A 46,253-nucleotide genomic window follows, 5' to 3' on the forward strand; every position below is an offset into this window, starting at 1 on the left:
CATAGAAATTCACTTCTGCTGGTGTATGAGATACGGCTAGAGACAAAATAATTGTTTGCAACATCGTCGTTTTTCCTGTACCAGGCATACCATAAATATTTAAATGCCCTTCTTGTAAATCTAACTTCAGAGGAAATTGAGCTTGATTTGCAACATCATCAATTAATCCTACTGTTACTTGTAAATATTCTTTTGATTTATTCCACTCAGCAATTGTCCAATCTTCCATAGCATAAAATTCTTTTAACAATAATTTTTCCGGTAATGGATCCAGCCAAGGTCCTGGTAATGCTTTAATATTTTCTTTTTCTGATACGCTCTGTACATATTGAATAAAAGCTTGTAGTTGTTTTGGACTATTTGTCATTGGTTTTGGACGCTTTTTCACTTTTATTCTTTCACCCGAAAGCTTAACTTCTGTAAAATCAACAATATCAAGAACTTTCTCTTCATCTGGATTATAAGGTGCACCGCTCCATGCTGATTGGAATAATTCCAATACTTCATTGCTACCAACTTGGAGATACCCTCGTCCTGGTACATTGATTTTTGATGCATCTGGAATCTTTAACATTTCACGACTATCCGCATCATCTTGTACACGTAAACAAATTCGAAAACGCGAGTTACTCCAAATCTTATCATTTACAACCCCTGAAGGTTTTTGAGTTGCTAATAATAAGTGAACTCCTAACGTCCTTCCTATTGCAGCGACACTAATTAGCTCGTCCATAAATTCTGGTTGTTCCTTTTTCATTTGAGCAAACTCATCAATAACAATAAACAAATGTGGTAAAGGTTCTTTTTCACGCCAGCTTGTTTCATAATATTCATCTAGATGCTGAACATTTCCAGCCTGAATGAATAATTTTTGTCTACGCTCTAATTCTGCCTTTAATGAAATTCTGGCACGCTCAATTAAGTTTGGATCTTCTAAGTTCGTAATAGATGCAATAATATGCGGTAATCCCGCAAATGTGTTTGACATTCCACCACCTTTATAGTCTATAAGCATAAACGCCATCTCATGAGGATGATAGGTTGCCGCTAACGCGGCTATTATAGACTGAATTACTTCACTTTTTCCTGATCCAGTTGTACCAGCCATTAGACCGTGCGGACCATGCCCTTTTTTCTCTATTTTATCGTGAATATTTAGAAAAACAGGTTTACTTCCTTCTCTTACACCAATTGGAACCGGTAATGAAGTCGGATATCGATTTTCTTTCCATCTCTCTAGCACTTGTAATTCTTCCATGTTTTTAGCTTGAAACAAGTCTAAAAATGTTAATACTTTCGGAATGTTGGCTGCTGTAGAACTTTTCATTCGAATTGGAGCAATGCTTCGCGCTCCTAGTTCACATCGTTCGAATGAAAGTCGATCTACTTTAAAACTAGCACGCGTTGTCCCACTATTTTCAGCTGAACTTGAAAACGTTTCTACTAACTCACCATTTTCTCCATTTAAACTTATTACAAGATCACATTCCATCGGTAACCGTTCCTTTTGTTCCGCAAAAATAAATGTAGAAGCTCCTACACTTTCACCTTCTCTAAGTAACATTGGAGTTAAAGGATCATCTTCTAAAAATTCTCTCGCGGATAAGAAAAAGATATACATCGGAATCAAAGGAACTTTTGCATCCGCTTGCGTAGAAGAATTATAGATTCTACGCATGTTAAGTGGGGTAAATAGTACTTCAGCTAGTTTCTGTGCATCTTGTTGATTTTCAGATAAAAAGCGCATACTTCTCTGTTCATCCCATACGTGAGGAAGCCACCTCATCCAATCCCACTGCTTTTTCTCTTTCTCATGATAAAATGCTGCTATTTTCACTTCATTTGGTGCATGATGCGTCATAATTTGCGTCGTTACAATTCGAATAAAGTTTAGTCTATCTTCTTTATTTCCAACTACACCAATTACATCGTTTTTTTTCAAAGAAATAGAAATGTGTCCATTTGGTATCGTATTGAAATCCCTTTTCACATTTTGCGCTTCTGTAACTAATGGATTTTCTTCATAACCTTTCTGTTCAGGCACCTTCAATTCTACAAGAAATGGTCTTTCTCCTGTACCAATACGAATATCTAAAAAGTCTGGACTTTCAGGTGTTCTCTCCCATAAATTACTTTCCCGATTTTCAATTCTTTGTACACTTTTTAATGGGCTTGGATTTTGTGTAATTAAATATTTTGCTTGTTCAACCTTTAACGTATCTAATTCCACTCGATGCTTTTGAATTTGCTCTAAATATCTTGTTTGTAATTGTTCAACCATTTGACGATGTTCTTTCTTTTTACGGAAATGCCCCATCGTTGTAATTATATATGATCCCAACATCGGAATACTTGAAACCATCATTAATGGCATATAACTTGAATTCATCTTCATAAATTTCATCATTACAAAATATAATACCAATGTTAAAACTGTCATCATTGCAGGCAGTAACATTGTTTCAATTGAAAACTTCGGCTCCTCCGGTATATTCGGTGGATCATGAATAATAACATCCCCTGTCGGTATATCTACTTTCACACGCGGAGAGCGTTGAAAATACGGTGATTTTTGCACAAAACATTTCTCCTTCCCCATCCCAAAACTATTACTCAATGATTTTCCATACATAATCTTCTTCACTAGAAGACATATCTTGTTTAACAGGTTCATTATAAACTTCTTCTGCTGGCATCATTTCAAAAGAAGGGATAATTGCTCCTTTTTTATGTAGCATTACATATTGTCCATCCCACACATCATTATCGCGCAACGTTTCATCATTTCGAATAGAATGCCACTCTTCTTTATCTTTTGCCACTCTAATTTCATAGATCCCGCTTAATGCTTCATCTATTTTTTCATGATGTAAAATCGCTTCAATAATTTGCACCACTTTTACGTCATTTGGAATTGCAATATCAATTTCTTCATTTGACTGTTTTATGTATGTCACAATAATCTCTTCCACGTTTATTCACCTTTTTTCCATCATGTTTGTTACCAAGAAACATCTAAAAATGAAATATCATCGCTTGTCGGAGAGTTCTGCGCCCTCTCAATTTCTTTTAGCACTTCCTCAAAGTTATACTGCTTAAGCGAAAGAAGTCCGTCTGAATGAATAACTAGCCGATTAACTTCTTGTCTAGACAATGTCTTTGAAAAAACCGCCAATTCCCCACCAATAACGCCTCTCTGTGTAGACCATCTCTTCTCTATATTTCTCTCAAACTTCATTACATTCGAACAATTCTCCTTATCTTGAAACAATTGTACAAATGAATCACCATGTGTAACTATCGTTATTTGTACTTTATCTTGATTTGGAATGCGTTCTATTTTCCCGCCAATAAACATTGCTTCACTACCTTTTTTTCGCTTTTCTTCCAAAACATCGCGTAGTAACCACGGTGTTTCTTCTGGCAAGCGAAATGCACTTACTTCCTCTGAAGCTTCTTCTATCCAATTATTTAACTGTTCATTTAATAATGTGGTAATGTTCATTCCATTTTCTTGACATGTTTCAAATAAGTTTACTAACTTCATACCAAGAAATTTCGCAGCAATTTCACCATGAAAAGATAGCCCTACACCATCACATAAGGCAAATACGAAACTAGTTCCATTATCTAGAAATACTAGAAAGTCTTGTCCACTCTCGTTTAAATCCTGCGTTTCTTTTGCTCTTACATAACTATATCTATAAGTAAAATGTTTCGTTTCCTTTTCTTGCAATACCGTTTCTTCCTTTTGCGATAGGGTATATTTCACCTTACTCCCCCTCCTATCGAACCGGCGTTGCAGCAGACATTTGAAATCCAAGTGATACTAAGTCCGCATTTGTCCCAGGAAACATCATCACAGCACCATCTGCAATATGAAACCCATGTTCCGTCATCATCTCACGATAGCTTTGAGGTATAGGCGATGAAAGTCTTTGCAACTTTGCACCATATTCATCTGTAATCTCTGTATTTGGCATAATCCCTTCCCACTTCTTTATATTAGAAATTTGTTCTTGCATAATTTCATCTGAAATAAAAATATTTTCAATTAGTACGTTTCCATCAGGTACAGACATATTCATAATTCTTCGTACAATTAATTCTGGATCTTCACCAGTTGATGCCCCATCTGTCATATGACAAACAACAGGAGCTGGTCCATCTTGTAAATTTGGTAATTCCTTTTGCAATAACTTCTCCACTACAGAGAAAGCTTTTGCTGTATCAGTTAAACGATGCGTTTGAATTTTTTCTAATGGACGCAGTCTTGCTACCTCGTCTATTGTTTTCACACCACCCAATAAATCAAAAACATGATCGCTATAGGCTAAAATAGATAACTTATACCTTGGAAGCAAGCGACTACCTTTTGTTGAACGAAATACCATTTGGCGAATCGCTAAAGAAAGAGCATCCGTTACAATATCAATTCTTCTTTTTTCTTCTCCGCCTGCATCCATCATTTGGTTCATTGATGCGCTTACATCAAGAAGATAAATTATATAAGCTGGTGTTTGTTGTGTTGCTTGAGTTTGATATAACATGTTTCATACCCTTCCATACATTATTATATGAACTTTTTTTATATTCATATTTCATTATAACTTATGAATTTTCTTTTTCTCAATTCATTATAAAATGTTCTTAATATAATTTACATATTTTCACACAAAAAATTATTCCTTTTAACATGTGTTGAAAGGAATAACCCCCTTCTACACTATAGAAGGGGGTTATTCTTACGGTATAAGACGCGTACAATCTCTCGGAAAAGCACTCGCCTCTCGTACATTTGTTAATTCCAATAGTTTGTATACAACTCTCTCTAATCCAATTCCAAAGCCACCGTGCGAGGGACAACCATATCGGAATGTATTTAAATAAGATTGAAACGTATCTGGATGTAATCCTTTTTCTTTAAAAGAAGTGAGTAACATTTCGTATTCATGAATTCGCTGCGCCCCTGAAGTTATTTCTAGTCCTTTATATAGTAAGTCGAACGAATCAGTAATAGATGGATTCTCTTTATTTGGCATCGTATACATCGGCCTAGCTTCTTTCGGATAATGTGTAATGAAAACAAACTCACTCTTATATGTTTCCTTCACATATTTCCCTAATAGCTTCTCACCTTCTGTATCTAAATCCCCAATTGGCGATTCTTTCTGGTACTTACTTTTCAAAATTTCTTGCGCTTGTAACAATGTAATTTTCGGTATTTCTGTAATAACAGGTACTTCTATTTGTAATAGTTTTAGTTCTTTTTCACAGTTTTTTGCTACTTGTTGAAACATATATCGTAAAACATCCGTTTCTAGTTGCATCACTTCATAAAAATCATGAATAAATCCAAGTTCTACGTCTAACGATATATATTCATTCAAATGACGGGAAGAATTATGATGCTCCGCTCTGTAAACAGGTGCAACTTCAAAAACACGTTCTAATCCTCCAGCTACCATCATTTGTTTATAAAACTGTGGTGATTGTGCTAAATAAGCTTCTTTTTGAAAGTATGGAAGCTTAAAAACATTTGCTCCTCCTTCTGCCCCTTGTGAAACAATTTTCGGAGTAAATACACGTGTGAAATCGTTCTCTATAAGAAATTCACTAAAGCTCTGAACGAGCGTAGATTTTACTTTAAATATCGCGGCGGTTCGCTCATGTCTTAATGATAATACTCTCTCATTTAGAAGTTGATCTAAGCCAACTTGCAATTTCTTTTTATTTATTTCAAACGGAAGTGGTTCTGCGCGATTTAATATTTTCACGTCGTGAGCGAGCACTTCAACTCCTAATTCTGTTTTCGAAGTCTCTACTATTTGACCTACTACTTGAACGACACTTTCCACATCTACCTTATATCCAGCTAACTCATTTTCTAGTACACATTGCATAACTCCTGATCGATCCCTTATTAATAAAAAACTAATATTACCTAGATGACGAATTTTTTTTACCCATCCTTGAAGTAATACAACCTTGCCGCCTTGCTCCGTACATTCTTTTGTGAGTGAACGCTTCATTACATTTCCCTCCAGTAATTTTATATTTATTTACGTTATTGTTGTTGTCATCGTCATCATCCACGGTCACTCACCTCCTTTCAAAGAATACAAAAATCCGCCCCTATAAATAGGGACGGATTTTTCCGCGGTACCACCCAAATTGTCATAATGACCATCTTAGCCCTGATAACGGTAGGTACCGTTTGCTTTTACTAATTATCACGTTCAAAGCAACACTCACAGGTGTCTTTCCATCATGCGGTATCGCAATCTTCTCAGCAACCGATTGCTCTCTGTAGACCTTTGCATCATGTACTTTTCCTGATCCTCACTTTTTATATTTACAGAGTATTCTATCTCTTTGTTTTATAAAACGCAAGCCTTTTTAAATATATTTTGATCTTTCATATCCAATTTTGTACAATCTCCTCTAAAGCCATTCCACGTGAGCCTTTCAATAATATGATATCCTTTTTCGTTATAACTTTTAATACTTCCTCTGCTATCTTGGCTTTACTATTAAATGACTGTACTTTTCCTATATCATATTTCTTTCTCGCTTCTTCCGCTACAATTTCAGCTAACTCTCCATAAGTGAATACATATTGAATGCTCTCTTGATTTAACATTTTACCAATTTCTCTATGATATGTTTCAGCATTCTTCCCTAACTCCAACATATCCCCAATTACTATCATTTTTTTCTTATAGGCATTTAATGTCTGTAACGTTTCAATTGCGGCCTTCATTGAAGAGGGACTGGCATTCCATGCATCGTTAATAATTGTAAAACCTGTTTTAGCAGTTAAAAATTGAAAGCGCATATGAGTAATATTTACTTGTCGCAATGCTTTCTGTATTTTTTCTGTGGGGACATTATAAAATTGACCTACGGCGATTCCGACAATCGCATTTAAAATATTATGTTTTCCATGCAAGGGAACATCGTACTGTATTTTTGAATCATTTAATTTAAAATGAACACCATATTCATCTAATTGCACGTTTGTTGGAAACAAATCATTTGTATACTTTTCACCAAATGCCTTACAAGTTATACTCGATAAATTCTTATTTTTCAAAAGCAATGGCTCATCACCATTATACAAACATAATCCTTCATCTTTTAATCCATCAATAATTTCTAATTTAGCCTTCGCAATTTCTTCTTTTGATCCAAGCGTCTCTAAGTGAGAATGACCAATCATTGTAATGATCACTACATCTGGCTGTGCTATTATTGATAAGTTTCGAATTTGTCCTTTTTCACTCATCCCCATTTCAAGAATTAAAAACTCTGTATCTCGTTTCATTTCTAAAATAGTTAATGGTAAACCGATTTGACTATTAAAGTTTCCCTTTGTTTTATGCACACGATGAGTTGTACTTACAATCGTGCTTATTATATCTTTTACCGTTGTCTTGCCATTACTACCTGTAATTCCAATTACTTTTACATTTAGCTCTTTCCGATAAAATTGTGCCAATTGTTGCAAAGCAAACAAAGTGTCATCTACAAATATAATTGGCATCCCTTTTGGCGGAGTGCTGTAAGACTTTTTCCATAAGGAAGCGACAGCTCCATTATCGAATGCCTCTTTCACATAATCATGTCCATCTTTCACCCTAATGATTGGAACAAATACATTTCCTTCTTTAATGCTTTTGGAATCTATGCAGACACCATGTATCTCTATGTGATGAAACGATTCTTGTAACCCTTCACCGCCTACTACCTCTTCAAGTTTTTTCAAATTCATTTGAATCAAAGTATCACCCTTTCCATTTTATTACATAATTTCCGTTTTATTTACGCATATTGATAAAGTGAAACTTTAATCAGTGGGGATTTTGTTCCTCCCCACTGATTATCAGCCCTCACCAATCGGGCTTTTACGGTAAGCCCGCCCCCCACCTAACTTCTTTGCTTTCCCTGAATTTTGAGGTGGAGGGTCTTACTGCCCGGCAAATAGCGGGATAAAAATTTTATAGCGAGGTGTTTATATGAAAAAAGCGATTAGTTTCTTTCTTCTTTTGTTATGCCTAATTGCAGTGAATGAAACATACGCCTATTCACCAAATTCTTTACCAATCTCCCAAAACTCTGATCAATGGAAAGTGAATATTGATGAACCGAAGAACATAGGTAACAATATGCTTCAAGCTAAAGAAGATGAATTTAAAACATATCAATTTTCAGTAAAAAATGTTGGTAACAGTGAAGTATATAACGTACAAGTCTAAGTATTCCGCAACGAGCCAAAAACGAAAACGAAATATGAACTTTTCTCACGAAAGGAAAGTCGCTTAGCAAGTGGAAAAACTGGATTTGAACATGCTAATTTTCCAGTTGCTACAAAAGCAGATGAAGTTGATGTAATCATTACTTGGCAAGAACACCCTTTCCGCTCCATGAGAAACGGTCAAAAAGTTGAGTCTAGAAAATTTAAAGAGCATTTTGTTTTTAAAGACGAAAAAAACAACTAGAATGCGGATGAATTTACATTAGCATTCATATAGCTTACTTTACTAGTACCAGTTCTTAAGCAAATTAAAAAGTCGTGGCTTATAAACGCCACGACTTTTTATATTAATTCGTACTAATTCCTCTTGCTGCCCAAATACGATCGATATCAGCAGCATGTTGTCCGCCATATAAAAGAGCATCCGCTTGCTTAATCGCTTTTGCTCCATCACTGAATTTAGAGTTTGGTGTTAATGACCAGTGTGATTGTAAAATAATTTTCGTTGCTACATCACGTCCAAAAGCTTGTGCCATCTCATATTGACCTTGTGCCCAAATTTCCCCATCATCATGTACCTCATTTGTAACATCTTTCGGATACACTTTATTCGTATCTAATCGGCGCAAGCACGTCGGATCTGAACTAGAATAAGCTGTCGCATCCCATTCTCCAACACATGCTTTTCCGTAGCCTGTTGTCGATACTGCATCTTCATACGTAGCACCTAAGAAGTCACCAAATCCTTCTCCCATCGCTCCGCCTTCTGCAGAACTACCAAAGCCAGGCACTTGGTTATCTTGAATTGAATGCCCGTATTCATGTGCGATAATACCAGCATCTTCTGCATCATCTACTCCGCCAGTACCAAAAGTTAAAGCTTTCGTTGTCGGAGAATAAAATGAGTTATCAGCCGTCGTTCCATTCACATTCACTTTAATAGAGCGATTATTAATATTTTTAAATCCTAACCCTTGAATGTAACGCTGTAATGTATCGATATGATAATACGACATAACATCTTCAAAGCTATCATTTGCACGTGTATAGTTAAATTGTAAATTTGTAGATTTTGTTTTTGCTTTTGAAGAAATCGTTACATACTCTCCAATTAAAAATCCTGTCCCATCTAAACCTTTTAACGTAACAGTCTTCAATTGATTCGTTAACGCTGTTGAATCTGCATCGTTATTATCTTTTAAGCCTACTTTACTACCGCTAGATACGACTGGGTTAGGTAAAAATACTTTTCCTGTCCCTTCAGCTTTTCGGTTTATATCAACCTTTTTAATTAACTTCCCATTTTCCGCATCAATAAATGTTTCCCATGCACCAAATGGATTATTAGAATGGACTACCACTTTATATACTGGACGAGCAATTCCCTCTTCAACAATATATCCAAATTCTTTCTCTGTAGGAGCCCATAAGTTTTGCTCACTTGCTTCTCCAACATACGCCATTGATTTTTGTATTGCATCTTTTTCACTAATTTTTGTCGTTACTTCCTTCACACCTTTGACGGATTGATAATCAGAAACAGCAAGTACGCCCTTTCCCTCTCCGTTAAGAGTAACTGTAATTTGTTTTGAAAATACAGGTGCACCATTAACAACTTGCTGGAACCTAACATATGAAGCTACTGACGTTTCTGTTGTAGAAATATATTGCAAGTCTGAAAGGTCTGTTTTTAATCCATACTGCGCAGCATTTTCTTTTAAATATTCAGTTGCTTTTTTCTGCGGCGAATAAGCTTCTAGCTTTACTTGCTGCTGTTTTTCCAATGCCGAAACCGTAGAAATCGTCCCCATTACTAACGGCACAGTCATTGCCATTGCCACCATTTTTTTATTAAACATAGAACCACTCCCCCTAATAAAGTAGCTCAACCTTATCCCATTACCACTAGGCAATCATTCCCCACAAAATGGGGGGATAAAAATTGAATCTACGAGTAATTCTCTATAAACAATTCTATTACCTTTCCATTTAGGTTGAGTGAAATTTTCTCAATATTTATGTATAAAATGAGAAAAATACTGTAGAAATATATTTCTACAGTATTTTATTTAGTGCGCTATGAAGAAAGACATTTACTAGAGGACCTATCGAACGGATTATGAGGAAGTTAGCCGGATAAATTTCCATCATACAAAAAGGAAGTTGGAATGATTCCAACTTCCTTTTTTCTTTAATGAGCCGCGCTTAATTTAATTCGAACTTTCGCTTCACCTAAAGATAGTTCATCGTCTTCATTCGTTAAGTGATCAAATGTAAATTGCTTAACGAGTAAATTTTCTTCCAATAAATCTTTATGGTTCGTTAATGTTCGTTGTAGCTCTTCCTCTGTATCAAGAATAACATCTACTCGTAAATTAACCGGTAAATTTAACTGCTTACGATATTCTTGAACCGCTCGAATAAATTCACGCGCCACTCCTTCTTGTAACAACTCTTCTGTTACATTCGTATCTAACATAACTGTATATTGTCCGTTAGTCGTATTAGAGAACCCTGATTTCGCAACTTTCTCTACTACTACATCTTCAGCCGTTACAACTACTTCTTCTCCTGGTGCAGTTTCGTAAACTGCTCTTTCTGTAGATACAAAGTGTTGTACTTCTTCTTTTGATAATTGTTTTAACCATCCATTTATTGCATTCACATTTTTACCAAACTTCGGCCCAGCTGTTTTAAAGTTCAACTTTAATTGATAGGACGTGTATTTCGTTTCATCGAGTTCAACATGAAACGCTTTGACATTTAGCTCATCCATGACGATATCACGATAAGATTCCCAATCCATATCATTTTCATTATGCGCTAGTAATACAAGTTCCGCTAACGGCTGTTTTACTTTTAAAGAATGTTGATTACGGTTACTTCTTCCTAGTTCAACAACTTGTAAAACAGCATCCATTTCCGCTTCTAGTCTCGGCTGAAGTAGTGATTCATTTACAACTGGATAATCCTCTAAATGAACGCTACTTCCAGTTAAATTTAAATGAATATCTTCAGCGACAAACGGTGTAAATGGTGCAATTAATTTACTAATTGTCACAAGCACTTCATGAAGTGTCTCATACGCAGCTGCTTTTTCAGCATTCATACCAGATTCCCAGAAACGATTACGTGATCGTCTTACATACCAGTTACTTACTTCATCTACAAGCGCCGCGATTTCACGAGCTGCATTCGTAAATTGATAATCATCAAGTGCTGTTCTCACTTTTTTCGTTGTGCTATGCAATCTTGATAATACCCATTCATCCAATTTCGTCCGCTTTGCGTCATACGTTTCTTTCGGATTATACTCATCTAAATTTGCATATAAAACGTAGAAGCTATACACATTGACTAATGTATCTACAAATTTAGACTTTGCTTCCAGTACTGTTCTTTCCGAGAAACGTTTCGCATTCCACGGAGCACTGTCAACGAGTAGCGCCCATCTTAATGCATCTGCACCAAACTGATTTACTAAATCAACTGGATCTAGTGCATTCCCTTTACTTTTAGACATTTTCTGTCCTTCTTCGTCTAATACATGCCCTAGTGATAACACTCGTTTATAAGGCACTTTTCCTGTATATAGTGCTGATACTGCTAATAAACTATAAAACCATCCACGCGTTTGATCAATGCCTTCTGCAATAACATCCGCTGGAAACTGTTCTTCAAATAACTCTTTATTTTCAAATGGATAATGATATTGCGCAAATGGCATGGAACCACTATCAAACCAAACATCAATTACTTCTGGTGTACGATTCATTGTACTTCCGCATTTTTCACAGCAAACTTGCACTTCATCTACATATGGCTTATGCAATTCCAAATCTTCCGGTGTTTCTTTTGTACTATGCTTTCTTAAATCAGCAATGCTTTTCGGTGCGAATTGATGATCGCAACTTTCACATTCCCATACGTTTAATGGTGTTCCCCAATATCTATTTCGGCTAATATTCCAGTCCACCATATTTTCTAAAAACTTACCAAAGCGTCCATGTTTCATATGATCTGGATACCAAGTAACAGAATCGTTATTTTGCAAAAATGTATCTTTAATTGCAGTTGTTCGGATTAACCAACTCTCTCCTGCATAATAAAGAAGTGGTGAATCACAACGCCAGCAATGTGGGTAGCTATGTTCATACTTTTCTTTATGATATAGTAAGCCTTCCTTCGCTAAATGACGAACAATATCCACGTCACAATCTTTTACAAATTTCCCTTTCAAAAATGGTACTGCTTCTGTATACTCACCTTTCTCATCTACAACATGCAAGAATGACAATCCTTCACTTTGAACGACTCTATAATCGTCCTCCCCATATGCTGGAGCGATATGAACGAGTCCTGTACCACTATCTGCCGTGACAAAATCTGCTGCGATAACGTGATAGCCATTTGTAACTTCTTTCATTGGAAATGGCGGCATATAAGATGTGTTTACTAATTCTTCACCTTTATGAACAGATAATACTTCATAGTCTTCTTTTAATACATCTTGTACACGTTCTTTCGCAACAATGTATACATGACCTTCTTGTTTCGCTTTCACGTATTCCATATTTGGATGTACAGCGAGCGCAACATTTGCTGGAAGTGTCCAAGGTGTTGTTGTCCACCCTAGGAAATATTCATTTTCACTATCTTTCACTTGAAACTTAACTGTTGCACTTAAGTCTTTTACTGTTTTATACCCTTGTGCAACCTCATGTGAACTTAGTGAAGTTTGACAACTTGGGCAGTATGGTGAGACTCTATGCCCTTTGTACAATAATCCTTTTTCATGAATCGTCCCTAAAATATGCCATACACTTTCGATATATGGATTCTCTAGCGTAACGTATGGATCATCCATATCTACCCAATAACCGATGCTTTCAGTGAATTCACGCCACTGCTTCTCATATGTGAATACACTCTCTTTACACTTCTGAATAAATGGCTCAATTCCATACTCTTCAATTTCATGTTTACCAGAAATACCGAGTTGCTTCTCAACACCTAATTCTACAGGTAAACCGTGTGTATCCCATCCCGCTTTTCGTAGCACTTTATAACCAGCCATCGTTTTATATCTCGCTACTACATCTTTAATTGTCCGTCCAAGTGCATGTCCGACGTGTGGTAAACCGTTCGCCGTTGGTGGTCCTTCATAAAATACGAAAGACTGTGCGCCTTCTCGATTCTGAATTGATTGCTCGAAAATACTTTGCTCGTTCCACTGCTTACGAATACGTGTTTCTCTCCCTACAGCTGACTCTTTTACATCTACTTTCTTCATCTACAATCACTCCTTTTGAATATTTTAAAGCACACAAAAAACCCGTCCCCATGAAGTAGGGACGGGTTTAACCGCGTTACCACCCTAATTCTATTAGCTCTTCGCTAATAGCACTTAGCAACGTACTATCATACGTGTTCTTTGTAACGGTAGACATCCGTCCGGGCTTACTTATTTCAGCCTCGGCTCCTCGGAGATGATTTTCAAATAACGTCTGCACACCGGCTTTCAGCTATACACCGGCTCTCTGGGGAACAATTCATTATTTTACTCGTTCTCGTCTTCAGATTTGTATACTTTATTAAAAGCTATTTTATGCCATTGGGCAATAAATTGTCAACTAATTCTAAATATATATTTAATTATACCCTTTTTTCACAATTCCTATACAATTATTTCTTAAATTCTTGTATTCCAGCTAAATCTTCATCTTCTTCAATAAGCTCAGCAAAGAATCCTGATTCATCCTCACGAAGAACAATTTCAAGCTCTTGCTTCGCCTCTTCAATTCTATTTAACTGTGCTAAATAACAAGCGCGATCGTATCTTGCTAACAAATCACTCGCATCTATTGTTAATACATCATTTGTTATTTTTTCTGCCTTTAGTGTTTGTCCGGCACCATGATACGAAGATGCTAAAGAAAGAAGAATTGCTGCTTCATTTGGATGATGTATAGAAGCATTTTCTAATACATGAATTGCCTCTTCAAACCTTTCTTGACTTTGATACATTTCTCCTAAAGCAAGAAACGCTCTACTTACAAACGGTGTTTGCTCCGTTAATTGTAAGGTAATCTTTTCTGCTTTTCTTTCTTCTCCTATTTTAAAGAATACTTGTGCTTGTAAAAGAAGCGTATCATAATCATCTGGTAACTCTCGAACCATTTGCTTCGTTAATTCTGAAGCATCCCGTAACATATCTTCTTCCTCACACGCCATGAAAAGATTTACAAGTTGCTTCGCTATATCGTAATCCCATTTATTTTCTAACGATGTTTGCAATACATCTATCGCCTCTTTATACATCGCCACATTCTCGTAAAATAGTGAAAATCGCTGCGCTGCCATACTATTTTTTTGATTTAACTTTAACGAAATTTCATACAAATCAATGATTGTAGTAATAATCGAAATTTCTTTCGCACGGTTTTTCATACGATAAAAAGCTCTCGTAATTATGGATTTTTTCGGCTGTTCATTTTGTTGACGTTCAATCCATCTTTCCGTCACCGCAGATGCAGCATACATAAATGCCATACTTCTTTCTGCCTTCTTCACCTTTAATGTATGAAGAAACTCTCGTATGTTAGACAATTTCTTATGTTGTTCTATCGCTTTTACATACACATCAAATATTCGTTCATTATTTGCATCTTTTTGTATAACTTTCATTGCAATTTCAATTGCTTTTGCATTTCTTTTTTTCACTAACACTTTGGCATAATGATATAGAACTTCTATATGCTCACTATCTAATTGAAGTGCCTCTTCAATCTGTGCTTGTTCTTTATCTATTTCATCCATCGCTCCATACACATATGCAATCGCATCTAATCGCCATATTTCAGGTGCTTCGTCCGCTAATTGTTCTAGTTCTGTCAGTAACTCTTCCTGAAAACTCATTTCTACTGAAAGCTGTGCCAAATATTCCATATTAATATGCATCGGCTCTTCTTTCATAGCCTGAACCATATGACTTTGTTCTTTAGAACGATTTTCTTCTTTTTCATATATTTCTGCAAGCTGTAAATGCACACCTACGAAATTCTCATCAAGCTCTAAACATGTTTCATACGCTTGTTTTGCTTCCGTCAATTGCCCTAATGCCATAAGTATTTCACCAATTCGGTAATACGGTAATGCCGTTTCCTTTTGTTCTATCGCCTTATTATACCTTTTCATCGCTTGGCCGTACTGCCCAATAGATTCATATAAAATACCTGTATAACAACCGTATTCGCTTATTTCTTTTCTTTCTTTGTGTAACGTTCTTAAGAACGCTATACCTCTTTGTACAAATACCGTTCCTTTAATTCGATTCACATATTCATCTAACGCACTTGCCACATTATATTCACTCTGCTTTATACCACTCTCTAACTTAGACAAAGCTAATTTAAACCCTTCTTCATTTCCACCAAGTTCAATCTCAGCATCCCATAGAACCATTCCCGCATTCATAAGAAAATCTTGGCTCTTTTCAATTTGTTTTTCAATACCGAGAATATATTGTTTCGCTTCCTTGTATTGTTCTTTCGCCATATAAACTTGCGTAAGTCCAAAGTGAGAATAAACATCATCATGATTTTCTTCTAAAGCACGATTATACAATGTTTCTGCTTCTTCCAGACTATCATTTTGAAAATGATAGTCACCGAGTTTTACGTATAGAGGTGCCTTATCGTCACAATTCTCAATACCTTTTAATAAAATTTCTTTCGTACTTTCCTCATCCTTCAAATCAGACTCGTATATTTCCGAAAGTTTCGTATAGATGTAGGGTGCATTACTATCCAAATAAATCGCTACTTTAAGCCCTTTTATCGCTAAATGTAATTTCCCTAAATGATGCGCACATCTCGCGCGCTCATACCATACATGTGCCTCATATTTATTCTCTCTTAATAGGTCATTAAAAATTTCATACGCTTCTTCATATCTTTCCAAATCTATTAATATTAATCCGTGATTCGTTAAAGTGAATCTTTCTGGACTACGTTCTAAAGCAACTTGAGAAAACTGCAACGCCTTTTCCGATTGATCGATATACATGTATGATAGAGCGAGAAAACTCCAAGCAATCGGCTGATCTGCGTCTAATTGTAATGATGAACGAAAACTTGAAATCGCTTCTATATAACTTTCCTGTTCAAAAGCATATCTTCCGTTTATTAAATGATATAAAGCACGATTATTTTTCTTCTCAACACTTGTCAGCATTTGCCCGGCTTTTTCTAATTCTTGAAGGCGAATAAAGCACTGCGCACCATGCAATTTAACAAAATCTGAGTTCGGAAACTTCTCCATTAACTTTTCAATACAACATATAATAAACTCATTATCTACTTCAACATCTAAATGCTTAACTGTATATAACCACGTATTCGGATTATCACTCGTCTCTTTTAAAAATTGTACTAAGTTATGAATCCCCTCTTTATCATGTTCATCTAGATGATCCGTAAGAGAAAAAATAGATTTAAAATAATGATTTTCTTCTTCATTTAAAAATGCTAATTGCTCCTTCTTTTCTTTCGGAACAAACGTAATCGCTAAACAACCTGTGTAACGATATTTTTCTTGTAACTTACTATATTCCACAATAACTGGTTCTATAAAGTTCGGATCTTGAACATAAAAAGCTTGTAACGTATCATCATATCCAGATAGCACTTGTACATGTGAAGCATGCTCAATATCTATACTTAATAAAACAGGAATCCCTTCATCCAGTAGTCTCTTATAATTTTCCTCATTCCCTTTAAAATAACGATATTCATAACCTAATTCTTCTAAATAAGAAACAGTATCTGAAAACTTTGAGCCTGTCATATCAAAAATAAACTCTGCTATTTCATCTTGTGTACGTTTTTCTCCCCATAACTGCAACATCATTTCTAAACTTGTCGGAACACAATAATTATCCTTTTGTACAATAGGAACTATCGGTAAATGCACCTTTTTTCCATCTGGATTTTTTTCTAAATTATGATATAAAGACTCTTTTAAACTTTTTTCTTCTTTTAATAACTGTTGTAAATCTACAAGTTTATTCATTTTGTAAAGCGCTTCTGCACGTAAATGTACAAAGTAAGCTTTATACACATGATAAGGAAGCTGATTATTTATGTTATCTATTACCGCTAACATTTCTTCATACTTCCTTAAATCTAATAAATATTTTACCTTTTCAAAATGAAAATATGGTACTTGCGGGAACTTTACAATCGCATCATCAATTAGCTGTAATGCACGTTTTTGTTCTCCTTGATTCGCATATAATTGTGATAATAAATAGGTAGATAGCTCTTCACAATCTTTATGCTGCATGCCGGCTATAAATTGTTCTTCTGCTTTCTCCCATTCACCTGTATGCATATAGACGTAGCCCCATTTATCAAATACGGCACGTGAACTGTACTCCTCTGCCTTTTGCATATAGATTAGGGCTTCTTCATTTCGTTTCATTTCCAACAAACATCGTACTAACGTAAAATATGTTTTCGCTAAAAGATCAGCTTCTATTTCTTCTTTAATTACCTCTTCTAATGAGTCTTTTAACAACTGTTCTACTTCAAGTATTTTCCGCTCATCAATTAACTCATCACAATATAAAGAGAGCGTTCTCATATTTGGGAATTTTTTGTAGGCGTAGCGAATGAGGAATGAACTGTATTGGTGCATAAGCCCTTCATCAGTAAGACGTATTAATATGTCAAACTCCTTATGTGAAGGAACACTAGCAAGCCAACTCTTCAAATAAGATAAAGTATTCTTTTCTTTTATATATGAAATTTCATTATTTATTTCCTGTAATCCATCTATAAATCTCTTGTCTTTCAAACAAGCATCTAACTGCTTAAAATCTAGCATGTATTCACCTCGAATATTTATTTGTACTGCTACTTGCTTAGATTTTACACATCATATTGTAGGTATTCAACTAAAATCTCTTATAATGGATGGTATTAATTAATATTATTCAAATTTATAACAAAATATAGTAAAAGTGATTGTTTTTCTCCATATTTTGTTTAATTAAATGGAATAACGTAACATGAGGATTTTATCTTTTGGAAGCTGAAATCCGTACATGAAATTATATCGGCGATAATTTAAATATATCGACGATTTTCAAAATATATCAGCGATTATACGGTGGATATCGACTTACCGACAAAAAATGACAATCCTCAATAAATCGCTATCTTTCAACATACTATTTCACCAAATGTAATTTTCATATTCGGAGCATATACTAAAGAAGAATGTAGATGAAATGCCTTAAAAAATCGGAGTTCAGCTTCATATTGAGCTAGCGCATCATCATATGTTAATCCTCTAGCCATTAAACGTTCTATAAAATGCTGTTTATCACCCGGATCCCCTGCAATCCCCTCTTCTTTTAATGAATGATACAACCTTTGTTTATCATTATAGTGCATATTAGAATCTAAAAAGTTCACTTTATTACTTACTCTACATTCAATATTTTTTACGCCTAGTTCACTTAAACACATCGGTATTTTCATACCAATATTTCCATCTTTTCCGCTTCTCTGCATGTCATTTTCAAATAACTTCTGCAAAGCACCTAGCCTAATAATTTCTGATTGATTCTCTCCATCTAAAGAGTATGAAGACATATTTGATATCCAATGTGGTTCAAAACAGATTATTTTTCCGCCCTTTTTAATTGAATGTATCATTTTTTTTAGCATCATTTTTGGCGAACTCATATGTAATAAGAAAGCATGACAAATTGCTATATCGTATGTATCTTTCAATTCAATTTCTGTAGCATCTCCCTCAAGAAATTCTGTCTCATACGGAAGTAAACGAAACAACTCTCTCGCTTCAGATAATAATGTTTCTCCACTATCAATGCCTGTATACTTTGATCCTTCTGGAAGTAAAGGCATTAATACTAAGCCTAAATAACCATATCCACAACCATAATCAACAATATGTACTGGCTTAGTAATCTTCCAAACCATATTTACTAAAAAGCTTACATAATCGTCGTTGTAATATAAATCTCTTGTGTTTTTTAAATATGCTAGTTTACTGTTCCAATCGTATGTTTCCAAGTTTAACGCCTCCTTTTTATATATGACATTACAATTCTCCATTTAATAAGGACATTCCTACACTTGAAACAATTCTAGAAAAATTTAGATTTAATAAAATAAAACTTCTGCTTTCACATTTTCTATAAAAATAAATAGGCATACATATCTACTATGATACGTATACCTATTTGTTTCACATCTCCTCAGGTGCCTCCACCCCAAGTAAACGTAATCCCTCTTTTAATACAACCGTCACAGCATACACTAATGCGAGTCTGCTGTCTTTCTCTTCGCTCTCTTCTAATATACGAACATTACCGTAATATTTATTAAACGATTGTGCTACATCCAATACATATTTTGAAATGATTGATGGCTCATTTTTGTTGAAAGCTGCTTCAATTATTTGAGGGAATTTATTCAGTAATTTTACAACGCTCCAGCTATGATCATCTTTTAATGCAAACGTACACGTTTCAAATTCTACACTTTCTTTTCTTAAAATAGAGCACGCACGTGCATGTGTGTACTGTACATACGGTCCTGTTTCACCTTCAAATTTCAGCATGTTTTCTAATGAGAATTCGATATTATGCATACGCTCGTTTTTTAAATCGTGAAAGATAACTGCGCCTACACCGACTTGCTTCGCTACTTCTTCTTTCTGTTTTAAGTTTGGATTTTTCTCTTCAATATTTTGTTTTGCAAGGTCAATTGCTTCTTCAAGTACTTCTTCAAGTAAAATAACTCTTCCTTTACGTGTCGACATTTTCTTACCATCTTTTAAAATGAACCCAAACGGTACATGTTCCATGCCGTCAACCCAATTGTAACCAAGCTTTTTTAATACAGTGAAAAATTGATTAAAATGTAAACTTTGTTCTGGGCCAACTACATATAACGCTTTATCAAATGCATATGTGTTTTGACGGTATAACGCTGCTGTTAAGTCACGTGTTGCGTAAATCGTTGCACCATCGGATTTTCTAATTAAGCAAGGCGGCATTCCCTCTTCTTCTAAATTAACGACTAACGCACCTTCTGACTCTTCAAGCAAATCATGTTCTTCTAAAATCCCAATAAAATCTTCCATTAAGTTATTATAAAAGGCTTCTCCTTGAAAATTAGTAAACTCAACACCGAGAAGTTCATAAATACGAGAAAATTCTTTTAAGGATTCGTGACGGAACCAATTCCAAAGCTCAACAGCTTCTTCATCACCTTCTTCTAATTTCTTAAACCAAGCGCGTCCATCTTCTTCTAATTCTTCATCGTCTTTTACCTCTTCATGAAATTGAACATATAACTTAAATAGTTCACGTATTGGATCCTCTTTAACTACTGCTTCATTTCCCCATTTTTTATAAGCGGTAATTAACTTTCCAAACTGTGTACCCCAGTCTCCAATATAATTAATTCCTACAACTTCATAACCACATTTTTCAGCAATATGTTTCAGTGAATTTCCAATCATTGTAGAACGTAAATGCCCCATTGAAAAAGGTTTCGCGATATTAGGAGATGAATAATCGATAACTACCGTTTTTTCACAACCAAAGTGATTTTGACCGTACTCTTCTTTCTCCGCTAATACCGTTTTTAATACATCATCACTTACCGTCTCACGATTAAAAAAGACATTTACATAAGGACCAACAGCCTCTACTTTCGTAAAAAATGGATCACTTAATTTTCCTGCAACTTCCTTTGCGATAATAGCTGGTGATTTTTTATATTGCTTCGCAAGTGAAAAACATGGAAATGCCGCATCTCCGAATTCATCTTGTTTCGGCGTTTCGATTAAATCTAAAATTTGATTTTGCGTTAATTCATTCGTAAAAATATCGGATAAACTTTCCGCAAACTGCGTTTTATAATCCATACTATATAACCTCCTTATTTTTTTAAACACAAAAAACTCGTCTCTAAAAAGAGACGAGTTTAAACCCGTGGTACCACCCTTGTTGTTCATTACGAACCACTTTCCCGTTTATAACGAGGACAGGGGGCCTCGGCTTACTCTACTATTCGTTCAAGAAGCATCTCCGAAGTGCGCTTCATCTTTTCCTTCCGCACTAGGCTCACACCATCCCTAGCTCGCTTTCCTTCTAAAAAAGACTACTCTCTTCATCACCGACAGTATATTTAATTAATTATTGCTTATTATACATCTTTTCAAACAATTAGCAAGGGTCAATTACACCAAAGTGAAACTTAGCACTTCTTCTTTTGTATACATGAAAATTATGTTTTTCAAATCTAGAACTACGGAAATGATCTTTCAGAACGACACGCTTTCTCGCCACACGCTTCGCTTCTGCAATTGTTTCGTTAGTAATATCATGATACAAAGCGAAGTGTTTTAATCCTTTTATTCCATCTGATTCTATAACAGTTTCTTCAAACATCGGATCAAGGTACACAACATCATAACTATTGTCTTCACATTGTGTTAAAAATGCGTAATGCTCCGTTTGCTTCACATCGATTCGTTGCATTGCCTCATCAATTTCAGAAACAGTTGAAGACCATGTTTTTAAACCATTTTCCATAATATAAGCCATATACTCATTGCCTTCAAGTCCCGTTACTTTTCCGCTTTCACCAACAATATAACTAGCTACAATACTATCTGATGCCATACCGAGCGTACAATCTAATACTGTCATTCCGCTCTCTAATTGCGCGGCTTGTACAAACGGATCCTGTTCTCCGCGCATTAACCTTTTCACACGAAACATCGCTGAGTTTGGATGAAAGAAAAATGACTCTTCCGTTCCTCTCGGATAAATAGCTAATCGGTTTTTCCCTACAACAAGTACATCTTGTTCATACTGCTCATGCAGTTTATGTACTGGTACGTCATTACGTTTAACGAAAGAACGATTTAATTCTGCTGCTACCTTGTTTGCATAATCCGTCATTTCTTTGTTTGTTCTTCCTGCTGTTGTTACGATCATTGTTTCACCTCTATATAAAGAAAAGAGGGAGATTTACTCTCCCCCTTCTTTAGCAATTCTTTTCGAAAGCTTGTTCTAAGTTCGTAATAATTTCGTCCATAGTTGCACCTTCAATTTCATGACGGTGAATGAAGTGAACAACTTCTTTTCCTTTTAATAATGCCATAGATGGTGAAGATGGAGGAATTTCTCCGAAGTATTCACGCATTTTTGCAGTAGCATCTTTATCTTGACCTGCGAATACAGTTACAAGATGATCTGGTTGTTTTTCAGCACGAACAACTGCTTGACCTGCTGATGGACGTGCTAAACCAGCTGCACAACCACAAACTGAGTTTACAACTACTAAAGTTGTACCTGCCGTGTTTTCCATAAATTCTGTTACAGCTTCTTCTGTAGTTAACTCTTCAAACCCAGAACGCACTAATTCTTGACGCATTGGGATTACCATTTGGCGCATGTATTCTTCATAAGCATTTGACATCGTGTAATCTCTCCTTCAACTTTCATTCCAAATTCATCATATCACGCTCTATTACTAGGTGCAAAAGAAAGATAACGATGATTTCATTTTTTTGTAGGGATTTCACAAACCCCTTCACAGCAATGTCCAACTGGGACAAGTTTTCTATTGTTAGCGATATAATCGTATACTTTACTTCCAAATCCGAGTACGATAGATAGTTTTATAAAAGGAACGGCAAACCAATAAGATGGAACGGCCTTTGCTAATACATGTATGCTATGAATTCCGGCATACCACTTATTATTTTTTAAAATATACAATCTTTGTTCCATCTTACTTTGTAGTTCTTGAGAAAGTTCATACTTCTCAACTACATCTTCATCTCGAAATGAAACAAATTGCATCTTACCCTTTTTATCTAGTTTTTTCGTACGTTCTGCAACCGCCGTACACATCGGACACCAACTATCATAGAAAACAATCATACATTACTCCCCTTTACGAGACTCCGTCATTTGTTTCCATACAGAACCTTTTGCTTCTTCTCCACCTTCAATACGCTCTAATGCTAGACGCGCTTGCATCGCTACTTCAAACTCCGGATCATCTTGCGCTGCTTTTAATGCAGGAATCGCACTTTCATCTCCAAGTTCAAATAAGAACATAGCTGCACGCCAGCGTACTAATTTACTTGAATCTTTCAGAGATTTAATCATAACGAACATCGCTGCTGGATCACCTACGTCTGATAAGCAATCGCCCGCTGTACGGCGAACACTTACTGAACGATCTAATAACGCTTTGTATAATAACGGCAATACCCCATCACCTTTTACCATACCTAAATACGCTGTTGCTAAACGGCGGATTGAAACTTTTTCATCATCTAACGCCATCTTCAACACTGGCATATCCTCTTCAGTAGGATCCATTTGCTCTAATGCTGCAAAACGATTTTTCCAGTCAGCATCTTTCATCATCTCTACTGTTACTTTATATGGCTCACGCTTTTGAATCGTTACTTCAACAGCACCTGCCTGGTTTAATAATTCTTTAACTGTTTCATTTACACGTTCTTCTGAATAAGCAGCAACAATCTCTTCTACTACTTCTTTCCCGATTTCTTCAAAATTACCGTAACGTGTACCTTGTTCTACCCATTTGCGCTCTTTCACAACGTTTGGTGCAGACATTTGAACTTTCATAATTGATTCTTTAAAACGATCTGGTAAACCAACACGTTCTTCCGATGTTCCATCTGTTAACTTTACTTGCATTGGAATTGTAAAGAACATTTGAACAAACACTTTCACTTCCCCAAAATGAGCAAGTTGTTGTTCTTCACTTTCTTCTACTACCTGTTCGCCGAAAACAGCACGAACTTGTTGTAATAAAACTTTCCAGTCAAACTTCGCATTTCGCTCCACTGCTAAAAAGTCGGCTACATGATATACACCTTTAATGCCTTCAATTTTCAAAATTTCTTGCACTTGCATTGGTGCTTGTTCTTTATTTTCATTTGTATAATTATTTCGCGCTCCTGATGGTAATACTTCATTCAAAATAACTTTCATTGTATTTGGACTTGGCGTCGGTTCAATTGCTTTAATCTTCACGTAAAAAACTCTCCTTTATTGCGTGTTCTTAGCTGTATTGTAACATGTTATCACTCTATACTCCTACTCGGATGCTTAATTTTGCTAATTCCTTTTCTACATTTCTTAGAAGTTTCATTCATTCTATTTTCACCTAATCGTTCGAAAACTAAAGTTAAAAGTATAATTGACAATACCAGAAAAAGGGATTAACCTTAACTCATAAAATGACTACGGTCATTTTATGGTCAAAGTCACTCTAAGTTGGAGGGATATCAAATGAATAATGTCATAATTATTGGTGGCGGTATTGCTGGACTTTGCGCAGCAATTTCCTTACAAAAAATAGGATTAGATGTAAAAGTATATGACCAAAATACTGAACCTACTGTTGCTGGTGCAGGTATTATCATCGCCCCAAATGCGATGCAAGCACTTGAACCATTCGGAATTTCTGAGAGAATAAAAAAAATTGGCAACGAAAGTGACGGCTTTAACCTTGTATCCGAAAAAGGAACTATTTTTAATAAATTGACCATTCCAGCATGTTATCCAAAAATGTACTCCATTCATAGAAAAAATTTACATCAATTACTACTTTCTGAACTAAAAGAAGATACTGTCGAATGGGGAAAAGAATGCGCAAAAATAGAACAAAATGAAGAAAACGCCTTAAAAATATTATTCCAAGATGGTAGTGAAGCACTTGGTAATATACTCATTGCTGCTGATGGTATTCATTCTGTCGTTCGAAAACAAGTAACACAAAGCGATAATTATCGTTATGCAGGATATACGTGTTGGCGCGGCGTAACTCCTACTAATAACCTTTCTTTAACAAACGATTTTATTGAAACTTGGGGAACTAACGGTAGATTTGGTATCGTCCCTCTTCCCAATAACGAAGTATACTGGTATGCGCTCATAAACGCTAAAGCTAGAGATCCAAAATACAAAGCTTACACAACAGCAGATTTATATAATCATTTCAAAACTTACCACAATCCCATCCCATCTATTTTAAATAATGCATCGGACGTTACTATGATTCATCGTGACATTGTAGACATTACACCAATGAAACAGTTTTTTGAAAAGCGCATCGTATTTATTGGGGATGCAGCTCATGCACTTACTCCTAATTTAGGTCAAGGAGCTTGTCAGGCAATTGAAGATGCGATTATTTTGGCTGAATGTATTAAGAATAATGCCCATTATCGTCAAGCATTCATAGAATACGAACAAAAAAGACGAGATAGAATTGAAAAAATCTCAAATACTGCTTGGAAAGTTGGAAAAATGGCGCAAATAAAAAGTACACCTTTAACTATAGTGAGAAACGAAGTAATGAAACGTATTCCGAAATGGATTTCTGAAAGACAAGCACATGAACTATACAACTTTCATTTATAACAAAAATGAGAAACAGCATTCTCTACCCTTCTTTCAATTACATTAAACTTAATCATGAAGTAAGATTTTATTTAAGATTATCTATTAAACAGATATAATTGTTTGTGTTAGGAGTAGATAAAATGCTTAGAGAAACGAGAAAAAAAGAATTAAAAGAACTTATATTCCTAAAAGCAGTACAACTCTTCCAAGAACGTGGGTACGAAAATGTAACGGTTCAAGATATTACTACTGCATGCGGGATTGCAAAAGGAACTTTCTTCAACTACTTTCCGAAAAAAGAAAACATATTATTATTTTTAGGTGATTCTCAAATTGAGCTATGGAATGAAAGTTTAAAAGCATATGAAAATGTGGAACATCCAAAAGAAAGAATCCAACTTGTTCTAGGAGACTTACTAGACCGTTTTACTGGACATGGTGATTTAATGCAGCATGCCGTCTTTGAGATTATTAAGTCTAACTACTTAGTAGAAAATGAAGTAAAAAGCATACAACAACTACAAGAAGGTTTATCTTCAATTATTGCAGAAGCAAAAGCGACAGGAAAATTAAACAGTAAATGGGATATACATATTATCACCTCTACAATTATGAGTACTTATTTTTATACATTAATGTCCCATTCACTATTACATGCTAATGAAATAAACGTGAAAAATATACTCAATCAACAATTAGATGTTGTTTGGGAGGGTATCAATCAAAAGTGATAGAGGGCTATACTACTAAGCCCTCTTATTGTGATGCCCCCTCCCGCCTTTTCTCCAAAAATGTAATGCTCTCAATCAGAACTTCCGTTATATATATTCTCTTTCCTTGATCATCTTCGTAATTCCTCGTATGAATACGTCCGGTAATTCCAACAAGTGACCCCTTCTTACAATATTCAGTTACATTCTCAGCCGATTTTCTCCAAACGACACAATTAATAAAATCTACTTGTTGCTCACCTAAACTATTTCGAAAACCTCTATTCACCGCAACACATACTCGTGCATAAGCGACACCTTGCTTTGTGTAGTATAATTCTGGCTCCTTTGTCAATCTACCGATTAATACAACTCGATTCATCATATGTTATACCACCTCACATATTTTTCTTCATTGTAAAGAAAAATGTATGAAGGGTAAAAAGCGTAAAATAATATATTTTAAAGTAAAAAATATTATTTTATATGCTGTAAAAGAAAAAAAGAAACCTTACATATATTAAACATGTAAGGTTTCAAAATTTATACTTCACTACAGGAAATGTAATATCCACCGCGAGCCATCTTTATCTCAACACGATACATTACATTTTCTAAGTAAAAAGTAATCGGTTTAACTTTACTCTCAAAATTCAATTGTTCCTGACATTCAACCGCATACCTTTCAATAGCGGAAATAATAACTTCTGATGATGGATACGTTAAAGCATCTTCTAGTTCTATGAAAAAACTTTTAGAAAATAGTTTTTTCATAATCCCTTTCTTCTCTTTCATCATATTCCATCCCCCTCCAATTTGAATTACCAACAACCATATTATACCATTACCGAAATTACCCTGCATTAACAGGCAGTATAAGCCTCACTGATTAAAATTTCACTCTATCTTTGAAAATAAAAAAATCCTGCATTTTTTATGCAGGATTTTTTATTAGTCATTTTTCGTAAAGTAAGAAACGAAACGAAGAATTTCTAAATATAACCAAACTAATGTAAGCATTAGTCCCATCGCAGTGTACCACTCCATATATTTCGGAGCTTGACTACGTACACCATTTTCGATTAAATCGAAATCTAGTAATAAGTTTAATGCAGCAACTACGATAACAACTGCACTAATAATAATACCAATCGTACCGCCTTGGTGAATGTACGGAACAGTTACACCAAACATGTTTAGTAGAAATACGACTAAATACATAACCATAATTCCAAGTGTTGCTGCCATCACGCCTGTACGGAATTTATCCGTTACCTTTACTACACGCGTTGCATATAACACTAACATTGCAAATAGAATTGAGATTGTTAGTAATACAGCATTTAAAACGATAGAATCGCCAAATTTCATTGTATAAACTGCTGAAATACTACCTAATACAACCCCTTCTACCGCCGCATAGATTGGTGCACCAAAAGGTGAAATACGCGGAAAGAACATAGACGCAAATGCGATGATTGCCGCAACGATTAAAGCACCAATTAATACCGGCATCTTCATCGTCCCCTGCATCATCTGTATGTATGAATAGACAGACGTTGCAAGTAGCAAGATAAGCATAATAAACGTTTTGCCTACTGTTCCGCCAATCGTCATCGCAGAAGCGCTTGCTCCCTCTTTACGGAATGCCTCTTTTTTCAACATTGGATTAGATGTTCTCATTTTTTCCCTCCTAAAATAGGTTCTACCAATAGTGTAAAGTTTTTCTCTTTACTTTTCAATATATGCAGCTTGTTTTTATTTTAATCCTTCAACGATGTCTGATAGTTCACTCCATCTTTCCATCGTTTTTTCTAGCTCTTCTTCTGTTTTCTGCTGTGCTTCAGATAATTCTTGTGCCTTTGTGAAGTCAGATCCAACTTTCGCAAGTTCTTCTCCAATTGACTCAATTTTCCCTTCTAGTTCGGCAATTGTATCTTCAATTGTTTCCCATTCACGCTGCTCTTTGTATGAAAGTTTACGTTTACGTTGTTGTTTCGGAGCTTCTTCTACTACTTTTTTCTCTTTTTGAACTTCCGCCTTCTCAATAAGTTCTTTCGTCTTTTCCATTTCTAAAAAGTCCGTATAACTACCTAGGAATTCACGCACTTCGCCTCCGCCACTAAAGATGAACAATTCATCTACTACTTTATCTAAGAAGTAACGGTCATGCGATACAGTTAAAACGACACCTGGGAAATCTTCTAAATAATCTTCCAGTACTGTTAATGTTTGTGTATCTAGATCATTCGTAGGTTCATCAAGTAATAGTACGTTTGGTTCTCCCATTAAAATACGTAATAAATATAAACGTCTTCTTTCACCACCAGATAGTTTACCAAGCGGTGTACCATGTGAGTGCGTCGGGAATAAGAAACGTTCTAGCATTTGAGATGCACCAATTACTTTTCCGTCTGTCGTATGAATAACTTCTGCAATCTCTTTAATGTATTCAATCATACGCTGATTTAAATTCATCTCTTCATTTTCTTGCGTATAATAAGCAACTTTTACAGTTTGTCCTACTTCAACTTCACCACTATCAGGAGCTAACTTGCCTGCAAGCATATTTAATAGAGAAGATTTTCCGCTTCCATTCGCTCCAATGATTCCGATACGATCTCCTGGTTTCACAATATGATTAAAGTTGTGTAATACCGTTTTATCACCGAATTTTTTCGTTACATCTTTTAACTCAAGTACTTTTTTGCCAAGGCGACTCCCGCTAAGCGCAATATCAACTGACTGTTTTGCAGCTGGTCCTTCTTGACCTTTTAACTCATCAAATCGTTGAATACGTGCTTTTTGCTTTGTCGAACGAGCTTTTGCACCGCGGCGGATCCATGCTAGTTCGCGGCGATATAAGTTTTGACGTTTTGATTCTTGCGCAATTTCTTGTTCTTCACGAAGTGCTTTCGCTTCTAAAAATGTACTATAGTTTCCTTCGTAACTATATAGTTTACCATTGTCTAATTCAAAAATGCGGTTTGTCACACGATCTAAGAAATAACGATCATGGGTTACAAGTAATACCGCACCAGTATATCTTGCTAAATATTCTTCCAACCATTCAACTGTCTCATGGTCAAGATGGTTCGTAGGCTCATCCAAAATTAATAAATCAGGTGTTTCAATAAAACATTGCGCCATTGCAATACGCTTTTTTTGTCCACCAGATAGGTTTCCAACAGTTGCTGTAAAATCAGTAATTCCTAATTTCGTTAATAACGATTTTGCATTCGCATTTGCTTCCCATGCACTCATCGCATCCATACGTTGCTGCACTGCAAATAATTGTTCCTGTACTTTTTCATTACTTGGATCTTTTTCGATATTTAATAACGATTGTTCATAATCACGAAGAAGACGAATTAAAGGTGTATCACCATGGAACACTTGTTCTAATACTGTTAGTTTTTCATCAAACTCTGGTTGCTGTGATAAATAACTAATTGTATAACCACGTGAATGCGTCATATCACCTGTATCAGGAGTTTCTAACCCTGCAATAATTTTTAATAATGTCGATTTACCAGTACCGTTTACACCAATGATTCCGACACGTTGTCCTTCTGTAATACTACATGATAATCCATCAAATAACGGTTTTTCTCCGTATGATTTCGATAAGTTTTCCACAGTTAACATTTTCATATTTGTGCATTCCACTCTTTCATAAATTGTTCAATAAACTGTTCCATATAACGATGACGAACTTCAGCCTCTTGTTTTGCTGCGTTCGTGTTCATTAAGTCTTTTAGTTTTAAAAGTTTTTCATAGAAATGATTTAAAGATGGATCGTTATTTTTTCTATATTCATCTTTCGTCATCACTTCACGCGGAGGAATAGTTGGATCATACATTAATCTCCCTTTCGCTCCACCATACGCAAATGTGCGAGCTATTCCAATTGCTCCAAGAGCGTCTAAGCGATCCGCATCTTGAACAAGCTTCCCTTCAAGTGAATCCACTTTACCGCCATGACCACCTTTATAAGACATATTGGCGATGATATGAAGAACATGTTTACTTTCCTCTTCTTCAACATGTAACTCTTCTAACCAATCAGAAACTTTTTTCATTCCTGCTTCTTCACTTTCATTTAACTTCTCATCTGCCACATCGTGAAGTAATGCTGCCATTTCAATTATAAAACGATTTCCCCCTTCTTGCTCGGATAAAGAAATCGCCAGTTTATGTACGCGTTCAATATGATACCAATCATGCCCACTCGCATCTTTTTCTAAAATATGTTTTACAAAAGTAATTGTTTTTTGAATCTTTTCTTGTTTTGTCATTTTATCTTCACCCAGTTACTTATTGTAACACGCCCGCATTTTTTCATCACATATTTTCTTGTCCGCCCATACACTGAGTGGTAAGCATCATCATGGAGGAGGAATAAATATGTTCTATAATAATCAACCGCCTTATCCACAACAACCATTTTACCCTCAGCAACAGGACCAAAGATACACAGAACAATATGAAGAACAAGAGCAACAATATGAACAAAACCCATACGAAACACCGCAAAACCAAGAAGCTAATTATCAACAAAGCTCATACGACACACGTCCTAATTATGAATATCCTCAAAACCCATATGCAGCACCGCAAAATCAAGAACAACAATATCAGCAAAATCCATATGCAACAACGCAAAATCAAGAAACTGAATATCAACAAAATCCATACGACTCACGTCCAAATTATGAATACCCTCAAAATCCATATGTAGCACCACAAAATCAAGAGCAACAATTTCAACCAAATCCATACGAAACTCAGCCGCAACAACCACAATACCAACAACAAATGTACCAACCAAACTACAACGCGCGTGTCTCACCGCCTAAACCACCAACAATTGATCCAACACAACCACAAATTTTACCACCAGGACCAACACTCGATATTACACAACCGCAAATCTTACCGCCTGGACCAATTACAGAACCAACACAACAACAAATTCAACAAGTTGTCGGTACACAGTTTTTACCTTTAAAGAAACCTGTACTAGATTTCGTAAAACCTTGGGTAGATTACGGTTTAAATGAAGCAAAACATACATCACACAAACACGCTTTAACAGAAGTTGCTGCGATTATGTTTTTAGTTGGGAAAGGGTTCAACCCGACGATTGCACATTATATTGTGGAATCTTGGGAGAAGAATGAGCAGTTTTAGGATTGTTTATTTGATATAATATAAAAAACACAAAAGTGCCAAAACCCTTATACCACAAGGGTTTTGGCACTTTTGTATATCTAGAACAAATTTTATTAAAATAATTATTTTTATAGATTTTCATACTTTTTTATATAGTACGTGAACAAAATGTGCGCAAAATGTGCGCAAATATATGAATCACATTTTGCTGTTGGTGCACCGGTTATTTAAACCAATTCTCAATTATGAAATTCATATGAGAAACCAACACTTTTTCCTATTGGCACTCGGACAGTTTCTTGATAGCAAGCCACGTCCAGACATTATTGTTAACGGGCTTGATATACTGGAACATTATCCCTTATGTTATTTCAAATATAATTTGGTCATAATTAAAATAAAAAGAGGACGTATATACGCCTTCTTTTTTTATGGAAAACACTAAAAATCTAGAGTTCTTTATATACATTTAAGAAAACTGAATATTCCGTATATATTATATCAAGTTCTTAAAATTTTATATATCTAAAGGCGTGTTAAAATAAATGGAAATAATAAACATTGTAACTCTAAGGGGAGGTTGTTGTATGGAGGTTCAGGCACAAACAAATGAACAAATCATGCAAATGCTGAATGAATGGTACATTGAAATTCGCGCTAGACATGTAAGAAATGCACATCTATTAAAAACTGAAATTGATAAAAAAATAAAAATTATGGAAGAAAATCAAAACTTACTTTTATACTACTCTCTATTAGATTTTCGTCATCAATATTTAGTTGATAGTTTAAGTATTGGAAAAGATAGTTTCAACAAAATCGAATCTTTTAATATTCCAACAGATGATTTTCTTATATACTACTATTACTTTTTTAAGGCGATGCATTCGACGATAGTCGGAAATTACAACTTAGCTAAAATTTACTATGATAAGGCTGAAATAAAACTAAGAGAAATACCAGATCAGTTAGAGCATGCAGAGTTTTATTTCAAACTCGCTACATTTAACTGTCACCATCAGCAGTATATACCTGCATTTCAACAAGTGTCCAAAGCAGAAGAAATCTTCTCTAAATATAACGGATACGAAATAAATATAGGATATTGCAATAACGTATCTGGTCTTATCTGTACACATTTAAATGAATTTGAAACAGCTGAAGAATTTTTTATGTCTGCAATGAATATTTTCCAAAAACAAAAAGAAGAACAGGCTATCTTATATGTGCGTCACAATTTAGGGTTTATGTACGCAAACCAAAAACTATCAGACTTAGCTATTCGTCACCTTTCAGAAGTCATTAAAGAATTACCGAATGATTATAAGGCTATATTGATTGCAGCATGTGAACATGAAAAAATTGGGGAAAAAGAAAAAGCATTAGAGTTGTTTGAGAAAGGCTTGAAAATTAGTACAGATTTAAAAAATGAAGAATATGAACATCACTTTAAAATTTCACAAGCAATAGCAAAAGATGTATGTGCGGAAGAATTAGAAAAAATTGTATTAGCAGGTAATGTATATTTTGAACGAGAAAATATATATGAGTATGTAAAGGAATATAATGAAAAATTAGCACTAAAATTCTATCGTGAAAATGATCATGTAAAGTCAAGTGAGTATTTTTATTTATGTTCTACAATAAACAAAAAAATTATTTAGGGGGCACTAAAATGAAAAAAACAATTCTTTATTCATTAGGAATATTAACTGCTTTTACCTTAATCTTAGGAAATGCAAACACCCCAAAAGAAACACAAGTATCCTCTGAAGAAGTTGTACAATACTCGCACGGTCACACAGGTGGTTAATTTAATTAGTTTAAAATAAATACAAAAAAGGGCCTACTCATGATAGAGTAGGCCCTCCTTTACTTCACATACACATAGGCTTCATTTGCAGTTATATAGTATGTTGTGCCTTTACTGTTGTGCACTTTGTATTGTGGTGAATCATTAACAGATACTTTAGCATCAATAGTAAATCCAAGCCCCTCATCTACTGTTCCTGCTACATCTTTATCAGACCAAGAAGCAGCGTCGTAGAAACGAAGGTTGTCCACTTTAGAAACAACGCGTTTTCCAATTACAGAACTTGCAGCAGAAGTTTGTTCTCCTTGATATTTAATGTAGGATGGGTTGTTATAAACCCATTGATTACCACCGAGATTTAACCAATCACCTTTTTTTCCCCATACTTGATAGGATTCATCTTTACTTAATTGACGGATAACACCGTAATTTGTTGATGGCCCACTTCTAAGGTTTACATTATATCCATCGATATAAGCTACTCCTGTTCCTCCTACAACGTTTTGAATAGGTTCTTGTGGTTTTGGTTTAACTGTAACTGTTGCGCCATCATACGCCTTTTGTACGTCCGTTCTGAATTGTGATTCCGATACACCGTGACTGCGAAGATAATCAAGCGGATCTTCGTGGTCGGTTCCACCTAATTTGTAAGTAATGTCTTTATGTGTCCATAAACCTTTGCTTGGATGAATCCCTCTATCTTTTAAAATCTTAGCTAATAGTTTTACATAACGTTCGTAAGAAGATATAAATTTAGCTGGATTACTAGTTTCGGAAAGTTCTACGTGAACAAATCTTTTATTTGCAGCTGGTCCAGCACCATAAGCGATATATTTTGTATCGGCAATTTGGATTGTCTCATCCCAATCTACTGCATAATGAACAAAAGCAGAACGCCATGTACGAGACTCATACTTTTGAATATTAATTGCTGGCGCTTCTGGTGTTGCTGTACTATGTGCCACAACGCCCTCATACACGCCTACGCCGTTACGATACGCTTGTTTCGGTAAGTCTTGGATAATTAGTACTCTATCGGCAAAAGAAGCCGTAGCAAATGAAAATAAGAGCAATAGAGTCATAAATAAGGAACTAAATAGTTTAATTGGTTTTTTCATTGTGTATTTTCCCCTTTTTAGCCAAACAAAAAGAGCACCGTCTTTTGACAATGCTCTCCTTATGTAAGGCGTATATTTTTATTTTGTATTATGTTTTTCTTTTCTTGCATTAGACCTTATGATTTTTGCTTGAATTTCAGATGCTACACTTTCTAATAACCACGCTGGAATCCATTTTTCCCAGCCAATTCGTGCACAGTTTGCAGCAAAACTATTAAAAATGTGATAACTCAACCCACCAACTACCATAAAGAAAAAGAAATCGGGTAGTTTAAGAGCGATATCAAATAAATGTGCAAGAGCCGGCAATGATAAAAGCACCACGGTTCTCGTGATGCCCTCAATTCCATATTGTGATGAGTATGTGCCATCTAGTTTTGAAGCTTTACTACCAGTAATCCAGTCCAACATAATAATCCAGCAGTAGATTCCAATCCAAATTACATTCGCCTTACCATATAGCAAATTAATTAATGTTCCTAGTCCTCCGCTTATAATGCCACCCACTTTAAATTGAGTACTTGTAATTACATCAGATATATTCAATGCCTTGATAAGTTCTTGAATTCGTTCCAAGTTCTCACCTCCTTTCAAATTTTGGCCAAAATAAAAAGCCTGCTGCTGCACGCTTGGATTTTCTTGTTTACGTATTTAATTTTTTCCATGAATGTTCTAATGGTTCTTGTCGTGGTCGTCTCATGTCATGGTTTTGTGGATTGTTAGGTATTTCTAGCTTAGGTAAAAATGCTCCCTTCCGTGTTTGTACGTTCCTATTGGCTACAGTTAGATAATTACGTAATATCATTCCTTTAAAAGTAGCCATAATCAAGAAACCCTTATTACAATATCTGATGGTAGTGAATAGGTGTTCATAGTATTACTAACACAAGCTAAATATCTATATTTTTGTATCCCTTCATCGGTTGGAATTTCAATGAAGTCTCCTTGTGATAAATTCGTTGTTCCGCTTAAATAAAATATTCCATCTAATCGTCCTCGGACACCTTCCTCCTTAGTCTCTACAAAAATAGGAGACAAAATATATGATTTATCAATTGTCGGGTTCTTCAAAGGCGTAAAATAACTTGTGGTGGATCTATATGGTTTAGTTGAAGAAGGAAATGATTCAGGGCCCGCAAACATCCAACCTTGATTTTGCTGCGTCGAAGAATTAGAAGTTACTCCGGAGAAAGCTGTTGATGCTGCATATATCGCCCTTGTAAATGGTTCATGTGATTCTTTTAAATACAGGTCATCCGGAACGCCTATATATGAAACAACGTTGTAACCAGATAGATATTCTGGTGCAATTGTAGCAACAATAACACGTTCTTTATCCGCAAAAATGTATAATTCGAAAATCGCATCCTTATCATAGGTTGGTCCTTTTCCCTTTGTAAAGCCGGTGTTATATCTTCTACCAGAAAACCAGCCTAAAGGATTGGAATCAGTTATATTTATCCGTCTACTTGTGTTTTCCTCGTATCCTTCAGAAAAACGAAAGAATGGATCTGCGTAGTCTGATTTTCTAATATCATAACTAGAGTTTGTTGACGGGGAAGATTCTGAATTTCTTCCATCAAACGGGATAAGTTCTAAGAATATATTTTTCTTATTATCATTACCATCTGAATACATAACAAAAAAGTTATTTTCAGAAGAGTCTCCTTTATTTTTTTGCACCCATCCCACTCGAAGCATCTCATCAATAACTGTTTGGAAGATGTCTTTTCGTGCAACTTCAAAGCGATTAAAAATTTTATTAGTCATATAGTTCTCTCCTTTAAGATAAACTTACTGCTTTTATATTTAAAGAAAATAAAGCAGCCGAATCTCCTTTGTTTTCAACAAAAACATGAGCGGCTGCAGTATTATCTTTATCTTCAATCGGTATTGCTAATATATCGTATATTTTCTTCTCTTGGAGACTCTTGTATATTTGATCTCCATCTTCTTTTTTATCAAAAATTGTAACGACCGTTTCGGAATCTTTATCATTTATGACTTTAATTGTTCGGATATCATATTTGTTGAATCCAATATTAATCGGTATATATTCTACCTGCCCTTTTTCTATGAAAATTTGTTCTTTTCTTTCCACGAATGTTGGATTTGAATTTGCTGTTTCCCCTTTGAATCTATTAATTTTCATTTTAGTTCCCATATCATCACAACCTAATCATGTGCTAGTTTAATGTTGAAATAAATTGGTTCAAGGCCCATGTAATTATAGTCTTTAACAACTTTAACCCAGAGTTCTTTAGAGTTTTGAGGGTCTAACGTACCGATAGAAATTTCTTTTGAAAAATTAATACCATCTAGTGAAACATCTGCCCAGGAAACTCCGACCTTATCCATGTATTGTTGGACAGATATTTTTAAATTGGCCACAGCGGATATATTTTCATTTTGCACAGACATTCGAATAACCTTTTGGCCCTCTACCATATTCCCTAAATGGGTTGGATCTGTATCGTTTAATTCTTTGTCATGCATTAAAATTTTTAAAGGAGAACCCATATTATATATGTCGCCACCATAAAAGATTGTTTTCTTTGTAGCGATTAGCATGTTTTTCTCGTCAAATATTTCTACCTGTCCCTTAAATTCTAGTGATGGTAAAACAATATCTATACCCGTATTATTTCGGTCTACTGCACTTTTAAAAACAATGTTTCCACTATCATCTTTTAATACAACTAATCCGCCAGGAAAGAGTTGTCGTAATTTTAATTTATTACCTGCAGTAACAATAATACGATCGACATTTAATGGAGTGTATTGGTTTTCTATGCCTTTTTTTACAACTATCCCAATCTTATTAGCTTCTAATTTTTCGCTATCAGCATAATCAAAATTGGAATCTGTTTTGCTGTAAAAATCCCACTGATTACCTTGTGATACAGCTAACCATTCTATATGATCCTTTGAACTAGTTTTTGAATAAGATTCAAGGAATTCAATTTTGTTATCAGCATTCTGGTATATGAGTAGTCCACCATTATCATTTTCTACAGTTGGCTGATAATCTGCAGTTACTTGTATTGCAATGTCACCTGCAGGTTTATCGACTAATAGTAAAACATCTTTGCTGGCATCATGGTTTATTCGTAAAAAACTCTTTTCAGCAGAAATATCAAATGCACTTGCCGGAGACATGATCCACCGAGGATGCATGGAATCAAAATCATCCGTGAATATTTTTCCGCTTTGTTTTTTGTATAAAGAAACTAAATGTTTTTCCTTATAATTAACAGGAAGTAATGTTCCAGTTTCATCAATATCTAAAGCGTCAAACCTGTAGTCGAAAGTAGCTGCTGTTGCCGATGAATTTACTACTGTGACTTTAACAATATGGTTTTTATTTTCGAGATTTATTTTCTCGTATTTTAAAACTTGAAATGTATTTGATACTGTATTTGCATCAAAGTATTCTATTGGTAAATCATCTATGGATACACTGATTCTGTTGGAGTAGTAACGGGTATCTGAACAAGCTACAATCAAACGAAATTTAGTACCTCTAAATTGGAATTTAAAGCTTGAGTTTTTTCCTTTTAATGCGCCAATAGATGAACCGTCATACTCTGTATTTGCTGGATACTTACTCCAATTCTCATCGTATTCTATCAGTGGATTAGTATCGTCATATCTTTTCCAATTTGGTTCTGGTTGTTTTAAAATATCTCCAACTTTCGCCATTTGCTCACCTTCTATCTCGTTTTCTTCCAATTTGAATTCGTCCACCAAGATTGACGACTATGCCGCAACCATAGCTTTGGATCTTCTTTTATAACTTTTTTATTTTCATCGCTTTCAATGATTTCAGCGTTATATATATTATCAACTATGAAATGTTCAAATTTTATACAAGTGGCATCAAATAGCATGTCCACTTTAAAACTATCATTCTCTATGATTGAACTTTCGATAATTACTTGTCTGTTAAGCTGCTCAGATTCGCTCACAACAGTTTCTATAGTGCTCTCTCTATCAAACGTATCACCTGTTATTTCATCAGCTTCAAATTGACGAGAAGTATCAAATAAATCCTGTTCATGAATTAAAGCTTTTTTTGCAGGTGTATCAGCTGCATCATACTCATAAACAATTTGTGAATCTAGCTCTAAAAGTGGTCTTTCAAATTCTGTTGCTCCGGACACATCCGTCATGATTTCTTGTATAGGGCGCACCATATCAACAGTATCAACAACTTTTGATGGGATATTTATTTCTGGTCGGTTCATTATTTCGGACAAAGCCGTTTCTGTTATGAATTCTCTTTTAATACGTGAAAACATGTCGAAGTCAGGTAAATAGACTGGAATCCCCAAACCTTCGAACAAATCCATTTCTTCTCTCGTTGCATCTATCTGTAGGATGTTTCTATCTGCTAATGAAAAAGTCTCTTCAAAAACAATAGTTTTTGTATCAAAGCGATTGCTTAATTCGTTTTCTGTAATGACAGTGACGATATCTTTCGTAATTTTATTAACTGGATCCGTTTCTATGTAATCTGTAGAAACTGTTGCAATTACTTTATCTATAGCTACAGTGTTAGTAATCACGCTGCAAACGTCTTTGATATTTCTATCTCCATTATCAATTTCAATAATATTACCTGTATTAAATTCACGATTAACATTTAAACCATCTGATATATCAGCCATGTTTACACCGTACTCACGACCTTTTGGGGTTGTTAATTCCATATGCGCAATGTTATTTGCGATAAATTCATTAGTAACCCTATCGGCTTCTGATTCATTCATTTTTTCGGCTTCATGATATTTGTTTTTTCTATCAGCATATCCATGAAAAGCTGCTCCTGCTTTTATCTCGTTAGTAACCCTATCAGATTGATTTAAATCTATTTCAATTAAATCCATTTCTATTTTTTTTCGTAATAGAGTTTCTGAATCTACAAGTGAACTACCTATTTCCGATATAGAACGATCTATCAATTCTAATGAAACACCTTCCCCATTAATCTGTAAGGCATCTCTATCCCCTGTAGATAATTCAGCATAGTTTGCTGATAACTCTCTCTGGATGCGAGCGAACAAATCGTAATCGGGTAAATAAACTGGTATACCTTGACCGTTAAATATGTCATATTCTTCATATGAACCAATCATTTCTCTAATGTATCTATATGCTAATTCCGCGTCACTGACATTAATCGCTTCTAGTTCTTTTATTGTGATATTGCTTGTATCGACGGATATTGTTGTAGCGCATATTTCCTTTTCTTGTCGTGCTGCTACGATACTTTCATAAAAATTTTCCCCATACAGAACGCGTGCTACGTTAACCCATTCTGGTAATTCATCTACATCTACAGCAAATTCGCGCACTTTTTTATGAAGAACTTCTTCTTTTATTACTGGGTTCATTTCGTGCTCGTTTGTAGCACGGTGCAGCACCTCTTCGTTAGCAATAAGAATTTCATGTGTATTAAAAGGCCGATTAACATGTTCATCCACGATATGATCCATTTTAAAAATTCGCTCGTGTTGCAATGCTTCCTCATCAATGTTTATACCAATGAGAAGACATCTGAATTGCTTGGAATCTTGTAAATCAGAAACTTCCATATCAAATTCTATCAAACGTTTTGAAATGGAACTGTCTAGAGAAGACGTACTCGCTTCAATTTCTCTAACTTGTCGACTAGCTTTTTCCACAATAGCAGAGAAAACGCCTTTAATTTTAGTTGTTCTTCTTGTAGCGAATATCCCTGCATCATCTTCTGTAATAGCCTTAACCCTTGAACTTGCCGGCATACTCACTGGAAACTCGTGTTCATTTTTCCCAAAAGGATTTGTTACTGAAAGTGCTACACAATAGCTCTTTTCAAATTTGGATTCCGAAGAAATAGAAACAGTATAGTTTTTTTCTTTTATAAATAAAGAAGGGGTAGCAAGCGAATAAACCTTTTCTTTCATTCTTTGCTTTCCCCCTTTCGTTTTTAAATGTCCTCTTTATAAATCGCTAACCCAATAGGATTAAACGGAGAATTTTTACTTGTGAATGGTGATACCGCAGTTGTGGGCAATGTATAACGATATAATTGCGCCATTTTATAACTAGCAGTAATTTCCCCAAGCGGAAATTCTTTAAATATCACTGTTTTGTCATCTGGATTATAGACATAATCTGTTTTCGGTATTTCTTTACAATTCATAAAAATGTTTAACGTATCACCTTGTGGTTTATGTTCTAAATGAAATATAGTCGTGGCACCATCACCGTTACCAAGCACTTCATTTACTACTGTTTTTTCAATTTCTAATTCATCCGCTTGTTGAATGTTCTTAGGATGTACCGCATAAACATCATCTAATTTTCCTACATAGCCATCGTTTGGATGAACAATATAAAATTGAGATAAATGATATTTATTACTGTACATTGAAGGATTAAAGCGACCTTGACCACTATCAATCTCAGAATTATGAGTAATGAATGCTAGATAATGCTGTTGATACATAGCCCCTGTTAAAGATTGGGCCAACATGGGCGATAAATTACCACCCGAAGTATTTTGGCCATAGTCCATGTTAGTTTCGCCAATTTTCTTTGTGGAATTATTAAATTGTTCTCCTTCACGGCAACCGCCCATGATAAGTAAATTTTTTTGTGGTTTATTATCAAAGGTGTGCATTTTTCCAATATAAAGCGGAACAAATAAAGCTCGGACAGGACTTGGCGTCGGATCTATTCGCATAAACATAACGATACGATCTTTATTTGCGTTTCCATACATATAAACAACTGAATCTCTCTTCCAATCTTTTGTGAATCGTTGTTCTGGCGTGAAACTTAACGATGTATAAGGTGACGCATTAATAAAATTGATAGATTTAAAAATTTCCGTCATAACACTTATTGTGTTTTGAACATCAAATCTGGTTTTTGCTGTAAGAACATCTTCTAATACACCATCTTTATTTGGTTCAAGTAATCTTATTCCGGAAACTTTAATGTTGTCAGAACTTGCAGGTGCGGATTTGAAAATAATACTACCGCCAGTGAATGAGTACTCATTTCCGGTTACAACAGTGTCATTTTTATAAACTGTAAAACGGCTTTCATCAAAATCAGCAAATGGTAATGTGAATGTTGTTTTCGTTCCATTTCCATTCCCTAAATTTGCTGCTTCATCTGTAGACTTAATTTCTTTTTCAATGAAATATCGCGTATACGTGAAGAAAATCATATCATTAGATGGTTCATATGCATCGTTGGCAAGACGATATTCTGCAGTTACCTTTCCACCCTTTGCAATTGGACTATTAAACTTAATATTCCCTGTTTTACTATCGACTGTATAAGAACTCTTATCTTGCAGAACACTATTTACATAAACTAATAGTGATGTTGAGATAATTGGGAAAGCAGGAATATTAAATTCTGTTTTTGTCCCATCCCCGACCCCTAAATTTCCTAATCTGGATTCAACGGAAACGTAACGTGCATCTGCAAAATCCGAATCCGCAGTATCGTATGCTACCGCAAAACCGAATCTGCGTCGTTCTAAATCACTACCTAACGATTCAAACAATCTCACATCAATATATTTACTAGAATCGCTTCGAATACGGAATAGTAAATCTCGTTTCCATCCATTTGCGATATACATTTTTTCTAATTCATTCGGTAACGTTTGTAAATTAACTACTTGATCGAACCACATTTAGTTTCTCCCCTTATCACATTGATTTTTCGTATATACCTAAACCAGCTGGACGATATGCAGTTGCTGGCATTTTCGTAATTGGTGAAATTGCATCCACTGTAAAGGAACGATAAATATCATGAGAGTCTGGACAAGTATCTATTCGGACTTTTAATTTGTCGCCATCTAATAATCCTAATGGTGATAGGAGAACGATATAAGGCATGTAGCCACGGACACCTTCATCTGGATGAACGATATAAGCACGTGAAGTATGTACTCTACCACTATATAAAGATGGGTTGAATTGATATTTATATTCATCATTGTCATGACTTTGCCATGCTGAAGGATATTGTCCACCGTTTTTTCCTTTACGATCTGGTGGCATCATATTACTTGGGACATTCCACGCAATATAGTGAGCTTGATATCTTGCTCCGAATCGGGAACGTTTTATAATTACATTATCAATACCGTTACCAGGACTTTTCGGATATGTTTTTGTTCTTGGCATATATTTTGATACATCTCTAAAAGGTTTCGGGTTTTCAAAATCAAAAGTATGAGAGGAAGATTCGTCACCTTCATCATAGGCACTACCAGCCCATAGAGCATCCGCAATTGTATCATCCGCTGCATAACTTTCTAACCTGCCCATATATACCGGTACTACAGGAACGACGTTATTTTCAAATGCTGGTGTTCTGTCTGCTTGAATTAATAATACCGCTCTATCTTTATCAACTTGACCTGTAATGCGAACTAGTGAATCTGGCCACCAATTTGTATCTACATTTACATTTTGTAATCTTGGATTTCTAAAAGTACACTTTACCCAAGGTGACATCATGAGTTGCGGAGAATCCGAATATTCATAAGTGTAAACGTCATAAAGTGTACCAGTATTCGGATTCCTATTTTGAGTTACTATTTCTTTAACCTCAGCTAATTCAACATCCATTATGGATCGAGATTCATATCCATCTTGAGCGCCCATAGCGATTAAACTGTTATCTTGATAATTTGGGAGTTGTTCGATCATATATAGATACATACAAGAGCGATCTTTATATCTTGGGTTATTTTCTAGATAAGATTGAAGTTCTGTTTTGCCTTTATCTGTAGATAAATCTATATCCAATTTTGTTTTATTCTCCCAAGCCCAGGTCTGAACAATTCCGTACATGCCTCCATCCGAATTTTGTAAAACAACATGTTTTGCACACCAATATTTATACAATTTAGTAATGTTATCTTTGCTTCCTTGCTCTTTTTCTTTATGAATGTATTTATAAAAGGTTTTAACTTTTTTCCAACCATTTTCAGTCATTAAATTTATGAGCTCATTTTGAAATTCTGCTTCTGTAACGATTTTTTCAATATATGCCATTTATTTCACTCTCCTAATCCTTTAAAAGTTGGTAATTAAGCCATATAGCTTTTTTCTCTGCAGAAACATTGTGGTATTCGAATCTTATCTCTGAATTAGCAGGTATAGGCTTTACAACAGAGAAGTTAAATCCCTCCGGCACATCTTTTACATAAACGTCTTTAAAGATTTGTTGGCCATTAATAAATAAATTCCAATAGTCTTTGTCACTGTAATGTGAAGCAGCAACAGAAAAAGCAATCATTTCTGTCTCGAATGGTAATGAAAACTTATCTACATGCATTCCATCATAAATACCAACTCTTCGCCCTTGTATAAATGGTTCTGTTTTTGTTGGGAAGTAAGGTGCGTCAAATCTTCCACCAGCCATATAATTAACTGAAAAACTCATGAGTACGTCCCCTTATCTTAAAAAGTGAAATTCAAACCATACCGTTTTATCAAGAATCCCTTGGTTATGGAATCGGAATGTTATTGTGCTTCCTGTTGCGACTGCTTTATAAACCATAAAGTGCATACCTTCGGGAATACGCTTCGTATAGATATCCTGGCAAACAGTTTGTCCGTTCACGATTAAATCCCATTTATCATCTAATTCATACATGGAGGAACTAACACTAATAGCATAAATCTCCATATCTGCAGGTAATATATATTTCATTTCATCCGTTTTATATGATGTGGAATCCATAATGAATCCAGGTATGAATGGTTCGGTTTTTGTTGGATGAAAAGGTGGATCTAATCGGCCACCAGCTAAATAGGTTGTTTCAAACAAGATCATTCACCCTTTTCCATGTATTAAAAAATTCCCGTGCATCATTAAGACACATCGGGAATTGGTAAATCAGATAGCATACCGTTACCTTTATTAAGAAGACGCGGCTGCACACGTTCTAATTGTTTCTTTGCATTATATATTAATTGTATTTCCATCATCTTTCCTGTTATCTTGTGGGATAAAAGAACCTTATCTAACATACCGTGGTCGTTAAAAACTAAATCGTAATAAAGATATTTGTCTCCATCAACAGCAGATAAACGAGCGCCGTCACGAATGAGGGTATAGCCCTCTGTCATACCTTCTTTAAATACGTTATTTGGGTCATCGCCAGGCATTGGTTTTCCACCGCTGTAAAATTCTCTATCAATTAATCCTTTCATCAAATACATAATCGGATCATATAAGTTCTTTTGCATTATCATCATATCACCCCTAATTTACCCTAGTGACAGCCCAAGTTTTTGCGGGACGTTGAATATAATATCCATCTGGACCTATGTTTTTCCGATCAAATGTTAAATCTGGTAGAGAACCATAATCAAATAGAATATTATTCTGTGTATCTAACACTTGTAGTCGTCCTGTAAGCCACCTTAAAGGATTTCGTACAGCTTCAAATACAATTACATTTACCCCGTATTCGAGTGGAATATCAACATATGTAGGATTGTTTCGGATAAGGTAATTTTCTTCTATTAACCTATCATTGGCGTAAATATTTAATACGTCACCATCTTCATAATCATAATCCCAAAGTTTTAATCGTAAGGTATCTACGTTTACTGTGATTCCGCTTATGTCTGTATAAGGTGTAGGTTCGTATCCATAGTTAACTGTTAAATCTAAAGTTTGATAGAAACCATCATCTGCTGAAATCATAGTATTAATCCCTTTTACGAAATAATTCCATTGTTGGCCAGAATCTCGGTTGTAAACAGAAATTACATCAAACAATTGAATCCTTGGATCACCAACTACTGCAACCGTTAATGTTCTAAACTTTTGTATTGCCTTTAAATGATAAGCTGCAGCGACTGCTCTTCTCGCAAAGAATGTTGTAGCCCAAGGAACTTCTATCATTTCCTCACGCAAATCACCTTGCGATACATTTTTTAATAAAAAAGAATTAAGAAATCCATTTGCGTAATCTCCACATTTAACAACAATGCTATTACTGATATCCTGATCTGTTAGCTGCATATCTAATGAAATGAGGTTCTCACCTTCATTAAAGTTAAATTTTGCAGGCTCGTTAATGGCATAGTCCGGCATTTTCATAAACGTACAACTTCCATCCGGTTCATGTTTAATATAGTGGAATGTTGTATCTATAATATCGCGAACAATTTCATCCCATTTTTGAAACCTCTTACCAGTAGCACCCTCAACGAGCCAGCTTTGATTGGTACCAGGTATGTTTACGGGACTACCATGTAAGACAACCCCTGCTTTTTGAAAGAAGAATTTTACAACATTATAAACATTGCCAGTTGGTGCAACAATTTCATCCGATCCAGGTGTTGGTATTACTGATTTATGTAGAAGTTTCTTATAAGATGTTGTACAAGTGACTGAAATAGTACCACTTTCGGCATTTACCTTCACATCAGATACAAAACCATGTATATAAGGTAAAACCTCTTCACCGTAGCCGATAGATACCTTAAATTCAGTCTGTGGATACAGTTGATTTGTATTTGTTACCTCACTGTTATAAAACCATTCTTGAATAGAAGAAAACTTACCATACCAATTATCAGGAGCCATTTGACCGTATTCATTTGCAAAGGTAATAGTAAATGTACTTGCGAATTGGTCT

At 35.2% G+C, this 46,253-nt stretch carries 37 protein-coding genes, 1 pseudogene and 3 other annotated features (1 of these 41 running past the window's edge); of the genes and pseudogenes, 6 read left to right on the forward strand and 32 right to left on the reverse strand.

What is annotated here, in order from left to right; genetic code table 11:
• The 6 genes from essC to AC1DMU_RS20005 all read right to left on the reverse strand — a co-directional run.
• A protein-coding gene (gene essC, locus AC1DMU_RS19980; protein ID WP_142291722.1) for a type VII secretion protein EssC crosses the window boundary here: on the reverse strand, positions 1 to 2,578 show its 5' portion. The gene continues 1,430 nt to the left of window position 1, outside the view; 2,578 of the gene's 4,008 nt are visible here — the first part of the coding sequence; its start codon is at positions 2,576 to 2,578; the stop codon falls past the left edge of the window.
• Positions 2,579 to 2,609: 31 nt separating this feature from the next.
• Positions 2,610 to 2,972 carry an EsaB/YukD family protein gene (locus AC1DMU_RS19985; protein ID WP_000391141.1) on the reverse strand — a complete coding sequence of 121 codons (363 nt, stop codon included), beginning with the start codon at positions 2,970 to 2,972 and terminating at the stop codon, positions 2,610 to 2,612.
• A gap of 29 nt (positions 2,973 to 3,001) precedes the next feature.
• Positions 3,002 to 3,772, reverse strand: coding sequence for a hypothetical protein (locus tag AC1DMU_RS19990; RefSeq protein ID WP_088063231.1), 771 nt, complete (start codon positions 3,770 to 3,772; stop codon positions 3,002 to 3,004).
• Positions 3,773 to 3,785: 13 nt separating this feature from the next.
• Positions 3,786 to 4,550, reverse strand: coding sequence for a vWA domain-containing protein (locus AC1DMU_RS19995; protein ID WP_044792564.1), 765 nt, complete (start codon positions 4,548 to 4,550; stop codon positions 3,786 to 3,788).
• Positions 4,551 to 4,745: 195 nt separating this feature from the next.
• Entirely contained in the window at positions 4,746 to 6,032 is a 1,287-nt protein-coding gene (gene aspS, locus AC1DMU_RS20000; RefSeq protein WP_088063230.1) for an aspartate--tRNA(Asn) ligase, read from the reverse strand.
• Positions 6,033 to 6,140: 108 nt separating this feature from the next.
• Positions 6,141 to 6,352: a binding site (T-box leader), on the reverse strand.
• 66 nt (positions 6,353 to 6,418) lie between these two features.
• On the reverse strand, positions 6,419 to 7,774 hold the full coding sequence (locus AC1DMU_RS20005; RefSeq protein WP_141499183.1) for a UDP-N-acetylmuramoyl-tripeptide--D-alanyl-D-alanine ligase: 1,356 nt from the start codon (positions 7,772 to 7,774) through the stop codon (positions 6,419 to 6,421).
• 244 nt (positions 7,775 to 8,018) lie between these two features.
• Here AC1DMU_RS20005 and AC1DMU_RS20010 point away from each other — a divergent pair.
• Positions 8,019 to 8,501: pseudogene (locus AC1DMU_RS20010) on the forward strand (hypothetical protein).
• A gap of 103 nt (positions 8,502 to 8,604) precedes the next feature.
• Here AC1DMU_RS20010 and AC1DMU_RS20015 read toward each other — a convergent pair.
• The 9 genes from AC1DMU_RS20015 to AC1DMU_RS20055 form a co-directional block, all read right to left on the reverse strand.
• On the reverse strand, positions 8,605 to 10,116 hold the full coding sequence (locus tag AC1DMU_RS20015) for a M36 family metallopeptidase (protein WP_046959291.1): 1,512 nt from the start codon (positions 10,114 to 10,116) through the stop codon (positions 8,605 to 8,607).
• 332 nt (positions 10,117 to 10,448) lie between these two features.
• Positions 10,449 to 13,550, reverse strand: a complete 3,102-nt coding sequence (gene ileS, locus AC1DMU_RS20020; protein WP_372470990.1) for an isoleucine--tRNA ligase — start codon at positions 13,548 to 13,550, stop codon at positions 10,449 to 10,451.
• Positions 13,551 to 13,604: 54 nt separating this feature from the next.
• Positions 13,605 to 13,843, reverse strand: a binding site (T-box leader).
• Positions 13,844 to 13,942: 99 nt separating this feature from the next.
• Positions 13,943 to 18,145 (reverse strand): bacteriocin-processing peptidase family protein, encoded by a 4,203-nt coding sequence (locus AC1DMU_RS20025; RefSeq protein WP_088063227.1) that lies wholly within the window; start codon positions 18,143 to 18,145, stop codon positions 13,943 to 13,945.
• 338 nt (positions 18,146 to 18,483) lie between these two features.
• Entirely contained in the window at positions 18,484 to 19,404 is a 921-nt protein-coding gene (locus AC1DMU_RS20030; RefSeq protein ID WP_088063226.1) for a class I SAM-dependent methyltransferase, read from the reverse strand.
• A gap of 133 nt (positions 19,405 to 19,537) precedes the next feature.
• Positions 19,538 to 21,226, reverse strand: a complete 1,689-nt coding sequence (argS, locus tag AC1DMU_RS20035; RefSeq protein ID WP_088063225.1) for an arginine--tRNA ligase — start codon at positions 21,224 to 21,226, stop codon at positions 19,538 to 19,540.
• Between the two features lie 46 nt (positions 21,227 to 21,272).
• Positions 21,273 to 21,487: a binding site (T-box leader), on the reverse strand.
• Between the two features lie 40 nt (positions 21,488 to 21,527).
• A complete protein-coding gene (locus tag AC1DMU_RS20040) occupies positions 21,528 to 22,304 on the reverse strand; it encodes a class I SAM-dependent methyltransferase (protein ID WP_088063224.1) in 777 nt (258 codons plus the stop codon).
• Positions 22,305 to 22,353: 49 nt separating this feature from the next.
• On the reverse strand, positions 22,354 to 22,788 hold the full coding sequence (locus AC1DMU_RS20045) for a BrxA/BrxB family bacilliredoxin (RefSeq protein WP_000063705.1): 435 nt from the start codon (positions 22,786 to 22,788) through the stop codon (positions 22,354 to 22,356).
• Positions 22,789 to 22,871: 83 nt separating this feature from the next.
• A complete protein-coding gene (locus tag AC1DMU_RS20050; protein ID WP_088063223.1) occupies positions 22,872 to 23,255 on the reverse strand; it encodes a thiol-disulfide oxidoreductase DCC family protein in 384 nt (127 codons plus the stop codon).
• A gap of 3 nt (positions 23,256 to 23,258) precedes the next feature.
• On the reverse strand, positions 23,259 to 24,386 hold the full coding sequence (locus AC1DMU_RS20055) for a conserved virulence factor C family protein (RefSeq protein WP_087982610.1): 1,128 nt from the start codon (positions 24,384 to 24,386) through the stop codon (positions 23,259 to 23,261).
• Positions 24,387 to 24,629: 243 nt separating this feature from the next.
• Here AC1DMU_RS20055 and AC1DMU_RS20060 point away from each other — a divergent pair, with 243 nt between their 5' ends.
• Positions 24,630 to 25,778, forward strand: coding sequence for an FAD-dependent monooxygenase (locus AC1DMU_RS20060; RefSeq protein WP_262366752.1), 1,149 nt, complete (start codon positions 24,630 to 24,632; stop codon positions 25,776 to 25,778).
• A gap of 122 nt (positions 25,779 to 25,900) precedes the next feature.
• Positions 25,901 to 26,491, forward strand: coding sequence for a TetR/AcrR family transcriptional regulator (locus AC1DMU_RS20065; protein WP_088063221.1), 591 nt, complete (start codon positions 25,901 to 25,903; stop codon positions 26,489 to 26,491).
• Positions 26,492 to 26,516: 25 nt separating this feature from the next.
• Here the strand turns inward: AC1DMU_RS20065 and AC1DMU_RS20070 are convergent, their stop codons facing one another.
• The 5 genes from AC1DMU_RS20070 to AC1DMU_RS20090 all read right to left on the reverse strand — a co-directional run bounded on the left by AC1DMU_RS20070 (position 26,517) and on the right by AC1DMU_RS20090 (position 30,768).
• Entirely contained in the window at positions 26,517 to 26,855 is a 339-nt protein-coding gene (locus AC1DMU_RS20070) for a single-stranded DNA-binding protein (RefSeq protein WP_048540931.1), read from the reverse strand.
• Positions 26,856 to 27,013: 158 nt separating this feature from the next.
• A complete protein-coding gene (locus tag AC1DMU_RS20075) occupies positions 27,014 to 27,268 on the reverse strand; it encodes a DUF4318 domain-containing protein (RefSeq protein WP_000975142.1) in 255 nt (84 codons plus the stop codon).
• 153 nt (positions 27,269 to 27,421) lie between these two features.
• The gene (locus AC1DMU_RS20080; RefSeq protein WP_001260655.1) at positions 27,422 to 28,153 is read right to left on the reverse strand and encodes a Bax inhibitor-1/YccA family protein; all 732 of its coding nucleotides are present in this window, start codon (positions 28,151 to 28,153) and stop codon (positions 27,422 to 27,424) included.
• 75 nt (positions 28,154 to 28,228) lie between these two features.
• Positions 28,229 to 30,124, reverse strand: a complete 1,896-nt coding sequence (locus AC1DMU_RS20085) for an ABC-F family ATP-binding cassette domain-containing protein (RefSeq protein WP_088063220.1) — start codon at positions 30,122 to 30,124, stop codon at positions 28,229 to 28,231.
• The gene (locus AC1DMU_RS20090) at positions 30,121 to 30,768 is read right to left on the reverse strand and encodes an HD domain-containing protein (protein WP_087982623.1); all 648 of its coding nucleotides are present in this window, start codon (positions 30,766 to 30,768) and stop codon (positions 30,121 to 30,123) included. Before AC1DMU_RS20090 ends, AC1DMU_RS20085 begins: the two co-directional genes overlap by 4 nt.
• A 109-nt stretch (positions 30,769 to 30,877) precedes the next feature.
• On the opposite strand from AC1DMU_RS20090, the gene AC1DMU_RS20095 reads away from it, so the two are divergent.
• From AC1DMU_RS20095 to AC1DMU_RS20105, 3 genes are all read left to right on the forward strand, one after another.
• A complete protein-coding gene (locus AC1DMU_RS20095; protein ID WP_088063219.1) occupies positions 30,878 to 31,663 on the forward strand; it encodes a hypothetical protein in 786 nt (261 codons plus the stop codon).
• 569 nt (positions 31,664 to 32,232) lie between these two features.
• Positions 32,233 to 33,309, forward strand: coding sequence for a response regulator aspartate phosphatase (locus AC1DMU_RS20100; RefSeq protein ID WP_431144243.1), 1,077 nt, complete (start codon positions 32,233 to 32,235; stop codon positions 33,307 to 33,309).
• 11 nt (positions 33,310 to 33,320) lie between these two features.
• Positions 33,321 to 33,458 (forward strand): hypothetical protein, encoded by a 138-nt coding sequence (locus AC1DMU_RS20105; protein ID WP_170879373.1) that lies wholly within the window; start codon positions 33,321 to 33,323, stop codon positions 33,456 to 33,458.
• Positions 33,459 to 33,517: 59 nt separating this feature from the next.
• Here the strand turns inward: AC1DMU_RS20105 and AC1DMU_RS20110 are convergent, their stop codons facing one another.
• The 12 genes from AC1DMU_RS20110 to AC1DMU_RS20165 all read right to left on the reverse strand — a co-directional run.
• Positions 33,518 to 34,576, reverse strand: coding sequence for an N-acetylmuramoyl-L-alanine amidase (locus tag AC1DMU_RS20110; protein ID WP_431144244.1), 1,059 nt, complete (start codon positions 34,574 to 34,576; stop codon positions 33,518 to 33,520).
• Between the two features lie 78 nt (positions 34,577 to 34,654).
• Positions 34,655 to 35,152, reverse strand: coding sequence for a phage holin family protein (locus tag AC1DMU_RS20115; RefSeq protein ID WP_431144245.1), 498 nt, complete (start codon positions 35,150 to 35,152; stop codon positions 34,655 to 34,657).
• Between the two features lie 249 nt (positions 35,153 to 35,401).
• Entirely contained in the window at positions 35,402 to 36,346 is a 945-nt protein-coding gene (locus AC1DMU_RS20120; protein ID WP_088063214.1) for a hypothetical protein, read from the reverse strand.
• A gap of 13 nt (positions 36,347 to 36,359) precedes the next feature.
• Entirely contained in the window at positions 36,360 to 36,740 is a 381-nt protein-coding gene (locus tag AC1DMU_RS20125; protein ID WP_088063213.1) for a hypothetical protein, read from the reverse strand.
• Positions 36,741 to 36,751: 11 nt separating this feature from the next.
• Positions 36,752 to 38,308 (reverse strand): cell adhesion protein, encoded by a 1,557-nt coding sequence (locus tag AC1DMU_RS20130; RefSeq protein ID WP_476941553.1) that lies wholly within the window; start codon positions 38,306 to 38,308, stop codon positions 36,752 to 36,754.
• Positions 38,290 to 40,524, reverse strand: coding sequence for a hypothetical protein (locus AC1DMU_RS20135; RefSeq protein WP_215559053.1), 2,235 nt, complete (start codon positions 40,522 to 40,524; stop codon positions 38,290 to 38,292). The genes AC1DMU_RS20130 and AC1DMU_RS20135 overlap by 19 nt, the downstream gene beginning before the upstream one ends.
• 23 nt (positions 40,525 to 40,547) lie before the next feature.
• Positions 40,548 to 42,275, reverse strand: a complete 1,728-nt coding sequence (locus tag AC1DMU_RS20140; protein ID WP_215559052.1) for a DUF2460 domain-containing protein — start codon at positions 42,273 to 42,275, stop codon at positions 40,548 to 40,550.
• Positions 42,276 to 42,291: 16 nt separating this feature from the next.
• On the reverse strand, positions 42,292 to 43,650 hold the full coding sequence (locus AC1DMU_RS20145; protein ID WP_431144246.1) for a hypothetical protein: 1,359 nt from the start codon (positions 43,648 to 43,650) through the stop codon (positions 42,292 to 42,294).
• A 13-nt stretch (positions 43,651 to 43,663) separates the two neighbouring features.
• Positions 43,664 to 44,041 carry a Low copy number virion structural protein gene (locus AC1DMU_RS20150; RefSeq protein WP_431144247.1) on the reverse strand — a complete coding sequence of 126 codons (378 nt, stop codon included), beginning with the start codon at positions 44,039 to 44,041 and terminating at the stop codon, positions 43,664 to 43,666.
• Positions 44,042 to 44,053: 12 nt separating this feature from the next.
• Positions 44,054 to 44,428, reverse strand: coding sequence for a Low copy number virion structural protein (locus AC1DMU_RS20155; protein ID WP_215559049.1), 375 nt, complete (start codon positions 44,426 to 44,428; stop codon positions 44,054 to 44,056).
• 44 nt (positions 44,429 to 44,472) lie between these two features.
• The gene (locus AC1DMU_RS20160; RefSeq protein WP_088119549.1) at positions 44,473 to 44,856 is read right to left on the reverse strand and encodes a hypothetical protein; all 384 of its coding nucleotides are present in this window, start codon (positions 44,854 to 44,856) and stop codon (positions 44,473 to 44,475) included.
• Positions 44,857 to 44,866: 10 nt separating this feature from the next.
• Positions 44,867 to 46,253, reverse strand: a 1,387-nt coding sequence (locus AC1DMU_RS20165) for a hypothetical protein (protein ID WP_476941554.1), incomplete at its 5' end; no start/stop codon positions are given.

The sequence above is a fragment of the Bacillus sp. 01N45 genome (assembly GCF_056399205.1).

Coding starts and splice junctions, on each gene's coding strand:
- AC1DMU_RS19995 (WP_044792564.1), bottom strand. CDS start 4,550: ATGTTATATCAAACTCAAGCAACACAACAAACACCAGCTTATATAATT.
- aspS (WP_088063230.1), bottom strand. CDS start 6,032: ATGAAGCGTTCACTCACAAAAGAATGTACGGAGCAAGGCGGCAAGGTT.
- AC1DMU_RS20005 (WP_141499183.1), bottom strand. CDS start 7,774: ATGAATTTGAAAAAACTTGAAGAGGTAGTAGGCGGTGAAGGGTTACAA.
- AC1DMU_RS20015 (WP_046959291.1), bottom strand. CDS start 10,116: ATGTTTAATAAAAAAATGGTGGCAATGGCAATGACTGTGCCGTTAGTA.
- ileS (WP_372470990.1), bottom strand. CDS start 13,550: ATGAAGAAAGTAGATGTAAAAGAGTCAGCTGTAGGGAGAGAAACACGT.
- AC1DMU_RS20025 (WP_088063227.1), bottom strand. CDS start 18,145: ATGCTAGATTTTAAGCAGTTAGATGCTTGTTTGAAAGACAAGAGATTT.
- AC1DMU_RS20030 (WP_088063226.1), bottom strand. CDS start 19,404: ATGGAGAATTGTAATGTCATATATAAAAAGGAGGCGTTAAACTTGGAA.
- argS (WP_088063225.1), bottom strand. CDS start 21,226: ATGGATTATAAAACGCAGTTTGCGGAAAGTTTATCCGATATTTTTACG.
- AC1DMU_RS20040 (WP_088063224.1), bottom strand. CDS start 22,304: ATGATCGTAACAACAGCAGGAAGAACAAACAAAGAAATGACGGATTAT.
- AC1DMU_RS20045 (WP_000063705.1), bottom strand. CDS start 22,788: ATGTCAAATGCTTATGAAGAATACATGCGCCAAATGGTAATCCCAATG.
- AC1DMU_RS20050 (WP_088063223.1), bottom strand. CDS start 23,255: ATGATTGTTTTCTATGATAGTTGGTGTCCGATGTGTACGGCGGTTGCA.
- AC1DMU_RS20065 (WP_088063221.1), top strand. CDS start 25,901: ATGCTTAGAGAAACGAGAAAAAAAGAATTAAAAGAACTTATATTCCTA.
- AC1DMU_RS20070 (WP_048540931.1), bottom strand. CDS start 26,855: ATGATGAATCGAGTTGTATTAATCGGTAGATTGACAAAGGAGCCAGAA.
- AC1DMU_RS20075 (WP_000975142.1), bottom strand. CDS start 27,268: ATGATGAAAGAGAAGAAAGGGATTATGAAAAAACTATTTTCTAAAAGT.
- AC1DMU_RS20080 (WP_001260655.1), bottom strand. CDS start 28,153: ATGAGAACATCTAATCCAATGTTGAAAAAAGAGGCATTCCGTAAAGAG.
- AC1DMU_RS20085 (WP_088063220.1), bottom strand. CDS start 30,124: ATGAAAATGTTAACTGTGGAAAACTTATCGAAATCATACGGAGAAAAA.
- AC1DMU_RS20090 (WP_087982623.1), bottom strand. CDS start 30,768: ATGACAAAACAAGAAAAGATTCAAAAAACAATTACTTTTGTAAAACAT.
- AC1DMU_RS20095 (WP_088063219.1), top strand. CDS start 30,878: ATGTTCTATAATAATCAACCGCCTTATCCACAACAACCATTTTACCCT.
- AC1DMU_RS20100 (WP_431144243.1), top strand. CDS start 32,233: ATGGAGGTTCAGGCACAAACAAATGAACAAATCATGCAAATGCTGAAT.
- AC1DMU_RS20105 (WP_170879373.1), top strand. CDS start 33,321: ATGAAAAAAACAATTCTTTATTCATTAGGAATATTAACTGCTTTTACC.
- AC1DMU_RS20110 (WP_431144244.1), bottom strand. CDS start 34,576: ATGAAAAAACCAATTAAACTATTTAGTTCCTTATTTATGACTCTATTG.
- AC1DMU_RS20120 (WP_088063214.1), bottom strand. CDS start 36,346: ATGACTAATAAAATTTTTAATCGCTTTGAAGTTGCACGAAAAGACATC.
- AC1DMU_RS20125 (WP_088063213.1), bottom strand. CDS start 36,740: ATGGGAACTAAAATGAAAATTAATAGATTCAAAGGGGAAACAGCAAAT.
- AC1DMU_RS20135 (WP_215559053.1), bottom strand. CDS start 40,524: ATGAAAGAAAAGGTTTATTCGCTTGCTACCCCTTCTTTATTTATAAAA.
- AC1DMU_RS20140 (WP_215559052.1), bottom strand. CDS start 42,275: ATGTGGTTCGATCAAGTAGTTAATTTACAAACGTTACCGAATGAATTA.
- AC1DMU_RS20145 (WP_431144246.1), bottom strand. CDS start 43,650: ATGGCATATATTGAAAAAATCGTTACAGAAGCAGAATTTCAAAATGAG.
- AC1DMU_RS20150 (WP_431144247.1), bottom strand. CDS start 44,041: ATGAGTTTTTCAGTTAATTATATGGCTGGTGGAAGATTTGACGCACCT.
- AC1DMU_RS20160 (WP_088119549.1), bottom strand. CDS start 44,856: ATGATAATGCAAAAGAACTTATATGATCCGATTATGTATTTGATGAAA.